This is a genomic window from Nonomuraea sp. NPDC048901 (assembly GCF_040649695.1).
In the GTDB taxonomy this organism is placed as follows: domain Bacteria; phylum Actinomycetota; class Actinomycetes; order Streptosporangiales; family Streptosporangiaceae; genus Nonomuraea.
This window is the reverse complement of the sequence record NZ_JBEZFW010000013.1, coordinates 286,626-343,358: the sequence shown is the minus strand read 5'-3', so window position 1 is coordinate 343,358 and position 56,733 is coordinate 286,626. Positions and strand designations below refer to the sequence as shown.

Below are 56,733 nucleotides of genomic sequence, written 5' to 3'. Positions count from 1 at the left end.
TCGCCGCCTACGAGCGGGCCGCCGAGCTCAGCACCGGATCCTGGCTGCGGCCGAAGGTCCTCACTAACCTGGGCAACGTACTCCTGGACAAGTCGGCCGTGCTGAACTCCGAAGACGACTACGCACGGGCGATCACCTGCCTGCGGGAGGCCGTGGAGGTGACGCCCCCGAGTTCCACCGACCTCGTCAGCTGGCTCAACAACCTCGCGACCACACTGCGCTTCGGCGCCGGTGAGTCCGCGGAAGCGGTGCGATTTCTATCGCCGCTGCTGTGAGACCGACTGGCGGACCAACGCGGAGGACATCCTGGCGGCCGCCCAGAACTGGGGCCAGTGGGCGCTGGAGCGGCGCGCCTGGAGCGAGGCGAGCCATATCGGGCAACAATCCCGGGCTGGCCGGTAGTTCGCGAAGCAGCACTGAGGACAGCTGACCCGTCCCGGCGCTGGTATTCATGGCGAGATCGCCCTCGCGGGTGGCGCAGAGCGCGAACTGGTCTCGCTGGATCAGCTCCCCGACCGGGAGCAAGCGCGCTGGCAGACCCCGACGCAGCTGACGGTTGTGGACGTATCGGCGGCAAGCATCGATGATCAGAATCTGTCGGTCGATCGGCTCGGAAGCCGATGAGCGCAGAGCGAGCATCAGGTTGTCGATGTCGATGTCGATGTTGTGCGGTACCTCGTTGCTCGCGTCACTTGTGAAAAGGCGGAGACGTCCTTCTGGATCGGTGATGCCATGGCCGCCCCAGAAGATGATTAGGGCTTTGCATCCACGTCTTCCGATGACGCGCTCGATAGGAAGCTCGGTTCCCTACGCCGGGCCTGTGCCAATGGCATGAAACGTCGCGTGGAAGTAGCGCAGAAAATACTTTGCGAGCTGCTTGTCGTCGGCCTTCGCTTTGGCGGCGGTGCTGAGGAAATCCAGAGCGCTCCGTACCTCGACCCGCGCCTCGATCTCGGCCTCGTGGCAGTCTTCGGACAGGTCGACGATGACCGCGCTGATCGCTGAGAGGTCTTCGTCTTCCCGGTAGGCGATGGTCAAGGCCGAAGCGTTCTCATGTTGTGAAACCGAGTAGCTGAAGGCCGTCGGCGGGGTGGCTGCGGTAGTGGTCGGTGGCGGCGGCGATGTTGGTCCAGCCGATCAGGCGGGCTAGGCCGATGGCCAGGTTGCGGAGACCGGCCATGATGCGGGGTGCGGTGCCGGTCCGGACGCGGGAGGCGTCCTCGCGGTAGGTGACGTCACGGATGTGGTGCAGCGCTTCGATGCTCCAGTGGCCGCGGATCAGCGCGGCGAGCTGGGCGTGAGTGATCCGGCCCGGCGGGAGGCTGGTGACGGCGTAGATGGTCACGATGGTGGTCTTGCCGGTCTTGTGGTCGGTGCGGCGGCGTTTGACCTGGATGGCCTGGGTGGCATGCGGGAAGGGCAGGCCGGGACGGACGGTGCAGATCTTCATGCGGCGGATCTCGCGGCGGCCGTGTCCGGTCTCGTCGGTGCGGTCGTTGAGGATCGCTTCGTGCCAGGGCAGGGCCTTGAGTCGGGTCAGCAGCGTGGGCTGGTTGGCTTTGACGGTGAACAAGTAGTGGCCTTGTGCCTGGACGATGTGCTGGGCGTGGGCATGCTGGGTGTGCAGGGCATCGGCGGTGATCACCAGGCCAGTCAGATCCAGCTCCGACAGCAGGGGCGCGAACGTGGGGATCTCGTTGCTCTTGGTCTCGACCTGCCGCTGGGCCACGACGATCTGAGTGTCGTGGCGGGTGGCGGCCAGCAGGTGCACCGTACCGTCTGGGGTGCGGCTGCCGCGCAGGGTCTTGCCGTCTACGGCCAGGCCGGCGAGCTCGGTCCGGTTTGAGGGCTGGCCGTCTGCGGTGGCGGGAGGGGCACAGACAGCGAGCGAGGCCAGGTAGGTGCAGGTGGCGGTGTCGAAGGCGTCGCCGTCCAGGCGGGCGAGCAGGCGTCCCAGGGTGCTGGCGGCCAGCCGTACCGTGCCGGGCAGACCGGCGCGGGCGCGCAGGTCGGGGTCGTATCCGGAGATGAACCGGGCGATCTTCGCCAGGGAGGTTGCGCCGCCGAGTACGGCGAGCAGGGATAACGCCAGCAGCGGGCCGAGTCGGTAGCGGCGTCCTCGGCGGCAGCGCGGGTCGGGCAACGTGTCCAGGACCTCGGCCAGGGTGGGCAGATCGGGCAGGTCGGTCAGTGGGTCGGCGACGGTGACGTGCTCCAGGTGGCGGGCGAGCACGTCGATCGGGGATGATGGCACGCGAACGCGGCCCCTGTTCTTGATCGACTGGCTTAGACAACCGACGATCATCGGGGGTCGCGTTTGTCATTCGTGCTCAGGGGTGCCCTTCAACCACCCAGCAACGTCATGCCCGCAGGCGCCCACCAACCGAGAACGCTTCGGCCCTGAGGCGATGGTGAGTCGGAGGAGGATCTTCGGCAGTAGCTTGATCGCTTTGTCGGTCAGCGTTCTGGCCTGTACCGGATCTGCCTTGAAGCGCTCTACCTGGCGGTAGGTGCGGACAGCACGCTTAATGGCATCGATCTGGGAGGTCGGTAAGTCGTCCAGCGTGAAACGTGGCCGCTCGCTGCCAAAGAACCTCTCGAAGAGCTCGACGAAGGAAGTCTTACCGCTGTTGTTCCTTCCGACGATGAGTGTAGTCGCATCATCGATGCGAATCTTCACCTCTTCGAGGGCGCGGAAGTTCGTTACTTTGGCACATACGAGTCGCATCTTTGTCCTGGATGTCCCTGCTTGGCCGTTTTGGCTGCCCCTGAATAGCTGGTGCTTACGAGAAGTATAGAAGCTCGCGATGAAGCAGGGACTGAGGAGGCCAGAGTGCCTCAGGTGGCAATCGAGGCTGCTGGTACACCGATGATGACGCCGCAGCCACCAAGGCCGTGGAATGAGCTGCGGTGATGCCGCCGATCACGATCAGGGCGGAATGGGCGTATGTGTATCGTGCGGCGGAGTTTTACCTTCGGGCGGTGAACGAGTTGCAGGAGGGGCCACTGTTAAGTTCTCCGAGTGACCGAACGACCAGATTCCTCTTCTGACTGCCGGGGTGTACACCGTGTGGCGAGGAGGTGTGTTCCTGTGCGTCGGGATGAGCGGGCGAGGTCGGAAGCAGGAGCACCTGGTGGCCGAACCCAGCCACATTTAGAAGCCGCTGGGGTTGTGGACACGGCAGAAGGCGCACGCGTCGGGGAGACGCTCGGGGGACCAGTTCAACATTTACGTCTGCGACCGCTTCGTCATCCCCGCTCTCACACCCGAGCAGCAGGCCGACATTGGCCTTGGCCGCCTCAGCCTGGACCAGCTGACAAAACCTACGTTCATGAGCATCTCGGCTACCGGTATCTGATCTGCCGCGACGGGAAAGAGGCCGGCCAGGTCGAGCGCGCCGTCCGCGGGGACGCATTGCAAGCCGGGCCTCCGTACCTCAATCCCCAACAAGCCCAGGCTGTCCGCAGGTGGCTGCGCTGGGCGGAGCGGTGGCAATCATGATGCTGGCGTGCTCACTGTCGGTGACCCGGAGTCCGTCTCCGAGCAGGTCGCAAGCTAGTCTTCTGCCCAAGGGGGCCACCTGACGAGCCGTTCAGGAGGTTGGAGCACGTATCGAGCACAGCGCTTATCGTCTCTATGTGTTGTCCCGTGCTCTTGTGTACGGAACTCGATCAGATGGGGCACGATGCAATGATCGAATAGGGTGACCACCGTGCTCGGTGCGTGCTCGCACGCCCCGTCACGCATCGTCAGGGCCCGGCATCGCCCGACACGCAATGTGCGCGGAGGCGGTATGAACTACCCTCAAATGACACCCCGCGACACTAAAGGATCTTGCTTCTAATCCGATGGTCGCAGTGCTCGCAACTCCGATGTCTGCGCTTTCAAGACGAGTCGAGACGAAGCTTGATCTAGTCTTTATGTTCGATCGCCTTGGCGGCCAATACTTGATTTATCGAAAGCAGTGCGTTGCCAATTTTGCTGAACATGTACCAATGCCTTGTCTCAAACTTCGGTAGGGATCGCGCACGAGTTCTGTGGACTTCGACTGCCTAATCCGACGGTTGCAGGTTCGAATCCTGCAGGGCGCGCTTTGATCATGGTCTGGCCTGCGGTTATGCGGGATCGGATGCGTTCTGGAATTTTCGTCTAGTGGTTGCGTGCCCGTGTGTGCTCGCGCGCACCAACCCCGCATACACCGAACGTCAGAAGACGTTCAAGCTGTCCGCAGCGCCGGAGTCGACGCCCGCACCGACGCCATCACCGGCGACCAGGAAACGCGACCATGTGCCGGGGCAACCCCGACAACCTTCGTGCCGCCGCCGCGGCCAAGAGCGCCGCCGCCAAGACCCGCGCCGAACACGGCCTCCGCGACATGATCCGCCGCGGTGGCCCTTCCGCGCCCTGGCCCAGACCGTGGGCGTCTCGCTCGACTTCCTCTACGGCAACGCCGAGATACGCCGCCGCGTCGAACAGCTCCGTGACCAGCAGCGAGGAACGCCACGCAACCCGATCTCAGCAAGTCGACCCTGACCAGCCCAGCAGCGTGGTCCGCACCCTCACCACCCAACTCGCCGACCTCAAGCGCTGTCACCGCGACGAAATCACCGCACTCAAACGGGCCTTGGAAGCCGCACACGGTGGGAACCTCGAACCGCGCAGACGTCTGGGGCCGAAAGGAACAGGTTCCGCCCCCGACAAATGATGACCCGAGCCGGCTGCCGCCGGGGAAGGTCGACGAGATCGATCCTCACCGAGAGGATGTCGCCCACCTCCACCTCATTGCCTGAGAGCTCTTCGTTCTGCACGAGATCCTCAAAGCCATCGTCTCTGTCCTCCACGCGAACGAAGACCCCGAACGGCACGATTTTGGTGACCGGCCCGCTGAGAAGCGAGCCGACCTTCCGCGCGAACTCAGTCAACGGATCATCCTGCAGCGCCTTCAGCGACAGCGACACCCGCCCGCGCTCGATATCCACATCAAGAATCTCGGCGGTGACCTGCTGCCCGACGGAAACGACGTCGCAGGGGTGGTTGAGGTAACGCCACGACAGCTCAGGAACGTTCCGCCTCGATGGGGGAAGCGCCGAGCATTGTGGGGCGTGGGCGGTTTATCCGGCCAGGGCGGCGAGTTTGAGGGCGGCGGCCGGTTCGATGCCCAGTTCGTGGGCTGCGGCCATGACCGCGTCGGCGGGGTTGTTGTGCTGGGCGAGGTGGGGTCCTGGCCATATCCGGCCGGACATGCCCGGCGCCCTCGGCCAGCGCCCGGTAGACGCTGGCCAACGACGGGTGACGCCCCTTGTTCTTGCCCGTGGAGATGACCAGGTTGGATGCGATCTCCGGCACCGGGACCCCGCGCTCACGCAGGCTGCGTGCATAAGCGACCATGTCGTCGTCGAACACCCTGTAGCCGTCATACTTCGGCTCATAAAAGGCATCCCCGCGCCGAGTCGACGGCTCGGGCAGGTAGTCGACGGCCAGTGCCAGCATGGGGCCAGCAGTGCGAAGCGTAGCCATGATGCTCCCCTCAGGGTTCAACCGACACGGGGGTGCGCTGAGGGAGTTTGCCCAGTTCAGGAGCGGTGCGCAGTCAAGCCCATAGCAATGCGGTCCCGCGGAACACCGCAACCCGCCGCCTCGCCGGCGCTGCGGCTCATCGGCCACGTCGGCGTGGAGTATGGGCTGGCGTTCGGCCCCGACGGCCGCACCCTTGGCCAACCCGTGCGCCGGTATCGACCTCTGCCGCCATCGCGCGATCGGCCAAAACGCCTGGCCACGCTATCGATGCAACATGCCTTCAAGATCGGTCAACGTGCCTTACGTGCCTTACGTGCCTGAAAAGCTCACCTCATCTCTGACCTGCGAGGAAAGGTCAAGGACCCCAGATAACGCGACCACGGTCAGTCCGTGGTCCCCCGGTATGCGGGGCAGGAACGTCACGCCTCACGTCCGGTACGTCTCCGACGTGGTCGCGGTCATGCACCAGGGGCGCGTCGTGGAGTCCGGGCCCACGGAGCGGGTGGTCGGCGAGCCCGCCCACGACTACGCGCGCGCCCTGCTGGAGGCGGTGCTCCGGCTCACCTGAGTGCTCACCGGAGGGCTTATCGGAGGGCTTAGGGGGCTCGGAGGGCTCAGAGAGTGATCCACTCGGTGGCGGTGGTGACCTCGTCGAGCACGGCCGGAATGGGCGCGACGCCCAGCCCCGGCCCGGTCGGCACCGCCAGGTGGCCGTCGCTCAGCTCGAACGGCTCGGTGATGTCGGTGGCGAAGTAGCGGCGCGAGGCCGAGGTGTCGCCCGGCAGCGTGAACCCGGGCAGCGCGGCCAGCGCCACGTTCGCGGCCCGGCCGAGCCCGGTCTCCAGCATGCCGCCGCACCACACCGCGATCCCGTTCGCCCGGCACAGGTCGTGGATGCGGCGGGCCTCCAGGTAGCCGCCGATCCGGCCGGGTTTGACGTTGACGATCGAGCACGAGCCCAGCGCGATGGCGGCGGCGGCGTGCTCGACCGACTCGATCGACTCGTCCAGGCAGATCGGCGTCCGCAGCTGCTTGGCCAGCTTGGCGTGCTGGACGAAGTCGTCGTTGGCCAGGGGCTGCTCGATGAGCAGCAGGCCGAAGTCGTCCAGTTTGGCCAGCTGGCGGGCGTCGACGAGGGTGTAGGCGGCGTTCGCGTCGACCTGGAGGAGAACGTCGTCGCCGAACCGCTCGCGCACCGCCCTGACCGGCTCCACGTCCCAGCCGGGCTCGATCTTCAGCTTGATCCGCACGTACCCCTCGTCGAGGTAGCCCTCGACGGCGTCGAGCAGCTGCGGGATCGAGTCCATGATGCCGACGGAGACCCCGCACGGCACCCGGTCACGGGCCGCGCCGAGGAACCGGCCGAACGACTCGCCCGCCGCCCTGAGCTGGGCGTCCAGCACGGCCGTCTCCAGGGCGGCCTTGGCCATCCGGTGCCCCTTGATCGGCTCCAGTGCCCGGCCGACGGCGTTCGCGTCGAGGGTGCGGGGCAGGGCGGGCAGCAGGAAGCGCCGGATCACCTCGGCCGCGCCGTCGACGTACTCGGGGGAGTAGAGCGGCTCCGACATGGCCACGCACTCGCCCCAGCCCTCGGCGTCGGGCGTCACGACCCGCACCAGCAGCACGTCGCGGGCCGTCTCGGTGCCGAACGAGGTGCGGAACGGCGCCACCAGCGGCATCGCGATCCGCCGCAGCTCAACTCCGGTGATCTTCACGCTTTCTCCACTACGTAAAAGGACTTCTGATGGAACCCGGTGATGACGCGGCCTTCGGCGATCAGGCCGCCCAGGACGTCCCGCATGGCATGCCGCCATGCCTTGGCCGTTCCCGGGTCGGCCCGGCGCAACCCCTCGATGTCCGGAGGCGCGGCCACCAGCACGACCGCGGCGTCCGTGCGGCCCGGCACCGGCCGGTCCCCGTCGTCGGCCAGGCCCACCACCGCGTCGCCCGGCACGTGGACCGGCCACGGCTCGCGCCTGGCCAGGGCCTCGACATGCGGCGCGGACAGCTCCCAGACGGCCAGCATCCGGTCGGACTCGTCGCCCTGGTTGATCTCGTCGTCCATGATGCCGTAGAAGCCGGGCAGGTATTCGCGCGGCCGGGCGCCCAGCTTGGCCAGGTTGAAATGGGCGTTGCGGCGTACCAGCGGATCGTAGGTCCAGGTGACCCGGCCCAGCTCGCGCTCCAGCGCCCACCGGCGCTGGTGCAGCTTGATCTCGAACCCGATGCCGCGTCCGGCGGAGGCGCCGGTGATGTGGGAGTGCAGCGCGTTGCCCGCCGCGAGGAACCCGACGGACCCGCCGGCCATCCGGTCGCCGTCGAAGGCGCCCGCGACGTACCCGCCCGCGTGCGACAGCGCCCGCATCAGCTCGACCGTGATCGGCTGCCCGCCCTGGTCGAACCGCCAGATGCCGTCGAACAGCGCGAACAGTTCCTCGAACTCCGCGATCTCGTGTAGTTCCCTGACCGCGATCAACCTGCCGGCCCTCCGAGTAGTCGATGTCACCCGCGACCGTACGCCACAGTGAGGGCGGCCGATTCGTGCCGGTTCACCAAGACGGGAGGGTTCTTCGTCGCCGCGCCCTACGGCATGGCTCGGCAGCGCGAGTGCTCCGGTGGAGTTCGCGCTGCCGACGGCTTGAGGACAGCGGGGGTCAGCCGCGCAACCGATCGGTCGCGCGGGTCAGCCGCGGAACTGACCGGTCACGCGCAGATCGCGGGACGACGCGCCCACCGCGGCGGTGAAGACGCCGTGGGATGCGACCCAGCGTTTCGCGGCCGGGCTCCAGCTGGACAGCGCGGCGCTGTCGAGCGGGAAGGTGACCACGGTGCTCTGCCCCGGCCGCAACCACACCTTCTGGAAGCCCTTGAGCTGCTGGGGAGGTTCGCCCGCCGCGCTGGGGAAGCCGAGGTAGAGCTGGGCGGTCTCGGCTCCGGCGCGGGCTCCGGTGTTGGTGACCCGGACGCGTACGGCGTGGCTGTCGGCCCGCAGATTGTCGTACGCGAAGCTGGTGTAGGACAGGCCATGGCCGAAGGGGAACAACGGGCGCCGGCGCCGGGCGTCGTACCAGCGGTAGCCGACGTTCAGGCCCTCGTCGTAGCGGACCGTGGTGCCGTCGCCGGGGAAGCCGTACGCGACGTCCGGGCCCTGCCGGTCGTCGGCGGGGAAGGTCACCGGCAGCTTCCCGGACGGGTTGACGTCGCCGAACAGCACGGCCGCGACCGCGTTGCCGTACTCCTGACCTGGGTACCACGCCTGGAGCACCCCGGCCACCCGGTTCAGCCACGGCATCAGCGACGGCGCGCCGGTGTTGAGCACGACCACGGTTCGCGGGTTGGCCGCGGCGACGGCCTCGATGAGCTGATCCTGGTCGCCGGGCAGGGCGAGGGAGTCGCGGTCGGCGCCCTCGCTGATGGCGTCGTTGACGAAGACGAGCGCGACGTCGGAGCGCCGGGCGGCGGCGACGGCCTCGGCCGGCAGCGCCGGGTCGGGCGCGGCCCAGCCGAGTTGCAGGGCGGCGCCGAAGAGGGAGCCCGCGGTGGAGTACTCGAGCTTGATCGAGACGGTCCGTCCGGCTGTCAGGTCGGCCAGCCCGTGGGCGATGCCGCCGAACTCGGTGTGGTTCGCGGCGACGAGCTTGCCATCGATGTAGAGCCGGGCCTGCCCCGAGCCGTTGAGGGAGAAGCGGTAGCCGCCGGTCTTGGGCGGAGTCAGCGTGCCGGTCCACCGAGCCGACCAGGTGCCGGTGACGCCGCTGGGCGCCGTGGAGAAGCTCACCGAGGGCTCGACCCGCGTGAGCACGGGGTCGCCGGTGAAGTCGGGAGCGGGGTAGTAGGTGGCGGTCAGTCCCGGCCCGTCGCCCGACGCGGGCCGCAGCAGGTCGCCGGAGAGCACGGGCAGGGCGCCGGTGCCGAGCGTGCCGCGGGCCTGGTTCAGGGTGACGCCGCCGCCGGCCCGCGCGGTCAGACCGGCCAGCGGGCTCACGGTGGTGGACGGCTGCAGCGCGGCCGAGCCGCCGCCGTAGAAGGTCGCGTGGTCGCCGGCCGCGTCGCCGATCACCGCCAGCGACCTCGCCTTGTTCAGCGGCAGTACGCCGCGCTCGTTCTTGAGCAGCACCATGCCCTGCTCGGCCAGGGCCCGGGCCAGCTCCCGATGCGCGGGCGTGGACACCTCGTCGCGTGGCGTGTAGTCACGGTCGAACAGGCCGGTCCGGTACATCGCGCTGAGAATGCGGCGGACCTTGTCGTCGATGGCCGCGACCGTGACCTGGCCGGCCGCCACCGCCTGCTTCAGCGCGTCGCCGAAGTACGTCGATCCCGGCATCTCCACGTCCAGCCCGGCGTCGGCCGAGGCGACCGTGCTGTGGGTGGCGCCCCAGTCCGACACCACGAACCCGGTGAACGCCATCGCGTCCTTGAGCGCGCCGCGCAGCAGGTCGCCGTTCTCGCAGGCGTAGGTGCCGTTGACCTTGGGGTACGCGCACATGACGGACCTGGCCCCGCCGTCCCGCACGGCCGCGCGGAAGCCCGGATAGTAGATCTCGTTGAGCGCCCGCTCGGAGACCCGGACGTCGACCTTGCCACGGTCGGTCTCCTGGTTGTTGGCCGCGAAGTGCTTGGGCATCGCTATGACGCCCTGGCTCTGGACCCCTTTCACCTGCTCGGTGGCCATCCGCGCGGTGAGGTAGGGGTCCTCGCTGAAGGTCTCGAAGGTACGGCCCCAGCGCGGCGAGCGCACGATGTTGATCGTCGGCGCCAGGGCGACGTTGTGCCCCTTGCCGGCCTGTTCGGCGCCGACCGCCTCGCCGTAGCGCCGCATGAGCGCGGTGTCCCAGGTGGCCGAGCCGTTGATGGCGGCGGGGAAGGCGGTGATGCCCGTGCTCCCGTTGGCGACCCCGTTGGGGCCGTCGGCCAGGTAGATCGCGGGAATGCCCAGCCGGGTGTTGCCGGGGATCCGCCCGGCGTACCCCTTACCGAACTCGAAGCCGACGCCGTGCAGCATGGCGATCTTCTCGTCGAGGGTCATGCGGGCCAGCATGCGTTCGGCACGCTGCTCGGGCCCGTACGAGGCGCTCAGGGGCGAGGGATCGCTGGCACCGGCCGCCGGTGGCGACTGGGCGACACCTGCCAGCGTGAGGAGGGCGGCGGCCGCCAGGGCGGTCGCTCTATGGAGTCGTCGGGGCATGTGCCAGGTCCTCTCTCAGGGGATGGCCAGGGTCCGCGGACCGTGACCTGAGCTGGGACGCGTCAATGAGGATCTTCGATATATGTTGCGCCCGACAACATATGGCCAAGCTGAATATGCGACAAGGACCACTTCCATCGTCCGGAAGACGTTCGCTGAGGTCGCCCGCCAAAGCGGAGACAAAGTCATTTATCTTCCGTTCAGCGGTTAGAGCGCTTCCCGGGCCGTAGATCGCCGCATATGTTTCAGCAGCTCGGCATTCATCGATGGATGTGCTCCAAGGAGCAGCCCCACCACCGGCTCCGCTCAGAGCCGCGTCCCTTCCTGCCTCGTGTCCTGTCCTCCTGTCCTGTCCTCCTGTCGTGTCCTCGTGTCGTCCTCGTGGCGGCGGGGCCATGCCCGCCGTCTTCGTTCCGGAGAGGTAAGACCATGAGATTCCCCCTCAATCCAGCCGGCGGGCGACCGCTGGGCCGCGCCCCGTGGTGGGCGGCGTGCGTCGCGGTGATCGTCGCCCTGGCGACCGCGCTCGCAGGTGGCGCGGTCGCCGCCCGGGCCGCCGCCACTGCCCAGGTCGCCGCCGCCGAGCTGCTGTCCCAGGGCAAACCGGCGACCGCGTCATCCACCGAGAACGCCACCACGCCGGCCTCGGCGGCAGTGGACGGCAATGCCGCCACCCGCTGGGCCAGCGCCTTCAGCGACCCCCAATGGCTGCGGGTCGACCTCGGCGCCACCGCCACCATCACCCAGGTCGTGCTGAACTGGGAGGCCGCCTACGGCCGGGCCTTCCAGATCCAGACCTCCGCCGACGGTTCGGCCTGGACCACCGTCTACACGACCACCAGCGGCACCGGCGGGCTGCAATCTCTCACCGTGGCCGGAAGCGGCCGGTACGTACGGCTGCTCGGGACGGCGCGGGGGACCGCCTATGGCTACTCCCTGTGGGAGTTCCAGGTCTACGGCACGTCGGGCGGCACCACGCCGCCACCGGGCGGCACCATCCCCGACCCCACGATCCAGTCGCTGGAGGCGACCAACGGACCGTTGGCCACCGCGACGTACACGGTTCCGAACCCCAGCGGCTACAAGGCCGGCACCGTCACGTACCCGACGACCAGTGGCTCGTATCCGGGCATCGTCCTGATGCCGGGCTACCAGGGCACACAGGCGAACCTGAGCTGGCTCGGCCCGCGTCTGGCGTCCTGGGGCTTCGTGGTCATCAACGTCGACACCAACACCCTGAGCGACACCCCCGACCAGCGTGGCACGGAGATCAGGGCGGCCGGCACCCAGTTGCTCAACCTCGGCAACGCCACGGGCAACCCCCTCTCGGGCAAACTGAACGGCACCCTCGGCGTGTCCGGCCACTCCATGGGCGGAGGCGGCACGATGGTGGCGCTGCGTGACGACAGCCGGTTCACGGCGGGCGTACCCCTCGCCCCCTACCACCAGAGCCCCAACTTCGCCGCCGTCAACAAGCCGACCTTCTTCCTGACCTGCGCGAGCGACGTCGCCGCACCCGGCAACACCTACGCCAAGCCCTGGTACAACAGCATGACCCGGGCCGAGAAGCTCTACATCGAGGTTCCTGGCGACCACCTCTGCCCGATGACCGGCAACGGCAACAAGGCCAAGCAGGGCAAGTGGATCGTGTCGTTCTTCAGCCGCTGGCTGCGCAGCGACGCGCGCTTCACGCCGTTCCTGTGCGGCACCCCGCGTGACGCCGACCGGACCAACACCTCACTGGTGACCCAGTGGATGGACACCTGCCCCTTCTGACCGGTTGGCTTCGAGCCGGGCGTGGATATCTGTCCGCCCGGCGCGCCTCGACAGCCGGGCATGGCGACATCGGCCGCCATGCCCGGCTGTCAGGCTCTTTGCCCAGTGGTGTGGAGGTAACCCACGGTGGCGGCGAGCAGGAACACGCCCCAGGCCAGGAAGACCGGATAGGTCCCCGCGAATCCCCAGCTCCCGTCGAGGACCATGGCACCGCCGTCGGGCGCGCACGTGCGGGTGATGCCGAACGCCAGGCATTTGGTCATCATCGCCCCGTACTGGCCGACGAGCAGACCCACCACCGCGGCCGGAACGACCGCCAGGCCACGCGGTACCCGCCGCCGCCCCGCGAACGGCACCCATCCCGGGACGACTTGGCCCCATCGGCCGATCAGCCCCAATGTGAGCAGGCCCCCGGCGGCCGGTCCGGCGACGAGCAAGCCCCAGAACACCGCCGAGCCGCCCAGCCCTGTCAGGAGGGAGCGGGAGTCCGCCGCCACGCCAAACGGTACGCCCAGCCCCCACAGCAGGTGCGGAACCGAGAAGCCCAGCACCGGCACGCCGGCCGCCACCCAGGTCACCACCTTGGCCCAGAGCGCGGGACGGATCGTCCCATCGGCCCGGCGCTCGCGTGTGCGTGGGGCGGTACGCATGCCGTAGCGGGTGGTGGTCAGCGCGAGCAGCAACCCCAGCGCGGCCAGCAGTATCTGCCAGACGAGCGCAGGATCACCGAGCTTGCCGAACGCCAGCCGCATGACCAGGTTTCCCGGCGCCACCAGCGTGAGCGCCGCCGCGCCTGCCCAGCCTGCGCCCAGTAGCGCCGGGCGCGTACGTGATCTCATGGCCGCCGACGGTAGTGCCCACCATCCGCTGGCGATCTCCCTCTCCTGGGCGAAAAACCTCCCCCGTGCGGGGGAATTCAAGCCGGGAAGCGTCAGCGGCTGGCGGGTCGTACTGACCCGCGGGCGTGACGGGCGTGTTTCTAGATTGTTATCAAAGGCAACAAATTAGCCCGGAAATAGGGCTAGACCCGTCTCGCCTCCCGGGATTACGTTGCCGCAAACAACATTCAACGAAATGGTGAGGCCGGGACCCGGCGTACTCGAAGCGCGATCGACGGTCGGAGGCGCTGCCCATGACCATGACCACAGCAACGATGGCAAGCCCGTCCAGGCAACCGGATCCCGCACGGTCGGTGGCCAGCCGGGTCCTCAGTGTTCTGGACGCGTTCTCCGGCGAACGCCGCCGGCTGACCCTGTCCGACATCAGCCGGCGGACCAGGATGCCGCTGACGACGGCGCACCGCCTGGTCGGCGAGCTGGTCACATGGGGCGCGCTCGAACGCGACCGTAACGGCCGCTACCAGATCGGCCTGCACCTGTGGGAGGTCGCGGCACTGGCACCTCGCGGCCTGGGGCTGCGCGAGGTGGCCATGCCCTACCTCGAGGACCTCTTCGTGGCGACCCGTCAGCACGTCCAGCTCGCCGTCCTCGACGGGCTGGACGTCGTGTACATCGAGCGGATCTCCAGCCACGACGCCGTCGGCGTGCACAGCCGGGTCGGCGGACGATGGCCCGCGCACGCCACCGGCGTCGGGCTGGTGCTGCTCGCGTACGCGCCCCGGGCGTTCCAGGAGCGCTACCTGGGCAGGCCGCTGGCGGCCTTCACCAGCAAGACCATCGTGGACCCGGACGCCCTGCGGCGCGTACTGGCCGAGGTGCGGCGCACCGGCTTCGCCGTCAGCGACCGGCAGGTCACCCTCGACGCGGTGTCGGTGGCCGCGCCCGTGAGCGACGCGGCCGACGAGGTGGTGGCCGCGCTCTCCGTCGTCGTACGCGCCGACGATCCACTGCCGGGCTTGCCCATGCCCGGCGTCGTACCCCCGGTCCTGGCGGCCGCGCGCGGTATCAGCCTGCAACTCCTCCGGCATCCCGGAACACCGTAGCGGCGTCGGCTGCCCGCCGGACCCGGCTCCTCTAGTGGCTCTTGGTCACGGTGCCGGTCTTGGCGTCGATCTTGAGCCCCTGCCAGGCGCCGTCCGGGCTGAGGACATCGACATCCCAGACGAGAAGGTCGTTGTTGTACTTGTCCAGACTCATGTGGGTGATCTTGCCGTGCGACACCGAGGAGGACACCTTCTCCAGCGCGTCCTTGAAGGTCACCTTGGCGTCCTTGATCAGCCCCATGACCCTGGCCTTCTCATATTTGCCGGTGTCCTTGGACCTGGCTTCCGAGACCACCTTTCCCGACGCGTCCACTTCCAGCAGTCGCTCGGTGCCGTCGGGGCCGGCCAGTTGGACCTCCCAGATCTTGCCGTCGTTCTCTGACTGGACCGAGAGGACATGGGAGCCCTCGGCGGAGTTCGTGGCCGCGGTGGCCGCCTTCTCGAGGCTCGCCATGTCTCCGGGTTCCTGCTGGGGACCGCCCGGCGTCGACATGGGCAGGGGGATGACGCCCCGCGCGGGCTCCGCCTTGATGGTGCCGGACTGGGTGAGGGCGCCTGCGCAGGCCCCGGCCGCGAGCAAGGCCGAGCCGGCGAAGATGGTGCCTATGATGGTCTTTGACCGGTTTCTCCCATTCATGCTGAAGACGCTGCCCGGAACTCCATAAAGGCACGCCCAGGCACTGGGCAACACGCTCCAGCGCTAGATCACTTCCCGGAGCACGTCGTCGACCGGGGTGGCACTCACGCCGAGGATCTTCTCGGTTTCGGAGTAGTCGATGACGAACGGGTGGCCGGGCTTGGTGAGCACTTCGTGCATTTCCCCCCAGAGCGGGTCGGTGTACGCGAGCAGGGTCCGGTCGCGTTCGGTCATCTCCTCCATCCGTGGTTCCGGCGCCCCCGCGAGTTCGGCGAGTCGCCCGGCCAGCTCTCGTACCGACAGCGTTGAGGTGGGCGCGTGCCACGCCCTGCCGTACGCCTGATCGTCGCGGCTCGCGGCGACCAGCGTGCGCGCGGCGTCGCCGATCGCCGTGTAGCTGTGCGGCACGTCGAGCTCCTGCGGCACCAGGACGAGCCTGCCCTCCAGTACGTGCCGCTGCACCATCAAACTGAACACCGAGAAGGCTCCGGCGCCGTAGAACTGGGCAGCCCGCACCTCGGTGACCTTCACCCCTGAGGAGGCGGCCTCCTCCCATACCCGCGCCCTGGCCCGCCCTTTGGGCCCGGCGGCGGCCAGCGGGAAGTCCGGGGTGATCGGCCCGTCCACCGGGCCGTAGGCGTAGAGATTGCCGAGCATGACGTAGGCGGTCCCGGTCCGCTTCACCGCGGTGAGCAGCGACGCCGACAGGATCGGGAACAGCTCGGGCCAGGTGTGGTACGGCGGCGCGGCGGTGGTGAACAGCGTGTCCGCCCCCTCGGCCAGCTCGGTGAGCCGATCGGTGTCGGTCGCGTCCGCGGCGACCTTGTCGACGAGCGGGTGCTCGGGCCCGCCGCCGGTGCGGCTGATCATCCGTACCCGCTCGCCGTCCTCGGCCAGCAGCAGAGCGGTCTTCGACGCGGTAGCCCCACGACCCACGATCACATGAAATTTCATGACCACAACGGTGCCGCCCCGCGGCCTCCTGGCATAGTGGCCGGAATGCCAACTATCCGGAGGATCTGGCCATGCACCGCGTCGCCGCAGTCGTCGTGCCCCCCGTGCTGAGCTTCGACATCTCGATCCCCTTCATGGTCTTCAACAACGTCCCGCACTATGACGTGCGCGTCTGTACGGCCCGGCCCGGCCCGCTGCCAACCGTCGGGGGTCCCGACGTCGTGGTGGCGGACGGTCTGGACGCGCTGGACGGCGCGGACACGGTACTCGCCGTCGGCAGCGGCGGCGAGCAGGCGCCCCCGGAGGTTCTCGACGCATTGAGGAGAGCCGCGGCCGGCGGCGCCCGGATCGCCTCGCTGTGTACGGGCGCGTTCGTGCTGGCCCAGGCCGGCCTGCTGGATGGGCGCCGCGCCACCACCCACTGGGGGCTGGCCGACGACCTCGCCACCCGCTTCCCGTCGATCGAGGTGCGGCCCGACGTCCTCTTCGTCGAGGACGGCGGCATCTTCACCTCGGCGGGCGCCGCGGCCGCCATCGACCTGTGCCTGCATCTGGTCAGGCTCGACTATGGCGCGGCGGTGGCCAACGCGGCCGCGCGACTCGCGGTCGTCTCTCCCGTACGGCCCGGCGGCCAGTCCCAGTTCATCGAGACACCACTGCCTCCCGAGCGCGGCACCTCACTCGCTCCCACCCGGGCCTGGGCGCTGGAGCACCTCGATCGCCCGCTCACTCTGGCCGACCTGGCCGGACACGCCAAGATCAGCGTGCGTACCCTGACCAGGCGCTTCCACGCGGAGACCGGGCTAAGCCCACTCCAGTGGCTGCTGCACCGGCGCGTCGACCGGGCCAGGGAGCTTCTGGAGACCACCGAACTGCCCATGGATCAGGTGGCCGGGAAGAGCGGTCTGGGCAGCGCGGACTCCCTCCGCAAGCACCTGTCGAACCGGGCCGGGCTCACTCCCACGGCCTATCGCGCGAGCTTCACCCGAAGAGGGTGAAACCGCACCAAACGGCCGGATGGTCGAAGCGGGGGTCGGAGCGGAGTACGGTGCGGGCCGTGGCGAAGGCGCCTCCGGGTGGGACTCCGCGGCTCAGCTCGGCGAGGTAGCGGGAGGTGAGCAGGGCACCTGCTTCCAGAGTCACCGGCCACAAGGAGGCGACGACCGCCTCGACGCCGGAGGCCAGCAGCGAGACGGCCAAGCCTTCGACCTCCATGTGGGAGAGGTCCTGGTCGATGTGGGCCGACCAGCAGCCCAGCAGGACGACCGTGCGGGGCTGCGTGGTGAAATCGTGCAGCGCGTGGGTGAGGCCGCGGCCGCGGCGGCCGTGACCCAGGAGCACGAGGGCGTCGGCCGAGCTCACCCGGTGGAGATCCGCCTGGAGGCGGACCCCGACGTCGGCTTCGTCCGATGGCTGCTCCGAGTAGATCAGCTCGGCCAGGTCGCCGCCCGCCTCCAGCAGTTGCGCGTTCGCGCGCTCCGACCGGTCGTCCTGAACGGCGACGACGATCGTCGGAGTCGGCTCGGCCGGCCGCTGAGGCCGTCCGACCAGCGCTGTGGTCGCCACGACCCGCACCACGGCCGCTTCTCCCGCCGAGACCAGGGCGGCCGCCGACCACGGCAGCTGGAGCGCGTAGCCCTCGGTGCTGAGGTGCAGCACGCCGAATCGTCCGGCACCTGCCCCCAGTGCCTGCCAGAGCGAGGCGAGGCGATCGTGGACCTCCGCGGCCGGGACGAACCGTTCGAGGATGCCTGCGTACTCCTCCATGGTGGCGATCCGAGCCTCGCGTACCGCCTGTGCCGCCTCCTGCATCCGGTCGGAGAACCAGACGTGGGCCTCGAAGAGCAGCTCGGGCGGGGTGGTCTCCTCCGCCCACCCGCCGGCTCCGCCGGCGGTCGGGCTCCCCGCCGACGAAGCCGGCGGGTCGGCGGGGAGCCCGACCGCCATCCACCGTCCCTCGACGCGAACCGTGTGGGGATGCACGCCGACGCAGATGACGGCGTGCCCGTCCGGCAGCGTGGCCGCGGCCGACATGAGCGGCGAGACCAGCCACCGGGTCGGCTCTGTCCCGGTCAGGACGATGCCCCGTTGCCGGAGCTCCCGCGCGCGATGCCGTTCGAGCGCGTCGCCCGCGAGGAGGGCGTCCTGGAAGTCTCCACCGGACAGGTAGCGGGCGAAAAGGCAGCGCGAGAGCCGGGTGTAGGGCGGGGTCATCGTGGCCTGGGCCCAGAGCGTGAGCGTCCGGTTGAGGAAGACCGAACGTCGCTTCTCGGCGCGGGGTATCAGCTCCTGGTAGAGGTCGATGGCCTGGTCGAGCTCTCCCGCGGTCTCCAGTGCCAGCGCGTAGCCGGTGAGGACCGCCTCGGTCAACCATCCGTGTGCGGTCATGGTGTTGCGGCGCCGTTCGTCCAGGATGCGGTCGAGCGCGTAGGCAACCTTGCCGGTGAGCAGCGCCGATCCCCACAACCGGACCGACAGATCGCCTGTCGCGCCGCCACGGGCGAAGATCTCGTCTGCCCGCAGCGCCTCGGTGACCGCCACCTGACAGGCCAGCGCGAAGGCGAGGGCGACGTCCGTCGCCAGGTCCTGCGAGGGATCGTCTCCGGCAGCCTGGAGCGCCAATGCCACGAGCTGGTGCACGCTCCGGATCAGGCTGCCGTTGACCGTTTCCCGTGGCGCGCGGCCGTCGGCCAGGAAGCGGGCCTCCGCCTGCAGGATCTCCAGGAGCAGCCGTAGCCGGTCAGCGGGATCCTCTGCGTCGGCCAGCGCCCGGACCAGCGCGTTCAGGCAGCGATTCCCGATGATCAGCGTGCTGGCCTCGGCGGGAGCGTCAGGGCTGCGGAACTCCACCACGGCCATCGACCTGGCCCCGCCCAGGTCGATGGCGCCGAACTCCCCGGTGCCCAGATCAAAGACGATCTCCAGTCCGGGGGCCATGGCGGAGGCCAGGGCGCCGAACATCTGCGCGAGCAGCGCACGGGGCATCCTGTGCCAGATCTCCTCTGATTCCAGCCGACCGGCGATCTCGAACGCCTCGTCTTTGCGGTCGAACGCCACTAGGGAGACAACGAGGGCGGGGCCGACTTCGGAGAGCCAGCCCCAGTCCTCGAGACTCAGATAGAGGTCGAACGCGCTGAGCTGGTGGTTGAGGGCCCACTGGAACTCCCCGATCGACCTCTCCACTTCGCCGAGCACGCGCTGGGCGTGCGCCAGCGCGGTCAGCTCGTTCAGCTCCACCCGACCGGTGCCCTGGATGTCGGTGATCGTCGCCTCGATCGCGTCCCAGGCCAGGCCGCGTCCGTAGGGCCGGCCGCACTCCAAGGTCAGCATCGCGGTGTAGAGCGCGCACAGCCGCCTCTGGTCGGGCCGGCAGGAACGCTCCACCAGCAGCGTCCGCTCCAATGCCTCCTCGTACCGTCCGGCCTCGTACGCGGCGACGGCCTCTTCAAGCCCGTCGGGCGGGTCGATGACGTCGGTGTCGGTCCAGGCGAAGGGCTGCCACTCTCCTCCGCCGAGGGTGCGCATGACCTGGCGTACCCCGCGGTTCTCAGGAGCGGCAGGAGATTCTTCGGCCGGCTCCCCGGCGAGCTGTTCGAGCAGGTACGTCAGCCCGCCGAGGGGCGCGGCCCACCCGATCGCGGCCTCGTCGAAGCGCTCGGTCTCCTCAGGGGTCAGAGACATCTCCCTGTCCAGCAGGACGCCGATGGCCCGCTCCGCCCCGATGAGTTCGCCGATCTCGTCGATCTCGACCGTGATGACCTGCCTGGCCTCGGCGAGCGCGGTGTGGAACCACTCACGCGCGGACGGCGGCAGTCTCTTCACCTTCGACCCGGGCGACAACGTCTCGTCGTCCGGGTCGAGCGCACCGTCAAGCACCTCACGGACGCTCCGCGCCTCGTCCCCGCGCCAGAGCTCGGCACGTCCGAGCAGCTCGGCGGAGCGTTCGTAGTCGCTGATGAAGAAGATCGGGGAGGTTCGGATGTCCCGGCAGATCGCCTCGACCCTGGCCTGTCCGAAGATGCCCATCCGGGCCTCGCGCAGCCGGATCCCTTCGAGCGTGAGGGCGAACCACTCGTCGTCGAGTTCACGGAAGTCGTTCAGCTCACGGAAGTTGCGTACGGACAGAGAGTTGCCGCGGAGCGCGTCCACGTCGAACCCGCCCCGCTCCTCCAGCAGCGCGAAGATCTCCGCCCGGACCGCCGACTCCTCGCGAGAGGCGGTGAAGGTGTCGTAGAGGAGAATGCTCCGGTCATCGTCGGCCCACAGCACCGGGGCGCTGAGGTCGCCGAGGTCGCCGCAGACGGCGCACTCCACCAGGTTCAGGCGGCCCTCGTCGAGCAGTTCGAGCAGTTCGGGGGCGCTGTCCGGGGTCAGCACCATCCAGTAGACGGCCTCGGGCAGGAGCTCTCCACAGCGCGGGCAGACCAGCTCCCCGAAGGCTCCCGGCGCGTAGGGGATGGCCACCGTCGTCAGACCTGGGTGCCCGAGGCGAGGTAGACGGCCAGGGTCGTCTTCTTCTGTTCCTCGTCGAAGCCGGGATCCTGGAGGACCGTGAGGAGCCACGCGAGCCGCGTCTTCCTCTCCTCCGGCGTGAGCAACGCGTCCAGATTGATGTCCAGCCGGACCTTGTTGCCCAGCGCCTTCAGGTCGTTGTCGTCGATCAGCCGCTGCGCCCGCTGCGCCCGGTTGGCCTTGATCTCCTCATTGATCCTCTTGAAGACGAACTGCCGTCCTGACTCATAGAAGGTGTCCAGCCCGATGGGGATCTCGGAGTTCTGGTAGGACACGGTGGCGAACTTCAACCGAACGAAGGCCAGGTAGGTCACACCGATGCCGGCGGCGAACAGCCAGGAGTTCCAGCCCTGGAAGGCCGTCAGCGCGCGTAACCCGAAGAAGACCGCCACGGCCGTCACACTGTTGACGACGATGAACCCCCACCACCATACGGATCGGTAGACCCGGTAGCCCGACACGTCGCCGGCGATGAACGTCTGGTCCATGTCGAAGAGCGTCACCCCGCCGGCGATGGCCGCCGACAGCACGGAGAACCACGCGGAATGCTGCATCGTCTGCCGCCCTAATGGTCGGGTACGTCGTCGCCGGCGCCCAGCGCGTCGTCCAGCGCGCTGTTGAGCTCGTCCTCCGAGGTGCCGCTCGCCGCTTCCTCAGCCTCGTCGTCAAGGAGGAAGACGCCGGTCACCCGGTCGCGGGGGCTGTCTGGGGTGGCGTTCAAGCTGGTCTTGACCCCGTAATCGGTCAGCGTGTACCGGCCCGGACCGCTCTCGACGACCAGGCCGCGGCGCTGCAACGCGGGGAGCGCGTTGCGCACGTCCTCGGGCGACAGTCCTGAGTAGGCCACCAGCGCTTCGACCGAGCTGTCGCCATGGTCCCGCAGGGCCGGCAACAGCAACGACTCCACCGGCCGGACAAAGAATGGCATGGACACCTCCTGCCGTCGATTATGGCGACGCATCTGGCGAAAATCGCTACTTCTCCAGCATGATCAGTATGTTCAGGAGTAGAGCGGCGTGCGTGGAGAGCGTCTCGCCGGCTTGGGCCGCATGGGCCTCCACCCGTGCGTGGGGACGCACCCCTGACTACGCTGTCGGCACGTGGACCCGATCTTCCAGCTTCCGTCCGATTCCCCGCTGGCCGCGGCTGTCTCCGAGGACTGGGGTCTGCTCCCGCTGCGCGTCCCAGCCGGTTGGAACGTCATCTACAACGCCCTGGAGGCCCGACGCCTGCCGGATGGAAGGGTCGAGGCCAACGACTCCGAGGACCTGTATTGGGCCCGTACCGCACCACCGCCGTGGCTGACCGCGCAGGAGGTGGCCGAGAAGGGTGGCCTGCGGGCTCGGGAGATCAACATAGACGCCGGCTGGTACGGCGGTTACGGCTTCCGCGTCGTCGTCCTCGACCCCGACTGGGACCATGAGCGGGCCTCGTACACCACTTCCGACCTCGGTGAGTTCGTCGCCACCCTGGAGGGATGGATGCGGATGATCACCCAGCGAGGGGAACTCCCCAAGCCCGGCCCTTGAAACCTCCCAGGTCGCCTAGCTGCACATGTGAACGCCTCACACCGAGCGGGGGCCAGGGGTCGCGGGCACAGAGGAGGCCGCTCATCGTCCGGGGATCTCTCTTCGCAGCTGTTGACGTGCCTGCCCTCCGTCGCGGGCTTGGCGCGGATCACGCCGTGGTTTGTGCTGTTCCTGGTCTGGCAGGCGATGTGGCAGGCCACGGGATGGCCCCCGCCCGGCTGGGGCCAACGCATCGCCTTCGTCGGCTACTTCGTCTGGATCGCACTTACCGGCGTGATGCTATGGCGCGGGTCAAGCCCGGCCAATGGCCGGCCGGTGCGCGGCGCAGGTCCTCCGTCTTCCCCTCACAACGGTGTCATCGGTCCGTGATCCACGTACGGATCAGGCCGCCTGGGGAAAGCGGCACTGATCGGCCTCGGCCTGGTCGCGGTGGTCTCCGCCATCGCCCTGCGGGTCACCGAGCACCGCCGAACGCGGCGAAAAGCGGCGAAGAGCCGTTGAACGCAGAAGCCCAACGTGGCAAGCGCTCGCCCGGCTGAGGTCTCTGATCTTAGGGTGCCGCCGAAGAACCCCTGCAGCCCCGACGCGGCGGGTCGGTGAAAGCCGGATGCGGTGCGCGAGCGGCAGGCTGGCCCAGCAACCTGCTGTGCTGCAAAAGGGGCGTACCTTCATGTCTGCTTTCGTGATCGCCGTGGTGGCGATCTTCTTCCTCGGGATGGGCGTCTACGGACTTGTCGCGCCCGCCGCGCTGATCAGGCCGTTCCGGATCGTGGCCGACTCGGCCGAGGCGCGGACCGAGATCCGCGCTGTGTACGGCGGTTTCGGCGTGGCAGTCGGGGGCCTGTTGCTGGCAGCGGCGGCCGACGCGGGCGGGATGCGGACGGGCATGGCCGTTACCGTCGCGGTGTCCCTGCTGGGCATGGCCGTCGGACGGCTGGTGGCGCGGCTGGTCGAGCGGCCGTCGGCGTTCTATCCCTCCTGGCTGTACTTCTGGGTGGAGGCCGTTGGCGGTGGCGCGCTGCTGGCCGCCGTCACCTGGTGAGCCGTCCCGTCACACGACGGGATCCAGGCACCGGATCGTGACAGGCCCGGAGAGCAGCGCGCTTGGGGGAAGGCCGAACATCGCGTGAAACGCGGTGCTGAAGTGGGACGGACTGGCGAAGTAGCCGTCGGCCGCGGCACGGGTGAGGTTCTCGCCCGCGGCCAGCGCACGGCCGGCCCGGTGCATCTGCGCCCACAGCCGGAACCTCCGGTACGAGGTGCCCGTACGTTCCCGGAACAGCCGCAGGAAGCGTGACTCCGACAGCCCGAGCTCGGCGGCCAGCAGCGCGGCGGGCAACGGCTCGTCCGCGCCGATCAGACGGCGCATGGCGGCGGCGATCCGGGGGTCGGTCAACGATGCCGCCTCATGGCCGGTGACCTCGTCCGCCCAGACGGCGATCTGCCGGTCCGGGCTGTGCGCGCGGATGGTCGCCGCCCGGACCAGAAGGCCGGCCTCGGCTTCGTGCGCGGTCATGACGCCATGCTCACCGGCGGTGAACCTGGCCCGGCATGCCCGGTCCTCGGCCGACCCGGGGTCGAGGTAGAGGAAGACCATGCGGTCGCCGCCCGCCGTGAGCTGGTGCCTGACCCGCGGCGGGATGAGAGCGGTCCGCGCCCGCAGCTCGCCGCCGGGTGCGCTCCGTACGGTGAAGGGTGCGTCCACGCCGACGGCCACGCACGCCACCGAGCCGGAGTGCGGGCCCAGCCGCAGGGACGGCCCGGCGTACAAAGCGCGGCCCGGCCACAGCCACACCGCCGCTTCCCCGCCCGTGGCTTCCCGCGCCGGGGGTGAGGCCATACCGCGACGGGCCCGTGAAAGCGCTGACATCGACGTCTCCCGCAGGCTTACCGAGTCGGAACGTTCCTTGGGACGATGAGGATACGGTGCGCTCGTTCACCCGTGGCCGCCGTCTTCATTCGCTACGCGAGGCGACCTGCGCCGAGACGATCGACGATTCCGTTTTCCGTTTTGAGACGATCGGACGCCTTGTCGAATAGGTCGGAATTCCTTAAAATGCTGGGCGGAATTGGCGCAATGGAAGCTTCTCTCGCCGGGTTTCCCAAAGTACCAAACGTGGATGCAAGGCGGGTCCCTCAACACAACAGATGCTAATATTTCGATAGCTGGACAATATTATCTCGAGGATGCCTGGGCGATCGGAGAGGCGGCTGCCAAGTACTGGACATGCGTCAGGTCGAACTGTCGGACGTGCAATTAAAAGGGGTGCTCGAAGAATAATGTCGACTCGAAACAGATGCAACGGTGAAGTGCGCAGTGTGCTGACACTCATTCTTTTGAGTTCATGCCTTCTCTTATCGGGCTGTGGGCCCACGAGATTCCAAGTCGACTCAAGGGTTCTTGATGACGTGCGCAGCATTGGAAAGGTGGTTGCTGAGGCTGTCAGTGAAGGCGACGCAGACGGAGACATCGATGTTATCAACACGGTAGTGGTCGATGTCACTACCACAAAGAAAGGGAATGCGCTTAATGAAGCTGTAACGATTCTAACGCGGCACGGATGGAATATCTCTACGGACAATCGGCCGACGCAAGTGACGCTGGATTTCGCGAATCTGCCAAATGCCCATCTGGCCATGCACCCTTTTGATGCTGCATATTTTGAAAACAACCCGCAGGTTATGGAGCGAGTAAAGAGGTCGCTGGCCAAGCCGGAAACGTTGGTGAGTGTGCAGGCGTTCGCGAGCGGATAGGGGCATCACCGAGCACTGACGTCGATGACCCAGTGGGCAGTCGTCTTCAGTGAGTCGGACCGTGAGTGGAGTTTTCGCCTGATCATCGTTTTCGTGGTCTCCTGCGGGGTGACGCGCCTTCCGAGGCGCTCGGCTGGGCGGCGGTTTCCATGGGGCCGGCAGGTGGCGGTGGTCAGGGCGGTACTGGCAGAGCGCACAGCCGCTGCCAGCAGGTGAGGGACGCGTTCTTCCATGGGGTGGCGCTGATCTTCAGGATCCGCCGACGGGGGTGGGAGACCAGGCGGGCGGGCAGATGCCAGAGGCAGTAGCGGAGGATCTGAGGTTCGGCGCGGGCCGGCTCGCTGACCGGCGTGTCCGTCCGAACCTGGCGGGAACTCGAGAAGTCGGAACTGAAAGAGGTGCGCCCGTACCCGATGTACGTGGCGCTTCTCTGCGTCCATCCCGAGCTCGACGACATCGAGCTGACGGTGACACCGGATGACCTGTACGCGGTCGCCGAAGTGCTCGGTCCCGAGGAAGCGCTGGTACGGAGGTCGATACCTGAAGTATGGTTTATTGTATGGCGACTAAGAAGGTGACGGTGACCATCCCCGAGGATCTCCTTGAAGAGGTCCGCGCGGATGCGGCTGAGCGAGGCCTGTCGGCGTACGTCGCCGAGGCGTTGCGCTTCAAGCGTGACCGGGACCGGTTGCTGGAACTGGTGAGCTGGCTGGGGGAAGAATACGGTCCGGCCACCGAGGACGAGCGCGCGGCGGCGATCGAGGAGCTTGAAGATCTCGACGCTGAGCATGAGCGCCGCCGCGTCGGCGGAAAGCGCGACGCGAACGGGGCTGCGTGAGGAAGCGAAGCGGTGAGCACGGGGAGCGGCCGCTGCGGGTCTTCGTATTCGACTGTCAAGCCTTGTCCCTGGCGGTGCGTGGCGACCGGAAGATGATCGCTTGGCTCGACATCGCGGCCCGAGGGGAGGCGGAGTTGGTGACGTCTCCGATGACGGTGGTCGAGGCGCACGACGGCAGGATCACCGAGCAGCGCTGGGACTGGGTGCTCTCCCGGCTCAACGTTGCCGACATCGGGAAGGACGAGTCCCGCCAGGCCCGCCGGCTTCTGGCCGATGCCAAGCTGCATGGGCACAAGCACGCGATTGACGCGGTGCTCGCCGTCATCGCGCGACGGCAGAGGGGGCATGTCACCGTCTTCACCTCGGACGTGGACGACCTGGAGAAGCTGCTCCCGGACTCGATCGTCGTCAAGAAAGTATGAAGGCTCGGTACGCCGGTACTTGATCAACTCATTCGTCACGGTCCGATGGCAGCAAGTGCCACATGCTCGGGGTAAGCGGGTTGGGGTGTTCGCCGGCAGGTCAGTGCATGCTCCGGGCGTCGAGTTGGCGTAGTACCCGGGTGACCACCTCGGGGTCGGCGGTTGAGTCGCGGCGTGCGTCGAGTACCGCCTGGCGGGCGGCGGACATCATTTCCGATTCGACGCGTCGGACCGTCCGTACCCGCTCGGCGCGTTTCTCGTAGGCCGCGCGCCGTTCCTCGTCGGCGGCCTCGGCGCTGATGCGCATGCCGATGTCCGTCATCCGTTTGGCGAGCAGTTCCACCACCTCTTCGGGCAGGTCCTCGGCCTCGTCGATTTCCTTGAGCCGTTTTCTGGCGGCCTTGGCGGCGCTGATGGCCAGGCGGCGTTCCAGGTCTCGTTCGGCTGCGGTGTCGGTTTTGACGCCCAGCTTGGTCACCAGCCAGGGCAGGGTCAGGCCTTGGAGGACCAGTGTGACCAGGATGACGGCGAACGCGATGAACACCAGCACAGCCCGCTCGGGGAACGGCGACCCGTCCTCCGTCTTCAGGGGGAGGGCCAGGGCGAGTGCCACCGAGGCGACGCCGCGCATGCCCGCCCACCACATGACGACCGTCTCGCGCCAGCTCAGCGGCACCTCGGAGTCGTCGTCCCCGGCTCGGCGGGTCTTCCTGGCCAGCCAGGCGGCGGGCAGCAGCCAGACCAGACGTACCACCACCACGACGCCCACCACGGCGGCGCTCCAGCCGAGCACCTCGGTCAGCCGGCCGCCGACCGTACCGAACAGGCTGTGCAGCTCCAGCCCGATCAGCCCGAACGCCACGCCCGTCACGAGCGTGTCGACGATCTGCCAGAACGTCGCGGACGCGAACCTGCCGTGCACGTCGTCGGCGTCCGACATGCGGTCGCTGAGGTAGAACGCGCTGGTCAGTACGGCCAGCACCCCCGAGCCGTGCCACTTGTCGGCCACCGCGTAGCTGACGAACGGCACCAGCAGCGACAGCCCCACCTGCAGCGTGGCATCGCCCAGCAGGGCCATCAGTCGGCCGGCGAGCCAGCCGAGCCCCAGCCCCACCGCGACCGCCACCACCGCCGAGAGCACGAACTCGCCCAGCGCGCCCGGCCACCAGAAGACGCCGGTGACCGCCGCCGTGATCGCCACCTTGTACAGCACGATCGCGGTCACGTCGTTGAACAGGCCCTCGCCCTCCAGGAGCGACACCAGTCGCCTGGGCAGCCCCAGGCGGCCCGCCACCGCGGTGGCGGCCACCGGGTCGGGCGGCGCCACCAGCGCGCCGAGCGCCGCCGCGGCCGCGATCGGCAGGCCGGGGATGAGCGCGTGCGCCGTCACCGCGACGGCCGCCGTGGTCACGAACACCAGCGCCACGGCGAGCAGGAAGATCGGCCGCCAGTTCGCCGCGAACTGGCGCCATGACGTACGCCGTACCGCCGCGTACAGCAGGGGAGGGAGGAGGAGCGGCAGCACGATGTCGGGGGGTACGTCTACATTCGGTACGAATGGCAGCAGGGCCAGGACGATGCCGAGCAGGGTCATCAGGACGGGCGGCGGCAGCCCGAGCCGGTTGCCGAGCGGCACCGTGATCAGGGCGCCCAGCAGGATGAGCATGAGCAGCACGAACTGGTCCACGACGCCCTCCGATGATCGTCTCCATCAGCCTAGACGGGTCGTTTGCCGAGGCCACGGAGGGGCGGCCCCCGGAGAGGCATCGTGCAGCGTCAGCGGTCTAGAACATGCAGGGTGTGGTGGGCGGAGCCGAGGGGGGTCGGGCCCGACGCCGTGATGGCGACCACGTCGGCCACCCGGGCGCCGAACAGGTCAGGCACGTAGATCGCGGGCTCCAGGCACAGGGTCATCCCCGGTTCCAGCGGCGTGTCGTCGCCGGGTTGGACGCGCGGGCCCTCGTCGTGGCCCAGTCCCACGCCCCGGCCGAAGTGGGCGGCGGCGTAACGGCCGTACCCGCTGCCGTCGATCACGTCCCCGACCGCCTTGGCCACGCTCTCGGCGACAGCCGACGGCTGGGCCGCCGAGCGTAGAGCGGCGGCCCGTGCGGCGAGTACCACCGAGTACATGGCCTCGTAGTCCTCCGGCGGCTCGGCGACGGCGAATACCCGCGCCACCTCCGCGCAGTAGCCGTCCCACCGGCCGCAGAGCGACACCAGCAGTGCGTCGCCAGGGTTGATCACCCGGTCGCCGGGGAGGTGCGCGGGCCGCGCGGTGTGCTCGCCCGCGGCGACCCGCAGCGACAGGACCTCCTCGCAGCCGGTCTCCATCAGCAGTAACCGCAGCCGGGCCGCCATCGCGCGCTCGGTGGCGCCGAACCAGGACAGCTCGCGGGCCTGGCCGAGCACCGATTCCGCGGCCACGACGGCGCGCTGGACCGCCTCGATCTCGTGCGGCCGCTTGCGCAGCCGCAGCGGCGCCAGCACGGCCGTGGCGGGCACCAGCTCGGCCTCGATCGCGAGGCCGAACAGCTCGCGGACCCGCATCTCGGGATCCACGCCGACGCGTCGCGCGGTCCGGGGTACGAGCGGGACCGGGTCGGCGGTCTCGGCGGCCATGTCCAGGGTGACGACGAGAAACCCGTCGGCCCGCCCGCCCAGGAACCTGAAGTCGGGCGAGGGCCGCAACACCAGGGCGTCGACCTCGGCCTCGGCCATGGCCGCCCGCACGGCCTCCAGGGTCGGGTCCGTCACGTCAGGGTCCGTCACTTGGGCTCGTGCAGCCAGCAGGCGACCGGTCCGAAGTCGGGCTCCTTGTCCCGGCACACGTCCATGACCTGCGGGCAGCGCGGATTGAACCGGCACCCCGCCGGCGGATCGGCCGGGTCAGGCACGTCGCCGGGCAGTTCGGCGGGCAGCACGCCCATCCCGTCGGGCTTGGGGATGGCGCGCAGGAGCGCCTGCGTGTACGGGTGCCGGGGGTTGGCCCATACCTCGGCCGTGTTCCCGACCTCGACGATCCGGCCGAGGTACATGACCGCGATCCGGTCGGCGATCAGCCGCACCACCGACAGGTCGTGGCTGATGAACAGCAGCCCCGCCCCCGAGTCCACGGCCAGGTCGCGCATCAGGGTGGCGACCTGCGACTGGGCCGAGGCGTCCAGCGCCGAGATGGGCTCGTCGCCGATCAGCAGCCGGGGCCGGGCCGCCAGCGCCCTGGCGATCGCGATGCGCTGCCGCTGGCCGCCCGAGAACTCGTGCGGGTGCCGGCTCGCGAAGTCGCGCGGCAGTCCGACGCGTTCCAGCAGGTCGGCGGGGGCGGTGGCGGTGTCGCCTGAGGTACGGAGGCCGTCGGCGATCTGGTCGCCCACGCGGCGGCGCGGGTTCAGTGACGCGTACGGGTCCTGGAACACCATCTGAATGCCCGTCAGCTTGCGCCGCCGCAGCCCGAGCGGTGTGACCGGCTGCCCGTCGAACGTGATCGAGCCCTCGGTGACGGGGTTCAGCCCGCAGACGGCGCGGGCCAGCGTCGACTTGCCGCAGCCGGACTCGCCGACCAGGCCGACGACCTCGCCGGGCCCGACGGACAGGCTCGCCCCGGCGACCGCCCTGACGATCGGGCGCCCGGGCGAGCGGTGCTCGACGACCAGGTCGTCGATCGCCAGCAGGGTCATGAGTCCTCCGAATGGGGAGCCGCCTCGGTGTCGGGCAGTGAGTCGAGCAGGGAGCGGGTGTACGGGTGGGCGGGTTCGCGCAGCACCTGGCCGCGCGCCCCCGTCTCCACCACCAGGCCGTCCTTCATCACGCTCACCTCGTCCGCCACCGCCGACATGACGCCCAGGTCGTGGGTGACGAGCAGCACGGCCAGCCCCAGCTCGTCGCAGAGCCCGCGCAGCAGCCGCAGCACGCCCGCCTGCACGGTCACGTCCAGCGCGGTCGTCGGCTCGTCCGCGATCAGCACCTTGGGGGAGCAGGCCAGCGCGATGGCGATCGCGACGCGCTGCCGCATGCCGCCCGAGAACTGGTGCGGGAAGCGCCCGTACGCCTCCTCGGCGCCGGGGATGCGTACCTTGCCGAGCAGTTCGACGGCCCGCCGCCGGGCCTCCCGCTTGTCGACGCCGAGGTGGTGGCGCATGTGCTCGGTGAGCTGCTTGCCGATCGTGAGCATCGGGTGCAGGCTCGTGGCCGGGTCCTGGAAGACCATGGCCACCTCGCCGCCGCGTACCCGGTTCAGCTCCTTCGGCGGCAGCGTGAGCAGTTCGCGGTCGCCGAACGCGATGCTGCCGGTGGTCCGCGAGCCGTGCGGCAGCAGCCCGAGTACGGCCAGGCCGGTCATCGTCTTGCCGGACCCGCTCTCGCCCGCCAGCCCGTGCACCCTGCCCTCCTGGAGCGACAGGTCCACGCCGCGCAGGATCTCCTTGCCGCCGATGGTCACCTTCAGGTCGGTGATGTCCAGGGTCACAGCGCACGCTCCTTGATGGCGCGGGCCGTACGGGGGTCGAGGGCGTCCCGCAGCGTGTCGCCGAGGAAGTTGAAGGCCAGCACCACGGTCAGGATCGCCAGGCCGGGGAAGGTGGCCACCCACCAGCTGTCGAAGACCTCCACGCCGGAGGCCACCATCGCGCCCCACTCCGGAGACGGCGGCTTGGCCCCGAGGCCGAGGAACGACAATCCGGACAGCAGCAGCAGCGCGGTGCCGATGTCGAGCGTGGCCAGGACGAGCACCGGGCCCGTCACGTTCGGCAGCACGTCCACGCGCAGTGAGCGCCAGGCCGAGAAGCCCAGCAGCCGCCCGCTCAGCACGAACTCCCGCTCCCGCACGCCCAGCACCAGCCCGCGCGTCACGCGGGCGTAGGCGGGCCATGCCACGACGAGTACGGCCAGCACCGCGTTGGTCAGGCTGGCCCCGAGCGCCGCGGCCACCACCATGGCCAGAATGACCGTCGGGAACGCGAACACCAGGTCCGCCACCCGCATGATCGTCTCATCCACCCATCGGCCGAAATATCCGGCGCAGGCGCCGAGCAGGCCGCCGATCAGCACCGACAGCGCCACCAGCATCAGCGTCAGCGGGATCGACACCCGCGCGCCGTGCATGACCCGGCTGAGGATGTCCCGGCCGAGCTGGTCCGTACCGAACCAATGGCCTGGCCCCGGGGCGGCCAGGCGCGGCAGGTCCTGGGCCAGCGGGTCGTGCGGCGCGAGCACCGGCGCGGCCAGCGCGATCACCAGCCAGGCGATCGCGATCACGCCGCCCACGATGGCCAGCGGTTGCCGCCAGGCATGGGGGAGCCGCCCGGTCAGGCCCTTGCGGGCCAGGGGATCCCGTTTCACTGCAACCTCACTCGGGGATCGATGACGCCGTACAGCACGTCCACGATCAGGTTGATGACGAGGTAGACGACGCCGACCACCAGCCCGACGCCCATGACGGCGGGCAGGTCGAGGGTGGTGGCGCTCTTGTAGGCGTACTGGCCGACGCCCGGCCAGGCGAAGATCGCCTCGACCAGTACCGTGCCGGACAGCAGGCTGCCGAACGCCAGGCCCGCGACGGTGATGATCGGCACCAGCGCCGAGCGCAGCACGTACCGGAACAGGATCGTCCGGCCCGGCAGGCCCTTGGCGCGGGCGGCCCGCACATAGTCCTGGCCGAGCACCTCCAGCACGGCCGAGCGGGTGAAGCGGGTCAGCAGCCCGATCGTGTACAGGGCCAGCACGAGGGCGGGCGTGATCAGGTGGCCGACGGCCGAGCCGAAGATGTCCCACCGGCCGGCGAGCAGCGCGTCCACCGTCTGCAGGCCGGTCACGGCCGGGGCGTTGCCCAGCGCCGCGTCGACCCTGCCGCTGCCCGGGGTGATCTGCAGCCGGTAGAAGAACACGTAGAAGGCCACCAGCGCCAGCCAGAACGTCGGCACCGAGATGCCGATCAGGCTCAGCACCCGCAGCGCGTGGTCCGACAGCCGGTCCCTGCGCAGCGCGGCGATCACGCCGAACGCCACGCCGAGCACGAGCGAGACCAGGATCGCCGCCCCGGCCAGCTCCAGCGTCGCCGGGACGAACTCGGCCAGGTCCTGGCTCACCGGCCGGTGACTCTGCTGGCTGGTGCCGAGGTCGCCATGGACGACGCCCTGGAGATGCAGCAGGTACTGCTCCCACAGTGGCTTGTCCAGGCCGTGCTCGCTGCGCCACTGCGCCACGATGGCCGGGTCGCCCAGGGCCCGCTGGCCCAGGTTCGCGGCCACGGGGTCGCCGGGCACCAGGTTCGTCAGCACGAACGTCACCAGCGTGATGCCCCAGGCGAGCAGGAGCGCCATGAGGATCCGCCGGATCAGGAACCGGGCGAGGGGATGCGCCCCGCGCTGCCTGGACGGGCGGGGCGGGGCGGACGTGGCGGGCATGCCTACTTCGCGCCGAGGTCGGCGACGTCGACGGTCCAGACCGGGTGATACTCGAGGCCGGTCACCGAGGCGGCCGTCACGATGTTCTGGCTCGGCTGGATCAGCGGGATGAACGGGCCCGAGGCGTTCAGCTTCGTCTGCACGTCGGCGTACGCCTGCTTGCGCGCGTCGTCGCCGATCGCGACCGCGGCCTTCTCACCGGCGGCCTCGATCTCCTTGGCCGCGCCGGCCTTCCAGCCCGCCCGCAGGCCCACCGTCTTGCCCGGCAGGAAGGCCAGGTAGTCGCTGGGGTCCGGGTAGTCAGGGCCCCAGTACCACAGGCCCATCTCCTCCTTGCCGTTGCGGTAGTTGTCCAGCGCGGTGGTGACCGGCGCGGGCTGCAGGTCCACCGTGATGCCGACCTCTTTGAGGTTGGCCTGGATCCGCTCGGCCAGCGGCTGGAACGACAGGCCGTTCACGGTCAGCTCGCTCGGGTACTCCAGCTTCACCGTGGGGTTGGCCACGCCGCTCGCGGCCAGGGCCGCCTTGGCGCCCTCGACGTCGCGCTTGGCCGCCTGGTCGGCGGGCAGCGCGCCCAGCAGCTGCGACGGGATGACGCCGGGCGCCTGCGTGGAGCCCTCACCGGCCAGTTCGAGCAGGCCCGCGTAGTCGACGCCCTTGCGCACGGCCTCGACGAACTTGGCGTTCGGCGTCGTCTTGCTGACCTTGTCGTCCTGGTTGGCCAGCAAGAAGATCACGTTGGCCGAGGCGGTCTTCTTGACCTGCAGGGTTGCCGGCATGCCGGTCACCTGGTCGCCCGACAGGTTGAGCGCCACCTGGCTGTCGCCGCGCTGGACGTTCAGCTTCTGCGTGGCGGACTCGACGTTGCGGATGACGACCTTGTCGTAGGCGGGCTTGGTGCCGTAGTACTTCGGGTTCGCCTTCAGTACGACCTGGCTGCTCACGTTGAACGACTCGATCGTGTACGGGCCCGAGCCGGCGGAGGAGGCGTTCAGGTACTGCTCGGCCTTGTCCTGCGCGTCCGCGGTCGCGCCGTGCTGCTTGGCGAGCTTGCTGTTGATGATGCCGAGCGCCGGGTTCGGCAGGATGAACGGCAGCGCCGGGTTGGCCGCCTTGGAGGTCAGCGTGATCGTCGAGTCGCCCTCCTTGGCCACCTCGACGCCGTCGAGCAGGAACGACGGGGTCCCCTTCATGTCCCGCACCCGGTTCAGGGAGAACACCACGTCGTCCGCGGTGACGGGGGAGCCGTCGGCGAACGTCGCGCCCTGCTTGAGCTTGAGCGTGAGCACCTTGCCGTCCTTGGACAGCTCGTACGACTCGGCCAGCGCCGGCACCGGCTTGGTCACGTCGGCGCCGTCGAAGGTGAGGAGCGTCTCGTAGATCGCCTTCTCGACGGTCAGGCCGGTCGGCTCGTACGTACGCCCGGGGTCGGCCGTCTTGAGGTCGAAGGACGTGTCGATAACCAGGGTCTTGCCGCCGCCGCTCTGGGCGGCGGGCGTCTGGGAACCGCCGCTTCCGCAGGCGGCGAGGGCGAGTGCACCGGCGAGCAGCACAGCCGCCGTCTGCGAGCGGGTCGCCATTGAGTCCTCCAGTTGGACGGTTGGCCGAAAGATGTCGAGGATTGTCGGGCAGAACGTCCAGGCACTGTGCGGTCGCTGAGACGTATATAAATGGGCTGGGGGTAACTATGAGTGAAATTTCCAGGAATGGTGCCAGCGGTAGCGGTCAGCCTGGACGGATCGGCATCGGCCTGGAGCTCGACGCGGTCCACCTGAAGATCCTCGAGGTCCTGCGGGAGAACGGCAGGATCTCGGTCTCGTCGCTGGCCGAGCGGGTGGGCATCTCCCGGGCCAACGCCTACACCCGCTTCGAGGCGCTGCGCGCCGACGGCGCGATCAAGCGGTTCACCGCCGAGATCGACCACGTCAGGACGGGGCTCGGCATCACCGCGCTGATCTTCGTGACCGTGCGGCAGCAGATGTGGAAGCAGTTCAGGGCCGAGCTGGCCAGGATGCCCGAGGTCGAGTACTGCGCGATCACCACCGGCCAGCACGACGCGATGATCCAGGTACGGATGTCGGACGTGGCCGAGGTCCACGCCATGGTGACCGACCGGCTGGCCAACATCCCGGCCGTGAAGGCGACCGAGACGGTCTTCATCCTGGATGAGGTGCTCAGGCGGCCGTACGTGCTGCCCAGCGACCGTGACAAGGCCCGTCCGGCACGGCGGGCGGCCCAGGAGGCCCCCGGCGACGTGCCGCTCGGCAAGATGCGCTTCGTCGGCGCCGCGGAGGGAAGGGCCGCCCTGCGCAAGGACGGGTAGGTCAGGCGGAAGGACGGTCAGGTCAGCCGGTCACGACCCCCGGTGCACACGCTGATGTGCCGGGATCAGTCGGTGACGACCTCGGTGCACACGCTGACGTGCCGGGTGTCGTCGCCCTCGAACTGGAACTCCTCCACCAGGCGCAGCCGTCCGTCGGCCTCGGTCTCGATGCGGCTGTTGCTCTGGCCGCCCGCCTTGCCCCCGGCCTTGAGCGCGTGCGCGTAGGCGATGGAGACCAGGTCGCCGTCCCTGGTGCCGACGAAACGGCCGTGGGTGACGGTGTCGCCCGTGTAGCTGCCCCACACCACCCCGTCGGCCTCCCAGTAGTCGAACGCGGTGGGCCGTTCCTGGTCCACCACGCTCGCCGTCGAACTCACCATCACGAATCTGCGGCCGTTGAGAAGGTTCACGCCGCCCATGCTCCCGATATTTCCTGACACGGAGCGTCAGGCTGGACGTTTCTCGCCGAACGCCGAGATCTCCTCGGCGATCTGTCCAGCCGCCGTGGCCGCGAAACGGGACTTGTCAGGAATCCGGCTCTGGTAGTCGAGGTTTACCGGGGGTCAGACAGGCGGTCAAAGAGCTGAGTGGAACGATGGACTTGTGACGGCCGCTTCGCAGGCCGCCGTCTCCCATGAGACGAACTTGTGACGGCCGCTCCAGCGGGTCGCCGGTTCCCATGAGACGAAAGGAGACGCCATGTCTTCTCCGGCCATGTCTTCTTCGGCCACGCACCGTTCCATGCAGGTCGGCGAGCCTGGCGGGGACCTGTCTCTCGTCCGGGCGGACACCCGGGAGCCGGGCCCGGGCCAGGTGCGGATCACCGTCGAGGCGTGCGGGGTGTGTCACTCCGACGCGTTGATCACCTCCGGTCACATCCCGGGCACCACCTTCCCCGTCACGGCCGGGCACGAGATCGCGGGACGTGTCGACGCGGTGGGCGACCACGTCGCCGGCTGGTCCGTCGGTGATCGGGTGGCGGTCGGCTGGTACGGAGGCAGCTGCGGTCACTGCGACGCCTGCAGGCAGGGAGACGGCATCCTGTGCCCCGAGCTCCAGGTGCCGGGTGCCGCGTACGCGGGCGGGTTCGCCGACTCCGTCGTCGTGCCGGCCGTCGCCCTGGCCGCGATCCCGGACGAGCTCACGGCGGTGGAGGCCGGGCCCCTGGCCTGCGCCGGCGTCACCGTGTACAACGCGCTGCGCCACAGCTCCGCGCGTCCGGGCGACACCGTCGCGATCCTCGGTGTGGGCGGCCTGGGGCACCTGGGCGTCCAGTTCGCCGCGAAGATGGGCTTCAACACCATCGCGCTGGCCCGCGGTCCCGACAAGGCGCCGCTGGCGCACAAGCTCGGTGCCGCCCACTACGTCGACAGCGCCGCCGCGCCCGTGGCCGACGCGCTGCGGGCGTGCGGGGGAGCCAAGGTGGTGCTGGCGACGGTGACCAACGCCGAGGCGATGTCCGCGACGATCGACGGCCTGGGGCCCCGCGGTGAGCTCATCGTCGTGGGCGTCGACATGGAACCGCTGCGGGTCACGCCCCTGCAGCTGGTGGGGGCGGCCAGGCGGGTGTACGGGCACGCTTCCGGCAACGCGGTCGACATCCAGGACACCATGAGGTTCGCCGCCCAGAGCGGTGTCCGGGCGTGGACCGAGGAGGTCCCCCTGGAGGAGGCTCAGGCGGCGTTCCAGAAGATGCTCTCCGGCCAGGCCCGCTTCCGCATGGTTTTGACCACCGCCAACTGATCGACCATCGCAGCGGAAACTCCGCCCGACCGTTACCGATTGGTTACACACCGTACCGCAATCTATCCCCTGAGTAGTCATGCGGTCTGTGATAGTAATGTCACGCTCGGTGTTCGGTGGGGATTGGGGAGATCCTTATGCTGCAATACGTAATCGCGGCCGTGGCCGCGGTGGGTGTGGTGGCGCTCGCGGCCACCCTGTTCAGGCTCACGAAGAAGGGCAGCGACGACAACGACGCCGGCGGGCCGTCGGCCGGCCACGCGGGCGCGATGCTGTCCGCCCTGTTCCTCCTGGTCTTCGCCATCGCGATCATCGTGCCGTGGACCACCGCCGACTCCGCCGGCCAGAACACGCACACCGAGAGCCAGGCCGCCGTCGAGGCCTACTGGTCGGCGTCCGGCCTGCCCGGCACCGCCCCCGACGTCGTACGCGCCGGGCTGCGCGACTACATCACGTTCGTCGTCCGCGACGAGTGGCCCGTCATGCAGCGCGGCTCGATGGATCCCGTCGGCACGGAGCGGCTCGACGCGCTCAGGGCCCGCGTCGCCGCGCTGCAGGTGACCACCGACCAGAAGGAGGCCAAGACCGCGGTGCTCGACCACCTCGCGGCGATCGCCTCCGCCCGTTCCCAGCGCACCGCCGACGCCGCCGCGACGCCGCCCGACGGCTTGCTGGCCCTGACGATCCTCACCGGCCTGCTGGTGGTCCTGTTCCCGTTCCTGGCCGGAGCGCGGCCGACCGGGCTGGCGGTCCTGCCGCTGCTGGCGATGGCCGCGATGCTCGGCTTCGGCGTCTACCTCACCTGGGACATCTCCCACGCCTTCGACGGACCGCTGGCCGTGGGGCCTGAGGCGTACAAGGGCGCGCTGCAGGAGTTCGCCCGGATAGCCGGAGGCGTGTGACCGTGAGGGCCTGGCGCATGCCGCTGCTCCTGGCGGGCACGCTGTTGGCGCTGTCCGCGAGCGCTCCCGCCGCGGCCGATCCGGATCCGGGCGACGTGACGGTGAAGGTCGGCGTCGAGGCGACCGTCTGTGTGGACGTGCCGCTGGTGAGCGTACACATCGGGAAATGCGCGGCGCCGGCGGTGCAGCCGCCGACCGTGGTGAAGCCGCCGAGCGTGGTGATCGTGAAGCCGCGCCCCGTCGTCACCCCGAAGCCGCGGCCCGTGGCCACCCCGAAGGTGACGCCCACGGTGCGGGTCGTGATCACCCCACGCCCCGCGAAACCCAAGCCGACTCAGCGGCCGACACCCAACCGGGTGCGGGCGCCCCACATCGCACCCCAGCCCGTCCGCGTCAAGCCGGCCAAGCCGACGCCGAAACCCACACCGACCCTCAAGCCGACGCCCAAGCCCCCGGTCGCCTACGTTCGCGCCCATCGCGCCCCGCCACCGCGCCCGCGGAAGAACCCGCTGGGCACCGTGCTCCTGATGGTGGTCCTCACGACGGCCATCGCGTCCACCACGGCTGTGGCGTTCGCGTCCGTGAGATAAAACCGGTACCCGGGTCTCACCATCGGCAAGCTGGTCTGATAACCGTCTGGCGACGCTGAAGGCGGGAACCGAAACCGGTTCCCGCCTTCTTGGCTTTCAGCGTGCGGTGGTGAACAGGAACGCGCAATCCTGTACGGCCTCCACGCGGTGGCGGCGTTCGGGCATGACCAGCAGATCGCCGGGCATCCCGTCCCAAGAGTCGGGCCCGGCGACAAGCCGCATCCGCCCGTGCAGTACGTGCACCGTGACCTCGCCAGGATGCTCGTGCTCGTGTAGGTGTTCGCCCTGCCGCAACGCCATGACGGTCTGCCGCAGCGAACGATCGTGTCCCCCGTGGACAGTGGTGGCGCTGCGGCCGCTGTCCGCCTCGCGGGCAAGCGTGAGCTGATCGCGAACGAGGGCAGTCAACGAGACCTTGGTCATGACTGTGGGGCGCGACGGTCTCGCCGAGCTTCCAACTCTTCCGGGCTGACCGGGATCAACATCGGCTGTCCAGGCGCGCAGAACATCGTCACCACGAACTGCGACTCCTCGTCGGTGAGGTGGTTGCCGTCCTGGTAGTGGATCACGTCTCCACCGGGCTCCCAGAACGCGTCACCAGGCCGGAGAACCCGCACGGGATCGCCTTCGAGCTCGAAGTTGACGGCGCCCTTGATCACGTAGCCGTACGCGGGCCCGGAGTGCCGGTGAGGCGGCGCACCAGGGCTGTTCGGCGGCAGCGTGACCCGGAGCGTCATCGCTTCGGCCCCCTCCGGCGCGGCCGGCGCCCCCGGCACGGTGCCGACCACGTCAATCTGCGGCGGTGGCCCGCTCTTGTCGGGGTTGTCGAGGTGGTGGGCTTGAGCGTGATCGGTGCTCATCACGATTCCTTCCTGGAAGTGGCCGGCTCGATTCGGCCGTGCACCAGCTCAGACAAGACAGCGCCCCGATTTGTGACAACGCTCCGAACAGTGCGCCTGTCTCATCTGCGCAGTTCAAGCGTCATGTTGGTATTAGTAGGGGTCCGCCGCGCTCGCTCAGATCGACCTGGAACTGGCGATGGGCACCGGCACCGACGCTGCCATCGAACGCGCCTGCCAAGACCTGCTCGCCGCACCGCGCCGAACCTGGTCCTCACCACCGCCATCGCGTCCACCACGGCTGTGGCGTTCGCGTCCGTGCGATAAAACGGGGACGCGCCGGGTCCTAATGCTGTTCCTGTCCCGTCTCGACGGTGTCGGCCGCGTTGTCGAGCTTGTGCGGCTGAACGGCTTGTGCTGTGAGGGCCATGGCTTCTGTGGTCTGTTCGAAGGTGCGCTGGGTGACGGCGATGTAGAGCACGTCCAGGACGGCCAGCTGGGCGTGTCGGCCGAGGATGGTTTGGGTGCTGAAGCCGACCGGGTGCACCTTGGTGGCCAGGACGAGTTCGGCCTGGCGGGCGACAGGGGAGGTCAGGTCGCTGGTAAGGGCAACGGTCCGGACGCCGTGCGAGCGCGCTTCGGCGATCAGATCGACGACCTCTCGAGTGCGCCCGCTCTGGGAGAAGACCACAAGTACGTCGCCACGGGACATGAGGGCGGCACCGGTCAGGGCCATGTGTATGTCGGTGGAGGCCCAGACGGGCAGACCGATGCGGTACAGCCGTTGCTGCAATTCCGAGGCCGTGGTCGCGCTGCCGCTGACCCCGTAGACCATCACCCGGCGGGCCGCGGCCAGCAGGCCGGCCGCACGCTCCACGGCGGCCAGGTCGAGGTTGGCGATCGCCTCGGTGACGACATGTCCGATGTTGTCGGCAATGACACGGGCGACCTGCTGAATGTCGTCCGCCTCGGTCAAGCTCGTGCCGATGTGCTCGACCCAGGCGTCGGGGCCGGTGCGGCCGCTGTCGGAGGCGAGGGCGATACGCAGGGCGGCGTAGCCGTTCAGGTTCAGCGACCGGCAGAACCTGGTGATGGTGCCGGTGGAGACCCCACACCGCTCCGCCAGCTCGACGATGGTCAGCCGGGCCACCGCTGCCGGATCGCCGAGCGCGAGCTCGGCGATCGTACGCTGAGCGCCAGGCATGGTGGGCAGCAGCGCGCGGATGCGCTCGATGACGCCGCTCTGTGACATGCGATCTCTATTCGTCAAAAATTTTTCTTCGCTATGTTGGCTATCAACGTATCACGAGGCATGATTCGGGCGAATGTCCGGTAAACGTCCTTGACATGGCCGGTTACTCGCTTCCACAGTGAGCCGGAGTGGGAAATATTTCTCCATGTTGGGAGTCGTGGTGTCCGATCAGCATCGCCCCAGTGCTGCCGCGTATCTCGTGGCGGCCAGGACCATCCTGGAGCAAGTCGTCTCCGAGCAGGTGCCCGCGGTCCAGGCCGCGGCCGACCTCATCACGAAATCGATCCGTGCGGGCGGTGTCGTCCAGGCCTTCGGTACTGGGCATTCCGAGGGGCTGGCGATGGAGATCGCTGGTAGGGCCGGTGGGCTGGTGCCGACCAACAAGATCGCCTTGCGCGACGTGGTCACTCTCGGAGACTCCCCGCGCGAGGTGCTGTTCGATCCGTTCCTGGAACGGGACCCGGCCATCGCCTACCAGCTCTACGAGCTGGCCGCCCCTCGCCCGGAGGATGCTTTCGTCATCGCGTCCAACTCCGGGGTGAACGGGTGCGTCGTGGAGATGGCCCAGCTGGTGAAGCGGCGGGGGCACGCGCTGATCGCGTTCACCTCGACCCGGCACACCGCGCGGGCCACCTCCCGCCACCCATCCCAACTCCGGCTGATCGACTTCGCCGACGTTGTGCTGGACAACGGGGCCCCGCACGGTGACGCGCTGCTGCCGATGGCCTCGGGCGCCAAGGTCTGCGGGATCTCCTCCATCAGCGCCGGTCTGCTGGCGCAGATGGTCGTGGCGGAGGTCGTGCGTCGCCTTGACGAGGCGGGTGAGCAGGCCCCTGTCTACCTGTCCGCCAACATCACCGGCGGCGACGATCACAACCGGATCCTGGAAGAGCGCTACGCCGGACGGATCCGGAGGCTCTTATGACAGGACTCTTCTTCACCGCGGGAGCCGTCGGATGAGCGTCGCGCTCGTCCTTGGCATGGACATCGGCGGCACCTCCAGCCGCGTCATCGTGGCCGACCTGTTCGGGCGCCTGCGCGGTGTCGGCCGGGCAGGCGGCGGCAACCCGGTCTCGCGCGGCCCGGCCGGAATCACCGCCATCCGTGACGCCTTGTGCGCCGCACTCGGCGCCGTCGATCCGGCCGACGTCAAGGCGGCCGTCTTCGGCCTGGCGGGCGGCGATGTCGCCGTTCACGATCCCGAGATCGCCCAGGCGCTTCGAGCGGGTTGGCGGCAGGCTGGACTGCGGTGCACGCCGACCATGGTCAGCGACGTCACTCTCGCGTACGTGGCAGGTACCGACTCCGCTGAGGGCAGCGTCCTGGTCTCCGGTACGGGGGCGGTCGCCGCGGCCATCCGCGAACGCACCATCGTGCGATGCGCCGACGGGCACGGCTGGCTGCTCGGCGATCTCGGCTCCGGCTTCTGGATCGGGCGCGAGGGCATACGAGCCGCGCTCGCCGCGATGGACCGCTGCCACCCGCCATCCGACCTCCACCGCGAGATCCTGCACGCACTGGGGGTGGCGCACGCTGACCGGCGGACCTTGGCTTTGACCAGCGCCACCATCGACGCGGCTCATCGCATGCCACCTGCTGAGCTGGCCAAGCTCGCGCCCCTCATCCTGACAGCCGCAGAAGGCGGAAACGTCGAAGCGAGGCTGATCGCCAGGCGGGCCGCCGATCACCTCACCGCATCGCTCAACACCATCCGGATCCTTGGCGCCACCAGCCCCATTGTGCTCGGGGGCAGTTTGCTGACCACGCCCAATCCGCTCTCGCAAGCCGTCCGGGCGTCGGTCCGGAAGGTATGGCCGGATGCGGAGATTCACCGCGCCGGCGGGGGAGCCGCAGCCGCGGCATGGCTGGCCGGCCGGCAGCTTTCCGGCGTACCCGCGCTCGAATCCCACGCGCTTTATACGCGGCTCCTGGGCGCCGAGCCGATCCCCCGCGCCGCCCGCAGAAGATCCGATGACTGATCTGAGCCGTTCCCGATGTGCCTTCTTGGAGCAGGTCGAGTCGATTTCGAAGACGTCATCGTCCGTCGCACCTCACACCACGTTTACGAAGGGACACCGCTCACATGGAGCCCACACAAGCCGGCCGGTGCCGCTTGCCGGGAGGAGGGCGGCTGATGTACGAAGAGCCGCGAAACGGAGCCAGCGTCAGCCCGGCCGGCGAAGAACCATCTCTGGGCGTGCTGATACGAACCTGGCGCGAGCAGGCACTGCTGACACAGGAGGAGCTGGCCAAACGGTCGGGGCTGAACCCCCGGACCCTTCGTCGGCTGGAGCACGGCGAACCCCACCGCCCACGCGGCTCGTCGCTCTTGGCCTTGGCCGAAGCACTGGGGCTGGACCCCAGAAAGCACAAGCAATTAGTCGCCGCATCGCTCAGGAGCCACACCCATCCAAGGGCGCGCGGGTTCAAAGATGACACGGACGCGCCGGCTCCTGCGATGACCATGCCGCGCCAGCTCCCGCCCGGCCCCGCGCACTTCGTCGGCCGATCCAAGGAACTGCGCACACTCGACGGCATGCTCACAACGGATGAACAGATCATGCGGACGGGTCCTAAGGTGGTGGTCATCGCCGGATGCGCCGGGATCGGCAAGACCGCGTTGGCGGTGCACTGGGCGCACCTGGTCGCCGACCGTTTCCACGATGGCCAGTTGTATGTGAACCTGCGGGGATTCGCGCCAAGCGCGGAGCCGGCTGATCCGGCTGAGGCGATCCGCAGCTTCCTTGGCGCATTGGGTGTTGTCCCGCAGCAGATCCCCGCCGGCGCGGACGCTCAAGCGGCGCTGTGGCGCAGTGTGGTGAACGGAATGCGACTGCTGATCGTCGTTGACAACGCGCTCGATGCCGGTCAGGTTCGTCCGCTGCTTCCTGGCGGCAGTGGGTGCCTGGTCATCGTGACCAGCCGCAATCAGCTGCCCGGCCTGGTGGCCGCGGGCGCCAGCCCGCTGGTGCTCGAGCCGCTGTCCAACGGTGACTCCTTGCGGCTGCTGGCCGAACGGCTCGGCGCCGCGCGCGTGGTCGCCGCACAAAAGGCCGCGAAGGAGATTGCCGCAGGGTGTGCTGGATTACCGCTGGCGTTGTCCGTTGTGGCAGCACGCGCGTCCATCCATCCCGACTTCAGCCTCGACGATTTCGCCGTCGAAGCGGACGCCGCCAGTAGTTGGCTGGACGTGCTGTCTTGCGAAGACCCGTTTGCCGATGTCCGGTCCGCGTTCTCCTGGTCCTATCGCACTCTCGGAGCGGCGGCCGCCCGGATGTTCCGGCTGCTTGGCATGCACCCGGCACCCGACATCGGCGTTCCGGCGGCTGCCAGCATGTGCGGCCTGCCGGTACGCCAGGCGCGCGCCTTGCTGGCAGAGCTGCACCGCGCACACTTGATCGCGGAATCCGTTCCCGGCCGATATCAGCTACATGACCTCATGCGCGCCTACGCCGTTGAACTGGCCGCGGCTCAAGAGTCGCGCACGGAACGTCACCAGGCCGAGCGCCGCATCTTCGACCACTATCTCCTTACCAGTTTGGCAGCCTCACACCAGTTGACCGGGCTGCCGCACGACAGCATCCCTGTCGATCCTTTGGCGCTCAATGTCAGGCCGGAGTCCATCGCCACTTACCAGCAGGCTATGGAGTGGTACCAGCGTGAACATCGGACGCTGCTGGCTCTCGTCGACCATGCCCGCGACAACGGGGACGACTGCCGCCTCGACCGGCTCGCTCGAGGGCTGGCCGATTATCTCGATCGCGGTCGACATTGGCAGGAGTGGAGACTTGTCGAGCATGGCCATCGAGCGACGTCGACGTAGTGCTCATCCAGCCTGGTGAGAGGGGCGAGCTCGGTGGAGCTCGCCCCTCTCACAGCCAGGTGGCCGCGACTACAGGTCGGCGACCACAATGTCGTCCAGGTGAAGGGAGCAGCCGACGCTACCGCTCATGCGTCATTCTTGTCCGGCGGGAAGCTGATCAGCTGCTCGCCTCGATCTCCGCGAACTGCATCACCTTGCCCGTCCCGGTGACGCGCACATATCTGGTGGTGACTGGATCGAAGGTGAAGGTCTGGCCATCGGCGCCGGGCCGTGGGTAGCCGTTCTGAGTCGTGACGGTGGTCCAGGCCGAGCCGTCGGGGGAGGTCTCGATGGTGAAGCGGGAGGGGAAGCCGTCGCCCGTGTTCGCGCCGTCGTTCCTGGCGTAGAGGGTCACCTTGCCCACCCGGGTAGGGCCGCCGAGGTCGACCTGCAGCCATTCGGGGTGGTCGGTCGTTCCGATGAGGCTGCTCCAGCCCATGGAGTACCAGAGGTTGGAGTGGCGCACCCCGTCGGTGGCGTTGACGCGCAGCCAGCTCTCGGCCGGATACTCCACCGAGCTGGAGGAGGTGACCGTACGGCCGGCGGCCAGGTTGCCTCCGGCGGCCTCGATCTCGGCGAACTGCATGTGGTATTCGCCGAACTGGTCGGTGCTCAATTTGGTGCCGGTGACCTTGATGTAGCGGGCGCTGACCGGGGTGAACGGGAAGGTCCGCGCTCCGGCGCCCGGCTTGGCGGAGCCGGTCACGGTGGCGACGTTGGTCCAGGTCGAGCCGTCCGCTGAGACATCGATGGTGAAGTCCGTGGGGAAGCCCGAGCCGGTGTTGGCGCCGTCATCGCGCGGGTACAGGTCCACCCGGCTCACCGGGCGCGCCGAGCCGAGATCGGCCTGGACCCACTCGGTGTGGTCGACGTTCTTGCTGTCGGAGCTGCTCCAGCCGAGGGCTCCGGTGGCCGAGGAGCGGCGGCCGTCCACGGCGGAGCCCGTCCCCCAGCCGTCGGCCTCGTACGAACTGGAGGCGGTGATGGTGGCGCCCTCGGCGGCGTTGGTCATGGGATTGATGTGCACGTTGTCGAAGCGGGCGGCGGCGCCGCCGGTGACGAGGGCGATGTTGCCGACGGGGAAGGCCGCGTCGTTCACCGTCAGCGCGGGGAGCTGGCGGGTGCCGCTGTAGACCTTCAGCGTGTTGCCCTTGGCCACGGCCCGGAGGCGGTTCCACTGGCCCGCCGTGTAGCCGGGGGCGTCGGCCTCGGCCAGGGGGATTCCGTTGCGGTAGACGAACACCTTGCCGTTGTTGCGCTGGGCGATGAGGTAGCCGGTGTCCATGTCTGAGCCGTTGAGGCTGCGGACCATGAGTCCGGCCCAGTTGGCGCTGCCGCCGTCGGGTGACACACCCGTGATCTTGAGGTCGACGCCGGCGGCCACGTCACGATAGGCCCGGCCCTCCAGGACGGAGGTCACTCCCCAGTCGGCGGCGGTGCTGGCCTGGACGTACTCCTGCCCGCTGACCGACCATGAGCCCCTGGAGGTGCGCCAGTGCTGGCCGGCGGTGCCGAAGTCGTCGTTGTAGGGGAAGGCGAGGTCCGGGGAGTTGGCGGAGAGCTCGTCCAGGATCTGCTTGTGCCGCTGCTCCACCTCGGTGCCCGAGCGCTCGTAGTGCGTGGCGTCCAGGATCAGGCTGTTGGCGATGGCCTGGGCGGTCACGGGCTTGGTCTTGGCGAGCTGGTTGAGCAGCTCGAAGTCCTCCAGGCCGTCCGTCTGGGCCTCGCTGCGCAGGCTGTCGTAGACGTTGAGGGCGTTATCTTTAGTGTTGGGCCGTACCAGCCATCCGTCGCCGCTCTGGGAGTCTTTGAAGGTGTCGATGTGCTGACCCGGCCTGTTGAGATCCCACCAGTAGTTCCAGCCCCAGTGCAGATATCCGGTGCCGCCGATCTTCCACACCAGCCAGGGCAGGAGCCTGGTCTCGGCCAGGTAGTGGCTGATGAAGCGGTTCATGTAGTCGCTCTCCGGGATGTTGGCGGTGTAGAGCCACAAGTCCTTCCCGGCCAGCCGCTGGGACTGGTAGTGCGCGATGTTGGGTTGGTAGAGGAACGTGGCCGGCGTCAGCGTGGTCAGCGACGGTTCGGTGCCGGGGTAGAGCTGGTTGTGCGCCTCGTTGGTGCGGGGGGTGGGGAAGTACTGGCGGTACTTGCCGTACAGCCAGTTGGCGGCGTTGGCCCAGGTGGGGTCTTGGGGCTCGTCCACCGCGCTCATGTAGAACTTGTCGGTCCACTTCTTGACGTCCAGGTGTGCTTTGAGTGCCGGTAGCACCTTGTCCAGGTAGGCGCCGGCCTTCGGGTCGCCGTAGGGCACCAGGACCCGCTTGAGCCTGCCGCTCACGCCGTTGGCGGGGACCAGCATCTCCAGCTGGTTTCCTCCCTCTATCAGGGTCGGGGTGTAGATGTACTGCAGCGCGCCCGCGGTCTCGAACAGCTTCACGAACCAGTCGAAGTCATCCCAGTCGAAGGTGAAGTTCCCGGCCGCGTCCACGGTCGAGTGGGGAATGAGCAGCGCCTGGAAGTCGGCGTAGATCACGTTGTTGCGGTGCTTGGCGTGGTTGGCCGCGAAGTTCTTGATGACCGTCCACCAGCCCTCGTCGAACATCTTGACGTCGTACTGGTCCGGAATCGCGTCGATCGTGCCCGCGTAGTCCCAGCCGGCGGAGGTGAACCAGTTGTTCATCTTGAAGGTCGACTGGTCGGCCGGCGGGACGGTGACGTCGTAGACGCGCAGGCTCACGGGCACGGTGACATTGCCGGACGCGCTCTGGACCACGGCGTTGCCGGTGTAGACGCCGGGCGCCTGACCCGCTGGCACGAACACCTGGTAGAACCAGGCCAGCGTCGTGTTCGCCGCCGGGCTTTGCGCGGTGTTCTCCACCAGGGCGTCGTAGTAGTCGTCGCCGCCGCCCGGCGGATCTTGGCGCGTGGTGCCGATCTGCTGGATCGTCGGATGGTTGTATTCCAGCCGAACCGTCGGCACCAGCCGGTCTCCCGGGCCGGTCAACGGGCTCACGCTGACCGACACGCCGCTCTGCGCGGAGGTGGACCGGGCCAGGATCTGGGCGGCCTCGAACTCCCCGCGGGCCGCGTACAGCGCGATGGACTGGGTGGATCCCACCGGGGACGAGGTGAAGGGCCGGTCGGCCGCGTCCATCGTCCACACCGACAGCCCTGCCGCCGCGTGCGCGGGCACCACCAAGAAGGTCAGGCATAAGAGGCTGAGGACCGCGGTGAGCATCGTTCCGCTTGGCTTCATTCTACCTCCATTGAGAAAAATTTCTCTGTACTCCTTGAATAGATTGAGAGCGCATGGCTTCAGCGTCAACAGATTTCGCGAGAATTCGGTCAAACGCGACTGAAATCCTGGAGTTGCTGGGCGGTAGATCACTGGGTGGTGAACAGTTTTTCGCTATATGTCTGCAAAATGCCCGCCGTATGCCCTGGTTTATCGGTCATCTCGCGCTGAGACTGGCACGGAGCCCGGCCGCCGCCCCTCGATCGGATCGCAGTCGTTCAAAAGGAGGATCCATGCTCGAAAACCGCACGTTAGTCCGCACCGTCCTGGTCTCCACGCTGGCGCTGCTCCTGTCCTTAGGGACGGCCGGGGTGTCCAACGCCGCGTCGGCCGGGAAGTCCGGGGTATTCGCCTGCCCGCAGTCGGGACAGCGATTCCAGCTGAGCGGCGATACGACCAAGAGGGTGTACGTCGTGGGCCCGGGCCCTGCCGCGTACGCCGTGCCGGACGAAACCGTCTACTTCCACCTCTGGAACACTTGGGACGGCATCAGCTCGTGGCCCCGCGACACTGTGTCGAGTTGCTTCGGGGGAGCCCGCATGTGGAGCAACGCTTACCTGGTCAGGAAAGACGGGACGAACGCCGTCTACATCTATGACTCCTGGGCGGGTGCGTTCCGCTGGATCCCGGACGAGGCCACCTTCAACAAATACGCCTTCGCGTGGAACAAAGTCGTGGTGGTGACGTACAGTCTGTCGCCGGTCGGCGGGTTCTGGAGCTGACGAACAGCTCGCCGGCGGCCGACAGCGCCTTGGGTCAAGCGCCGGCTCCGCGGGCTGGATCGCAGACACAGCAGTGGGCGAAGCTGAAGGGCCGTTCGCACGCCTCCTGCCAGATGCCGGCGCTGTGCGGACTTCTCGACGCCGGGTTGATCAACCGTGCGATCACGAGCGCCACCACCGCCGCCGCCCCGGACTCGATCAGCGCGGACGCCGCGCTCTGCACATGCGCGCCAGACACGAACAAGTCGTCCACCAGCAAGACGCGCGCCCCGCTCACCCAGTCCGGCCAGAGGATCCGGAAGGCGTCCCGGTGGGAGCGACGGTCGGCCAGCACCGGTGCGAACCTGGTGTCGGCCTCCAGCAGGAGTGGAGGTCGCCACAAGGGAGCCAGCGCGCCCACCTTCTCCACGACCTCCCACATGATGTGGAGGGGCCGGGCAGGTAACTCGGGGTTGTTGCTCGGGATCGTGGCCACCAGTGTGAACGGCCCGCCCGCCAGCCCTTCCAGGCATCGGACATGCCGGTGGTAGAAGTGGGCCACTGTCGCGGCCAGGAAGTCGCCCCGCTTGCGCCGCCCGCCGGCACCGTTGAGGTCTCTCTCCCGGACAAGAACGTCATACAGCTGCGTGTTCCTGGTCGTCAGCGAGATCGGCACCACGTGCTGGGTGTGGCCGTACAGGTTCTCCGTGGTGCGCTTGCAGCTCGCGCAGGTGGCCCAGGGTCCGCCGGTGTGGCCGGCGTTGTTCGGGCCGGAGTGGCAGATCCGGCACACGCCTGGCCGCGTCGGTGGAACGGGGCGAAACAGCGGCAGGAATTCGCGGGTGAACGCCTCGGCGTCACCCATGATCAACAGGTGTTCGTTCGAGGGGTCATATCTACGAGATTGACTGCCTGCTTGGTCAGCTCGTCAATGTCCTGGACGGCAGTCATGCCTCCCCGGATGCCCGCCCGCGCGGCCCACAGTTGTTCCTGGTGAAGCCGCTGGGACAGGAAGACGTACTTGCCGGTGTGCAGCGCCTGCTCGACGTGCCCGGCGGACGCTCCGCCGTCGGCTCCGTCAATGACGTACAGGCTGTCTGCCAATCCGCAGGTCACGACACGTGAAAGCGCGGCGGTCCGGTCGCTTGGGGCGGCGTCGGGCCAGAACGCGGAGATGAGCGCGCCGCAGCCGGCTATCCTCTCGGCCACACTGGCGTACTCGCCTACGGTCGATGGCTCGGTGATGCCGCCTGCCAGGACGGCGAGGGTGCGGCCGCCGGCGTCGAGTGCGGCCTGGTGGACGGCCGCGTCCAGGGCTGAGTGCAGGGGCGCGACGACGGTGATGCCGGCCTGGGCCAGGGCGCGGGCCGCGGCCGTCGCGTGGATGGTGTCGACCTCGCCGACCACGGCAACGGCTCGGTGATCGGTGGGGAGGATGCCGCCGCGGATCCACAGGAACGGCTGCCGGTCGTAGGCCCACATCAGATTGCCGGGGTAGGCGTCGTCAAGCACGGTGACGAGGCGGACGCCGTGACCGCGCATGGTCGTGACGAGGTCGCGCGCCCAGGTCAGGTCGCCGGGCTGGACCCGTGCCGCGACGGAGGCGGCGTGCGCCCGGTCGTCTGTGTCCCGGCTCGCGCAGCCGCCGTCGAGCACTTCCAGGGCGCTACCGGTGTCGAGGATGACCCGGGCGGTGAAGAACCAGGGCCGGTCATGGGTGGCTTTGGTGAGGGCGAGAACGGCGGCCTGCTCGTCGATCGTGGTCATGGTCATCACCATCTCGAACGTGGTTTCGGGGTGAACGTACGCGCCGACACCGACAAACGCGGCAACGGGCTGCGCGGTTCCAGTGGCCCATGGTGCCGGGCTCGGAGTGCCCAAGAAGCGCAAACAACTGTTCCGTTGTCCTTCAACTTCGCGTACGACCGTCCTTGCCGGGTACCGGGGCGCCAGAGAGGGGGAGCCATGACATTGGACGCCATCAGCATGATCAAGTCAGACCATCGCGACGTGGAGCGGCTTTTCGGCCGGCTCAAGAAGGACACCGAGGATCGTCCGGCCCTCCTGGCCGAACTGGCCGCCAAATTCGTCGCTCACTCCAGAGGAGAGGAGGAACTGGTCTACCCGGAGATCGCCAAGACCGTACCCAGTGAGAAGGACCAGGTCCGAGAGGGAGCGGAGGAACACCACCAGGCCGAGCGGATGCTGCTCAACCTCCTGGACGTCGACACCGACACGGCGCAGTTCGACACGCTGCTGAACGAGCTCGTTCTGGCAGTCGCGCACCACGTTCAGGAGGAGGAGAGCGAGATCCTCCCAGCGCTCAAGAAGGCGGTTTCCCGCGAGCGCCTGGAGGAGCTCGGCCGAGCCTTCAGCGAACGCAAGGCACAGGAGATCCAGCACGGTCTTCCGGTGGGGAGCGGTAACAAATCGAGGAAGCAGAGCCGAGGATCCAAGGAACCGAGCAAGGAGGATCTGTACCACCGAGCCCAGGAGGCCAAGGTCCCCGGCCGCTCGTCCATGACCAAGGAAGAGCTCACCCAGGCGCTGCAGAAGAGCGGCAAGGCCTGATCGGCGCGTGGGCCGCCTCGCGATATTGGGACCTTTGACCCTGCCAGGCGCAGCGAGGGCGCCGAATAATGGCAGGTGGGAGGTGACTTCCATGAAAGAAAGTCATGAGCTCCGCTGGGGTGGAGTGGCAGGCGTCGTGGCCATAGTGGTCGCGATCATCGGGCGCCTGGTGATGGGGAACGCGCCGCAGATCACGGAGTCCGCGATGACGATCTCGGGGTATCTGGTCGAGCGCCGGGCCCAGGTGCTGGCGGCGGCACTGCTGTACGCCATCGCGACCGCGCTGTTCCTGTGGTTCGGCGTGGCGCTGGCCACTGCCTTCCGCCGTTCGGACGAGACCAGTGACGCGCCCGCGATGGTGCTCGCGGGGTACATAGTCCTCGCCGCCACCGGATTCATCGGCATATCCGTGTTCGCTGGGATGACCTACGCGGTCACCACGCATCGGCCGCTGCTGGCCATCGCCGCGGGGCCGTATATCTCGCTGACCGTGATGGACGCCATCATGGGAATCGCGCTGGCCGTGCCGTTCGCGGCCTCGGCCGCCGCCATCATGCGCACGCACGTATTTCCGCAGTGGATGGCCTGGTGCGCCATCGTCGTCGCCGTGGTCAGTGTCCTGGGCGCGTTCACGGTCGCGATCACCGGCGGTCCGCTGGCGCCCGGCGGCGCGTTGGTGGCGTTCGTGCCCGGGGTGCTCACCGCGCTGTGGGTGCTGGCCGCGAGCTGGCTGCTCATCCGCGAGCATCTGCCGATCCCGAGCGCCGGAGTAAGGCCGGTGATGGGCCACTAGCCACACGCCACTGGCCACCGCCACCAGCCACCACGCCGGGTGCCTGACCATGCTGGATCCGATCATCGGCATGTTCGGCGCCCGGCGCCCGGCGCCCGGCGAGCGGCGATGGGGCTTTGGGCGAGCCCGCTCAGTCTCCGTGCAGGCCGTCGGGGTCGCAGTAGTCGACCTCGTCCGTGGGCCTGAAGTTGGACACGATGATCTCGCGTTTGAACCGGCCGCCCTTTGGTACGTCCTCGGCCGACACCTCGTACGTGAACTGCTGCATCGTACGAAGCCGGGTACCACCGATGATGATCGGGCGCCGGACCAGGTAGATGGCGGCCCACGGACAGCAGTAGTAGCTGCCGTACGGCTTGCCCCCGGCGTCGGTGGCGTAGGTGATGGCCCCACTGGCGAAGGCGGCGTCGATCTCGGCCTGGATGCGCAGGGTGTGGGCCGCGTCGGGGTCGTACTCCCACATCTCCTTGATCGCTTGCCGGGCGCGGGGATCCGCCTGCCACACGCCGCGCTTCTGCGGGTCGGTCAGGCACCAGGGATCGAAACTGCGGGGGTTCACCGGCGGCGTCGCGACGGGAGGCACGGCCCGTCTCGCGTCCACCCCTTTGTAGCCGGCGATGAGCTGCGGCATCGCGGTCAGCTGGCCGAGGTGGTAGTAGATCTTCAGCGCCCGCTGCAGCCGCTGCTCGATCGCCTCGTGCATCCGCGGGTTCGGGTCGGTGTCCAGCAGCCCTTCGGCGTAGTCGGCGGCGGTCGCGGCCTCGGCGACGAGCTGCCTGAGCCGCCGCAAGGCGTCCATGTGCCGGTCGGCGTCGGCGACCGTCTTCTCGAAGACGCCGAGCGCGACCTCGGCGTGCTGGCGGATCGCGCGCGAGGCGGCCAGCATGCCGTGCAGGTGCGGCAGCGGACACGGGTCGGCCTCGGCCCACTCGGGCAGGTCGGCCGGGAGGAGTAATTCCTGCTCCACCAGGTAGCCGGGATTGCCCGCCGCCTGCCGCGCCCGCGATACCCACCCTTCGACCTGCGCGAAGCACGCGCCCACCTGCTGGGCGGTCACCGGCGGCACGAATCCGGAGGTGCGGGGGTCGGCGGCGTAGTCGGCGTCCAGCAGATGCTCGCCGATGGCCTGGAGGACGAACGCGTTCCACACGCACAGCAACTGCCCGGCGGCCCCCTGCGGGCCGTGCCACAGATTCACCCCCTCCAGGGCCAACCGACCCCGGAGGCTTTCGGCCTGCTCCAGCTCGGTGTACACGATCCCGCCTGCCCGCCGGTACGCCTCGAGCTCGTCGGCCCGGACCTCTCCCTTCAAGGCAGCGGCCATCCGCGTCATCAATGTCGCCATGCGATCCCCCATCCCCATCCCCGTGCGCCGTCCGTCGTAGCGTAAGTCGGATATGGGGGATGATCCCCGGGTAGCAGGAACATTTTGATCACGACTCGGCTCCTGGGACCGACGCGTGCGCGCCGGTCCCAGGAGAGCCGTGCGGGTCAGCTGCCGGGGCCGACGCGCATCATCTGCTCGTTCATGATCAAGAAGGCGCCCAGGCCGTGGAAGTCGTTCACCGGCCGCCCCCGGTTGAAGTAGTAGCTGAGCGAGTCGCTGGCGTTGGTGCCCTCGCTGACGTCCACGAGGTTCGTCCGCCCGTCCTGGCCGAGTGAGATCTTGTTCAGCACCCCCTGGTAGCCCCGGTCGGCGTTGGCGCGGTAGGAGGCGTCCACATAGCCGCGCTCGACCGCCTTCGAGATCGTGTACGTGTACATCGCCGAGCAGGACGTCTCGGTCCAGTTGGCGGAGTTCGTCGTCTCGGTGACCACCTGGAACCACCGTCCGGTCGCCGGGTCCTGCCAGCGGGCGTAGGCGGGCACCAGGTCGCGGATGATGTTGATCAACGCGGTCCGGCGCGGGTGGTCGGCCGGGATGAGGTCGAGGATGTCGATCGTGGCCATGCCGAACCAGCCCATGGCCCGGCACCACGAGATCCCGTTCGTGTTGCCCAGGGACGGCTTCACCCAGGAGGCGGTCAGGCCGCCGGGCTCGTCATAGGCGTGATACAGCAGCCCGGCCGCCGTGCCCGAGGTGCGTCGCAGATGGCTGTGATAGACCTCGATCTGCTTGGCCGGCTCGGTGCTGGTGAAGGTGTCGCCCGCGACCCAGGCGCCGTAGCGGGCCAGGAACGGATCGGCCATGTAGACGCCGTCGCCCCAGAGCTGGCCCTGCCGCGAGTCGGAGGTGGAGTGCCACCAGCCGCCGTCGGAGGTGCGCGGGTAGGTGTTCAGCCGGGTCCGGATCTTGGCGGCGGCGGTGCGGTAGCGGGCCTGGCCCGTCTCCTTGAACAGGGCCAGCAGTACGTTGCCCGCCTGCATGCTGTCCAGGTTGCTGAAACTGTTGGAGATGTTGCCCGAGCTGTCGACGAAGCGGTCGGCCCAGTCCTTGATGTACTGCAGGTAGCGGGCGTCGCCGGTGCGCTGCCAGACGAGATACTGCCCCCACAGGTATAAGCCCTGCGGGTAGCTCCAGCCCCCCAGCGAGCTGGGGGTGAAGCGGGCCATCGTGGAGTCGATGACGGCCTTGGACCAGTCCGTCCCGCCGCCCGTGGTGCCGTCGTCGACGGTGAGCGAGTCGACGTTCGGGCCGCCGTTCGCGGTCGTCGCGGTGGCCCGTACGGTGTTCGTTCCGGCGACCAGCGAGGCCTGTACGGTCACCGTCCGCCAGGTGGTCCACGCTCCGGTGCCCGGGAAGGACAGGCCGGTCGCGATGGTCGTGCCGTTGAGGGAGATGCTCATCGGCCGGTCCACCGTGGTGCCGTTGGCGTACCGCAGGATCAGCTGCACCTGGCGCGCCTGCGGTGAGTCGGTCGCCCATTCGACCGACGAGCCGGCCACGTTGTCGTAGTTGACGAAACCGGTGCCGGTGAACCCGGCGTGGTTGGATTCCACGACGCCTTGCGAGATGGTGGCGTTCTCGGCTTCGTGGAGCGTGGCCGCGGCGACGGCCGCGGGCACGGGCTGGATCAGCAGGGCACCGAGGGCCACCACGGCCACCACTCGATGTCGGATTCTGAGGGGCAAGGGACTCTCCTCACGCTGGTGAGCGCCACAGGTAAGACATCCTATGTCTCACCTGTGAGCTTCTGACCTGTGATGTCTCTCGGCTGCGCTGAGTGCGGTGAAATGCCTGGCGCGCCTTCGCGTGCGTCGAGAGACAGATCCAACCTTTCGCCTGGCGCATAGCCAAACATCCCGACTCTCTCTGTGTCCAGGCGTCAGGACATCCGATCTCTGCTCCGGATGACCATAAGTAGGGTTAGGAAAGTTTCCTAAAGATTGGATCGTTCCAAGATCTAGAATCTGTTGACGGTTGTGACTATTTGTGGGAACACGATGAAAAGCTCCAATCTCTCGCCGAGATACCACCCCCCGCAGGAGTGATCGAATGAACTTACGCAGGTACCGCGTTCTCGCCGGTGTCCTCGCGCTCTTCGCCGGGGCGCTGACGGTCGTGGCCCCTCCGGCCGCCGCGGCGCCCACCCGATACGAGGCGGAGAGCGCCACGATCTCGCAAGGTGTGGTGGAGTCGAACCACACCGGATACTCCGGCACCGGATTCGTCAACGGTGACAACGTCGCCGGATCCTCGGTCGAATGGACCATCAACGCGCCCAGCGCGGGCACCGCCACGCTGGCCTTCCGCTATGCCAACGGCACCAGCGCCAACCGGCCGAGCGACATCGCGGTCAACGGCACCGTCGTCGCCGCGGCGCGGGCGTTCAACGCCACCGCCAACTGGGACACCTGGGCGACGGTCACGCTGACCGCGCCGGTCGTCGCCGGCACCAACACGATCAAGGCCACCGCCAGCGGCGCCGGCGGCAACCCGAACTGGGACTACCTGGAGGCCGAGGTCGCCTCGTCCTCGAACTTCACCGACTACCAGGCCGAGAGCGGCACGATCTCGCAGGGCGTCGTTGAGGCGAACCACGAGGGCTACACCGGCTCCGGTTTCGTGAACTACGACAACGTGGCCGGCTCCTACGTCGAGTTCGCGGTGAGCGCCGCGACCACCGGGCCGCAGACCCTGACGTTCCGCTTCGCCAACGGCACCACCGTGGACCGGCCGATGAGCGTCACGGTCAACGGTACGTCCATCGCGGCCAGCCAGTCCTTCCCCGGCACCGGCGCGTGGACCACGTGGCAGGAGATCAGCCTCAACGCCACGCTGAACGCCGGCGGCAACACGATCAGAGCCACCGGCACCACCGCCAACGGCGGCCCGAACCTCGACCGGCTGCGCGTCAGCGGCCCCGGTGACACCGAGAAGCCGACCGCCCCTGGTCAGCCGGTGTGCAGTGACATCACCTCCAACAGCATCCGGCTGGACTGGCCGACGTCGACCGACAACGTCGGCGTCGTGGCCTACGACATCTTCCACCAGGGCACCCAGATCGCCACCGCGCCCGCGCCGCCGTACACGGTGACGGGGCTGAACGCGGACTTCGCGTACCAGATCTCGGTGTTCGCCCGCGACGCGTCCGGGAATGTGTCGCTGAGCAGCCCGGAGGCGAACTGCCGCACGCTGCCCGCGCCCGCGGACAACCCGCCGTCGCAGCCCGGCCAGCCCACCGTGACCGGCGTGCAGCCCACCTCGGCCACCGTGACCTGGGCCGCCTCGACCGATGACAACGGCGTGCGCGCCTACCTGATCCGGGACCACGCCACCGGCACCGTGCTGCAGACGGTCACCGGCACGCCGCCCGCGACCAGCGCCAGCGTGCCGCTGGAGTGCGCGCACACCTACACGCTCGACGTCGTCGCTCGTGACAGTGCCAACCAGCTGTCCACGCCGAGCGCGGCCTCCGCGTCGTTCACGACCGGCGGCTGCGGCACCGTGCCGCAGACGCCGACCACGATTGCCGGCGGCTGGGACATCCCCTGGGACATCTCCTGGGCGCCCGACGGCTCGTACGCGCTGGTCACCGAGCGGGACTCGTTCAAGGTATTCAAGATCACCCCGTCGGGAACCAAGACGCAGGTCGGCACCGTGCCCAACGTGGTGACCACCGACGGCGAGGGCGGCCTGTTGGGCCTCGACTTCTCGCCCACCTGGAACGGCACGACCGACCAGGAGGTGTTCTTCATGCACACCGCCTCCGAGGGCAACCGGGTCGCGAAGATGAACTTCAACGGCACCACGCTCAGCGGCTACAGCGCGATCCTGCAAGGCATTGACAAGAACCGCTACCACAACGGCGGCCGCATCAGGTTCGGCCCCGACGGCTACCTGTACGTCACCGCGGGCGACGCCCAGCAGAGCAGCAACGCGCAGAACCTCAGCTCGCTCAACGGCAAGATCCTGCGCATCACCAAGACGGGCGCGGCCGCTCCGGGCAACCCGTT

53 protein-coding genes (2 of these 53 running past the window's edge) are annotated in these 56,733 nt (G+C 68.6%); 22 read left to right on the top strand and 31 right to left on the bottom strand.

All coding sequences use genetic code 11. The annotated features are described in order from the left end of the window. Positions 1–275, top strand: partial view of a hypothetical protein gene (locus AB0C30_RS38755; RefSeq protein ID WP_357953407.1) — the 3' portion only. Its footprint begins 673 nt before the window's first position; 275 of the gene's 948 nt are visible here — the last part of the coding sequence; its start codon lies beyond the left edge, outside the window; the stop codon is at positions 273–275. Positions 276–807: 532 nt separating this feature from the next. Here the strand turns inward: AB0C30_RS38755 and AB0C30_RS38750 are convergent. The 5 genes from AB0C30_RS38750 to AB0C30_RS38730 form a co-directional block, all read right to left on the bottom strand. Then, the gene (locus AB0C30_RS38750; protein WP_357953406.1) at positions 808–1,038 is read right to left on the bottom strand and encodes a hypothetical protein; all 231 of its coding nucleotides are present in this window, start codon (positions 1,036–1,038) and stop codon (positions 808–810) included. 13 nt (positions 1,039–1,051) lie between these two features. Further along, a complete protein-coding gene (locus tag AB0C30_RS38745; protein WP_357953404.1) occupies positions 1,052–2,254 on the bottom strand; it encodes an ISAs1 family transposase in 1,203 nt (400 codons plus the stop codon). A 66-nt stretch (positions 2,255–2,320) separates the two neighbouring features. Next, on the bottom strand, positions 2,321–2,728 hold the full coding sequence (locus tag AB0C30_RS38740) for an AAA family ATPase (protein WP_357953402.1): 408 nt from the start codon (positions 2,726–2,728) through the stop codon (positions 2,321–2,323). A gap of 1,886 nt (positions 2,729–4,614) precedes the next feature. Continuing rightward, the gene (locus AB0C30_RS38735) at positions 4,615–5,055 is read right to left on the bottom strand and encodes a hypothetical protein (protein WP_357953426.1); all 441 of its coding nucleotides are present in this window, start codon (positions 5,053–5,055) and stop codon (positions 4,615–4,617) included. A 57-nt stretch (positions 5,056–5,112) separates the two neighbouring features. Then, positions 5,113–5,244 (bottom strand): hypothetical protein, encoded by a 132-nt coding sequence (locus AB0C30_RS38730; protein WP_357953399.1) that lies wholly within the window; start codon positions 5,242–5,244, stop codon positions 5,113–5,115. A 677-nt stretch (positions 5,245–5,921) separates the two neighbouring features. On the opposite strand from AB0C30_RS38730, the gene AB0C30_RS38725 reads away from it, so the two are divergent. After that, on the top strand, positions 5,922–6,086 hold the full coding sequence (locus AB0C30_RS38725; RefSeq protein ID WP_357953397.1) for a hypothetical protein: 165 nt from the start codon (positions 5,922–5,924) through the stop codon (positions 6,084–6,086). Between the two features lie 46 nt (positions 6,087–6,132). Here the strand turns inward: AB0C30_RS38725 and menC are convergent, their stop codons facing one another. The 3 genes from menC to AB0C30_RS38710 all read right to left on the bottom strand — a co-directional run bounded on the left by menC (position 6,133) and on the right by AB0C30_RS38710 (position 10,703). Then, positions 6,133–7,233: an o-succinylbenzoate synthase gene (gene menC / locus AB0C30_RS38720; RefSeq protein WP_357953395.1), complete on the bottom strand. Its 1,101-nt coding sequence runs from the start codon at positions 7,231–7,233 to the stop codon at positions 6,133–6,135. Next, entirely contained in the window at positions 7,230–7,994 is a 765-nt protein-coding gene (locus tag AB0C30_RS38715) for a GNAT family N-acetyltransferase (protein WP_357953394.1), read from the bottom strand. Before AB0C30_RS38715 ends, menC begins: the two co-directional genes overlap by 4 nt. A gap of 207 nt (positions 7,995–8,201) precedes the next feature. Then, positions 8,202–10,703: a glycoside hydrolase family 3 C-terminal domain-containing protein gene (locus tag AB0C30_RS38710; protein ID WP_357953392.1), complete on the bottom strand. Its 2,502-nt coding sequence runs from the start codon at positions 10,701–10,703 to the stop codon at positions 8,202–8,204. Between the two features lie 429 nt (positions 10,704–11,132). On the opposite strand from AB0C30_RS38710, the gene AB0C30_RS38705 reads away from it, so the two are divergent. Next, on the top strand, positions 11,133–12,479 hold the full coding sequence (locus AB0C30_RS38705) for a discoidin domain-containing protein (RefSeq protein ID WP_357953390.1): 1,347 nt from the start codon (positions 11,133–11,135) through the stop codon (positions 12,477–12,479). A gap of 89 nt (positions 12,480–12,568) precedes the next feature. Here AB0C30_RS38705 and AB0C30_RS38700 read toward each other — a convergent pair whose 3' ends face one another. Next, a complete protein-coding gene (locus AB0C30_RS38700; RefSeq protein WP_357953388.1) occupies positions 12,569–13,318 on the bottom strand; it encodes a hypothetical protein in 750 nt (249 codons plus the stop codon). Between the two features lie 293 nt (positions 13,319–13,611). On the opposite strand from AB0C30_RS38700, the gene AB0C30_RS38695 reads away from it, so the two are divergent. Next, the gene (locus AB0C30_RS38695) at positions 13,612–14,421 is read left to right on the top strand and encodes an IclR family transcriptional regulator (protein WP_357953386.1); all 810 of its coding nucleotides are present in this window, start codon (positions 13,612–13,614) and stop codon (positions 14,419–14,421) included. Positions 14,422–14,452: 31 nt separating this feature from the next. Here the strand turns inward: AB0C30_RS38695 and AB0C30_RS38690 are convergent, their stop codons facing one another. Then, entirely contained in the window at positions 14,453–15,058 is a 606-nt protein-coding gene (locus AB0C30_RS38690; RefSeq protein WP_357953384.1) for a PepSY domain-containing protein, read from the bottom strand. A gap of 63 nt (positions 15,059–15,121) precedes the next feature. Beyond that, on the bottom strand, positions 15,122–16,012 hold the full coding sequence (locus AB0C30_RS38685) for an NAD-dependent epimerase (protein ID WP_357953383.1): 891 nt from the start codon (positions 16,010–16,012) through the stop codon (positions 15,122–15,124). Between the two features lie 71 nt (positions 16,013–16,083). Between AB0C30_RS38685 and AB0C30_RS38680 the strand changes: the two genes are divergently transcribed. Continuing rightward, positions 16,084–17,010, top strand: a complete 927-nt coding sequence (locus tag AB0C30_RS38680) for a helix-turn-helix domain-containing protein (protein ID WP_357953381.1) — start codon at positions 16,084–16,086, stop codon at positions 17,008–17,010. Here the strand turns inward: AB0C30_RS38680 and AB0C30_RS38675 are convergent. The 3 genes from AB0C30_RS38675 to AB0C30_RS38665 are packed head-to-tail and all read right to left on the bottom strand — an operon-like array spanning position 16,994 to position 21,452. Further along, entirely contained in the window at positions 16,994–20,476 is a 3,483-nt protein-coding gene (locus AB0C30_RS38675) for a CHAT domain-containing protein (protein ID WP_357953379.1), read from the bottom strand. The genes AB0C30_RS38680 and AB0C30_RS38675 overlap by 17 nt on opposite strands. A gap of 5 nt (positions 20,477–20,481) precedes the next feature. Continuing rightward, positions 20,482–21,078 carry a hypothetical protein gene (locus tag AB0C30_RS38670; protein WP_357953377.1) on the bottom strand — a complete coding sequence of 199 codons (597 nt, stop codon included), beginning with the start codon at positions 21,076–21,078 and terminating at the stop codon, positions 20,482–20,484. Positions 21,079–21,089: 11 nt separating this feature from the next. Next, positions 21,090–21,452 carry a hypothetical protein gene (locus AB0C30_RS38665; RefSeq protein ID WP_357953375.1) on the bottom strand — a complete coding sequence of 121 codons (363 nt, stop codon included), beginning with the start codon at positions 21,450–21,452 and terminating at the stop codon, positions 21,090–21,092. A gap of 172 nt (positions 21,453–21,624) precedes the next feature. Between AB0C30_RS38665 and AB0C30_RS38660 the strand changes: the two genes are divergently transcribed. Further along, the gene (locus tag AB0C30_RS38660) at positions 21,625–22,053 is read left to right on the top strand and encodes a hypothetical protein (protein ID WP_357953373.1); all 429 of its coding nucleotides are present in this window, start codon (positions 21,625–21,627) and stop codon (positions 22,051–22,053) included. A gap of 670 nt (positions 22,054–22,723) precedes the next feature. Then, a complete protein-coding gene (locus AB0C30_RS38655) occupies positions 22,724–23,095 on the top strand; it encodes a DUF4345 family protein (RefSeq protein ID WP_357953371.1) in 372 nt (123 codons plus the stop codon). Positions 23,096–23,104: 9 nt separating this feature from the next. On the opposite strand, the gene AB0C30_RS38650 is transcribed toward AB0C30_RS38655, so the two are convergent. Then, the gene (locus AB0C30_RS38650; protein WP_357953369.1) at positions 23,105–23,923 is read right to left on the bottom strand and encodes a helix-turn-helix domain-containing protein; all 819 of its coding nucleotides are present in this window, start codon (positions 23,921–23,923) and stop codon (positions 23,105–23,107) included. A 539-nt stretch (positions 23,924–24,462) separates the two neighbouring features. Between AB0C30_RS38650 and AB0C30_RS38645 the strand changes: the two genes are divergently transcribed. The 4 genes from AB0C30_RS38645 to AB0C30_RS38630 all read left to right on the top strand — a co-directional run bounded on the left by AB0C30_RS38645 (position 24,463) and on the right by AB0C30_RS38630 (position 26,067). After that, a complete protein-coding gene (locus tag AB0C30_RS38645; RefSeq protein ID WP_357953367.1) occupies positions 24,463–24,807 on the top strand; it encodes a hypothetical protein in 345 nt (114 codons plus the stop codon). Positions 24,808–25,157: 350 nt separating this feature from the next. Then, positions 25,158–25,385 (top strand): hypothetical protein, encoded by a 228-nt coding sequence (locus AB0C30_RS38640; protein ID WP_357953365.1) that lies wholly within the window; start codon positions 25,158–25,160, stop codon positions 25,383–25,385. Then, complete coding sequence (locus tag AB0C30_RS38635; RefSeq protein WP_357953363.1) at positions 25,367–25,645, top strand: CopG family transcriptional regulator; 279 nt, start codon at positions 25,367–25,369, stop codon at positions 25,643–25,645. The genes AB0C30_RS38640 and AB0C30_RS38635 overlap by 19 nt, the downstream gene beginning before the upstream one ends. Continuing rightward, the gene (locus tag AB0C30_RS38630; RefSeq protein WP_357953361.1) at positions 25,642–26,067 is read left to right on the top strand and encodes a hypothetical protein; all 426 of its coding nucleotides are present in this window, start codon (positions 25,642–25,644) and stop codon (positions 26,065–26,067) included. Before AB0C30_RS38635 ends, AB0C30_RS38630 begins: the two co-directional genes overlap by 4 nt. 100 nt (positions 26,068–26,167) lie before the next feature. Here AB0C30_RS38630 and AB0C30_RS38625 read toward each other — a convergent pair whose 3' ends face one another. The 7 genes from AB0C30_RS38625 to AB0C30_RS38595 form a co-directional block, all read right to left on the bottom strand. Next, a complete protein-coding gene (locus tag AB0C30_RS38625) occupies positions 26,168–27,754 on the bottom strand; it encodes a Na+/H+ antiporter (protein WP_357953359.1) in 1,587 nt (528 codons plus the stop codon). An 89-nt stretch (positions 27,755–27,843) separates the two neighbouring features. After that, positions 27,844–28,821 (bottom strand): M24 family metallopeptidase, encoded by a 978-nt coding sequence (locus AB0C30_RS38620; protein ID WP_357953357.1) that lies wholly within the window; start codon positions 28,819–28,821, stop codon positions 27,844–27,846. A gap of 11 nt (positions 28,822–28,832) precedes the next feature. Beyond that, positions 28,833–29,741, bottom strand: a complete 909-nt coding sequence (locus tag AB0C30_RS38615; RefSeq protein WP_357953355.1) for an ABC transporter ATP-binding protein — start codon at positions 29,739–29,741, stop codon at positions 28,833–28,835. Next, positions 29,738–30,529, bottom strand: coding sequence for an ABC transporter ATP-binding protein (locus AB0C30_RS38610; RefSeq protein ID WP_357953353.1), 792 nt, complete (start codon positions 30,527–30,529; stop codon positions 29,738–29,740). The genes AB0C30_RS38615 and AB0C30_RS38610 overlap by 4 nt, the downstream gene beginning before the upstream one ends. After that, complete coding sequence (locus AB0C30_RS38605) at positions 30,526–31,401, bottom strand: ABC transporter permease (RefSeq protein ID WP_357953351.1); 876 nt, start codon at positions 31,399–31,401, stop codon at positions 30,526–30,528. The genes AB0C30_RS38610 and AB0C30_RS38605 overlap by 4 nt, the downstream gene beginning before the upstream one ends. Next, complete coding sequence (locus AB0C30_RS38600) at positions 31,398–32,465, bottom strand: ABC transporter permease (protein ID WP_357953348.1); 1,068 nt, start codon at positions 32,463–32,465, stop codon at positions 31,398–31,400. The genes AB0C30_RS38605 and AB0C30_RS38600 overlap by 4 nt, the downstream gene beginning before the upstream one ends. A gap of 2 nt (positions 32,466–32,467) precedes the next feature. Further along, positions 32,468–34,045: an ABC transporter substrate-binding protein gene (locus AB0C30_RS38595; RefSeq protein WP_357953346.1), complete on the bottom strand. Its 1,578-nt coding sequence runs from the start codon at positions 34,043–34,045 to the stop codon at positions 32,468–32,470. Positions 34,046–34,152: 107 nt separating this feature from the next. Between AB0C30_RS38595 and AB0C30_RS38590 the strand changes: the two genes are divergently transcribed. Beyond that, entirely contained in the window at positions 34,153–34,788 is a 636-nt protein-coding gene (locus tag AB0C30_RS38590) for an Lrp/AsnC family transcriptional regulator (RefSeq protein ID WP_357953344.1), read from the top strand. Positions 34,789–34,853: 65 nt separating this feature from the next. On the opposite strand, the gene AB0C30_RS38585 is transcribed toward AB0C30_RS38590, so the two are convergent. Further along, positions 34,854–35,198, bottom strand: coding sequence for a hypothetical protein (locus AB0C30_RS38585; RefSeq protein WP_357953342.1), 345 nt, complete (start codon positions 35,196–35,198; stop codon positions 34,854–34,856). Positions 35,199–35,487: 289 nt separating this feature from the next. Between AB0C30_RS38585 and AB0C30_RS38580 the strand changes: the two genes are divergently transcribed. The 3 genes from AB0C30_RS38580 (at position 35,488) to AB0C30_RS38570 (ending at position 38,023) form a co-directional block, all read left to right on the top strand. Then, positions 35,488–36,531, top strand: coding sequence for an alcohol dehydrogenase catalytic domain-containing protein (locus AB0C30_RS38580; protein WP_357953340.1), 1,044 nt, complete (start codon positions 35,488–35,490; stop codon positions 36,529–36,531). A 137-nt stretch (positions 36,532–36,668) separates the two neighbouring features. Continuing rightward, complete coding sequence (locus tag AB0C30_RS38575) at positions 36,669–37,433, top strand: hypothetical protein (RefSeq protein WP_357953338.1); 765 nt, start codon at positions 36,669–36,671, stop codon at positions 37,431–37,433. Next, a complete protein-coding gene (locus AB0C30_RS38570) occupies positions 37,430–38,023 on the top strand; it encodes a hypothetical protein (protein ID WP_357953337.1) in 594 nt (197 codons plus the stop codon). Before AB0C30_RS38575 ends, AB0C30_RS38570 begins: the two co-directional genes overlap by 4 nt. A gap of 96 nt (positions 38,024–38,119) precedes the next feature. Here AB0C30_RS38570 and AB0C30_RS38565 read toward each other — a convergent pair whose 3' ends face one another. The 3 genes from AB0C30_RS38565 to AB0C30_RS38555 all read right to left on the bottom strand — a co-directional run bounded on the left by AB0C30_RS38565 (position 38,120) and on the right by AB0C30_RS38555 (position 40,114). Then, positions 38,120–38,431, bottom strand: coding sequence for a LuxR family transcriptional regulator (locus AB0C30_RS38565; RefSeq protein ID WP_357953335.1), 312 nt, complete (start codon positions 38,429–38,431; stop codon positions 38,120–38,122). 11 nt (positions 38,432–38,442) lie between these two features. After that, a complete protein-coding gene (locus AB0C30_RS38560; RefSeq protein WP_357953334.1) occupies positions 38,443–38,883 on the bottom strand; it encodes a cupin domain-containing protein in 441 nt (146 codons plus the stop codon). 325 nt (positions 38,884–39,208) lie between these two features. Further along, positions 39,209–40,114 carry a MurR/RpiR family transcriptional regulator gene (locus tag AB0C30_RS38555; protein ID WP_357953332.1) on the bottom strand — a complete coding sequence of 302 codons (906 nt, stop codon included), beginning with the start codon at positions 40,112–40,114 and terminating at the stop codon, positions 39,209–39,211. 160 nt (positions 40,115–40,274) lie between these two features. Between AB0C30_RS38555 and AB0C30_RS38550 the strand changes: the two genes are divergently transcribed. The 3 genes from AB0C30_RS38550 to AB0C30_RS38540 all read left to right on the top strand — a co-directional run bounded on the left by AB0C30_RS38550 (position 40,275) and on the right by AB0C30_RS38540 (position 43,937). Beyond that, entirely contained in the window at positions 40,275–41,039 is a 765-nt protein-coding gene (locus AB0C30_RS38550) for an SIS domain-containing protein (RefSeq protein WP_357953330.1), read from the top strand. Between the two features lie 31 nt (positions 41,040–41,070). Next, positions 41,071–42,093 (top strand): BadF/BadG/BcrA/BcrD ATPase family protein, encoded by a 1,023-nt coding sequence (locus tag AB0C30_RS38545; RefSeq protein ID WP_357953328.1) that lies wholly within the window; start codon positions 41,071–41,073, stop codon positions 42,091–42,093. A 155-nt stretch (positions 42,094–42,248) separates the two neighbouring features. Further along, positions 42,249–43,937 (top strand): helix-turn-helix domain-containing protein, encoded by a 1,689-nt coding sequence (locus tag AB0C30_RS38540; protein ID WP_357953326.1) that lies wholly within the window; start codon positions 42,249–42,251, stop codon positions 43,935–43,937. A 157-nt stretch (positions 43,938–44,094) separates the two neighbouring features. Here the strand turns inward: AB0C30_RS38540 and AB0C30_RS38535 are convergent, their stop codons facing one another. Further along, positions 44,095–47,232, bottom strand: a complete 3,138-nt coding sequence (locus AB0C30_RS38535; protein ID WP_357953324.1) for a discoidin domain-containing protein — start codon at positions 47,230–47,232, stop codon at positions 44,095–44,097. A 272-nt stretch (positions 47,233–47,504) separates the two neighbouring features. Between AB0C30_RS38535 and AB0C30_RS38530 the strand changes: the two genes are divergently transcribed. Continuing rightward, positions 47,505–47,993 (top strand): hypothetical protein, encoded by a 489-nt coding sequence (locus tag AB0C30_RS38530; protein WP_357953322.1) that lies wholly within the window; start codon positions 47,505–47,507, stop codon positions 47,991–47,993. 34 nt (positions 47,994–48,027) lie between these two features. Here the strand turns inward: AB0C30_RS38530 and AB0C30_RS38525 are convergent, their stop codons facing one another. Both AB0C30_RS38525 and AB0C30_RS38520 read right to left on the bottom strand, forming a co-directional pair. Continuing rightward, positions 48,028–48,843 (bottom strand): hypothetical protein, encoded by an 816-nt coding sequence (locus AB0C30_RS38525; protein ID WP_357953321.1) that lies wholly within the window; start codon positions 48,841–48,843, stop codon positions 48,028–48,030. Beyond that, positions 48,840–49,739, bottom strand: coding sequence for a DNA-processing protein DprA (locus tag AB0C30_RS38520; protein WP_357953319.1), 900 nt, complete (start codon positions 49,737–49,739; stop codon positions 48,840–48,842). The genes AB0C30_RS38525 and AB0C30_RS38520 overlap by 4 nt, the downstream gene beginning before the upstream one ends. A gap of 198 nt (positions 49,740–49,937) precedes the next feature. Here AB0C30_RS38520 and AB0C30_RS38515 point away from each other — a divergent pair, with 198 nt between their 5' ends. Next, complete coding sequence (locus AB0C30_RS38515; protein ID WP_357953317.1) at positions 49,938–50,543, top strand: hemerythrin domain-containing protein; 606 nt, start codon at positions 49,938–49,940, stop codon at positions 50,541–50,543. A gap of 91 nt (positions 50,544–50,634) precedes the next feature. Next, entirely contained in the window at positions 50,635–51,336 is a 702-nt protein-coding gene (locus AB0C30_RS38510; RefSeq protein ID WP_357953315.1) for a hypothetical protein, read from the top strand. Between the two features lie 130 nt (positions 51,337–51,466). On the opposite strand, the gene AB0C30_RS38505 is transcribed toward AB0C30_RS38510, so the two are convergent. Both AB0C30_RS38505 and AB0C30_RS38500 read right to left on the bottom strand, forming a co-directional pair. Further along, a complete protein-coding gene (locus tag AB0C30_RS38505; RefSeq protein ID WP_357953313.1) occupies positions 51,467–52,681 on the bottom strand; it encodes a hypothetical protein in 1,215 nt (404 codons plus the stop codon). A 146-nt stretch (positions 52,682–52,827) separates the two neighbouring features. Continuing rightward, complete coding sequence (locus AB0C30_RS38500; RefSeq protein ID WP_357953311.1) at positions 52,828–54,408, bottom strand: glycoside hydrolase family 88 protein; 1,581 nt, start codon at positions 54,406–54,408, stop codon at positions 52,828–52,830. Between the two features lie 364 nt (positions 54,409–54,772). On the opposite strand from AB0C30_RS38500, the gene AB0C30_RS38495 reads away from it, so the two are divergent. Further along, on the top strand, positions 54,773–56,733 hold the 5' portion of the coding sequence (locus tag AB0C30_RS38495) for a PQQ-dependent sugar dehydrogenase (RefSeq protein ID WP_357953309.1). 463 nt of this gene lie beyond the right edge of the window; the window shows 1,961 of its 2,424 coding nt (coding positions 1–1,961); it begins with the start codon at positions 54,773–54,775; its stop codon lies off the right edge, out of view.

Bases quoted from the DNA above. Each gene is read 5' to 3' on its own strand.
- AB0C30_RS38740 (WP_357953402.1), bottom strand. From the start codon at position 2,728: ATGCGACTCGTATGTGCCAAAGTAACGAACTTCCGCGCCCTCGAAGAG.
- AB0C30_RS38730 (WP_357953399.1), bottom strand. From the start codon at position 5,244: ATGTCCGGCCGGATATGGCCAGGACCCCACCTCGCCCAGCACAACAAC.
- AB0C30_RS38725 (WP_357953397.1), top strand. From the start codon at position 5,922: ATGCGGGGCAGGAACGTCACGCCTCACGTCCGGTACGTCTCCGACGTG.
- AB0C30_RS38710 (WP_357953392.1), bottom strand. From the start codon at position 10,703: ATGCCCCGACGACTCCATAGAGCGACCGCCCTGGCGGCCGCCGCCCTC.
- AB0C30_RS38705 (WP_357953390.1), top strand. From the start codon at position 11,133: ATGAGATTCCCCCTCAATCCAGCCGGCGGGCGACCGCTGGGCCGCGCC.
- AB0C30_RS38700 (WP_357953388.1), bottom strand. From the start codon at position 13,318: ATGAGATCACGTACGCGCCCGGCGCTACTGGGCGCAGGCTGGGCAGGC.
- AB0C30_RS38695 (WP_357953386.1), top strand. From the start codon at position 13,612: ATGACCATGACCACAGCAACGATGGCAAGCCCGTCCAGGCAACCGGAT.
- AB0C30_RS38690 (WP_357953384.1), bottom strand. From the start codon at position 15,058: ATGAATGGGAGAAACCGGTCAAAGACCATCATAGGCACCATCTTCGCC.
- AB0C30_RS38685 (WP_357953383.1), bottom strand. From the start codon at position 16,012: ATGAAATTTCATGTGATCGTGGGTCGTGGGGCTACCGCGTCGAAGACC.
- AB0C30_RS38680 (WP_357953381.1), top strand. From the start codon at position 16,084: ATGCACCGCGTCGCCGCAGTCGTCGTGCCCCCCGTGCTGAGCTTCGAC.
- AB0C30_RS38670 (WP_357953377.1), bottom strand. From the start codon at position 21,078: ATGCAGCATTCCGCGTGGTTCTCCGTGCTGTCGGCGGCCATCGCCGGC.
- AB0C30_RS38665 (WP_357953375.1), bottom strand. From the start codon at position 21,452: ATGCCATTCTTTGTCCGGCCGGTGGAGTCGTTGCTGTTGCCGGCCCTG.
- AB0C30_RS38655 (WP_357953371.1), top strand. From the start codon at position 22,724: ATGTCTGCTTTCGTGATCGCCGTGGTGGCGATCTTCTTCCTCGGGATG.
- AB0C30_RS38650 (WP_357953369.1), bottom strand. From the start codon at position 23,923: ATGTCAGCGCTTTCACGGGCCCGTCGCGGTATGGCCTCACCCCCGGCG.
- AB0C30_RS38635 (WP_357953363.1), top strand. From the start codon at position 25,367: ATGGCGACTAAGAAGGTGACGGTGACCATCCCCGAGGATCTCCTTGAA.
- AB0C30_RS38615 (WP_357953355.1), bottom strand. From the start codon at position 29,741: ATGACCCTGCTGGCGATCGACGACCTGGTCGTCGAGCACCGCTCGCCC.
- AB0C30_RS38600 (WP_357953348.1), bottom strand. From the start codon at position 32,465: ATGCCCGCCACGTCCGCCCCGCCCCGCCCGTCCAGGCAGCGCGGGGCG.
- AB0C30_RS38595 (WP_357953346.1), bottom strand. From the start codon at position 34,045: ATGGCGACCCGCTCGCAGACGGCGGCTGTGCTGCTCGCCGGTGCACTC.
- AB0C30_RS38590 (WP_357953344.1), top strand. From the start codon at position 34,153: ATGAGTGAAATTTCCAGGAATGGTGCCAGCGGTAGCGGTCAGCCTGGA.
- AB0C30_RS38580 (WP_357953340.1), top strand. From the start codon at position 35,488: ATGTCTTCTCCGGCCATGTCTTCTTCGGCCACGCACCGTTCCATGCAG.
- AB0C30_RS38575 (WP_357953338.1), top strand. From the start codon at position 36,669: ATGCTGCAATACGTAATCGCGGCCGTGGCCGCGGTGGGTGTGGTGGCG.
- AB0C30_RS38560 (WP_357953334.1), bottom strand. From the start codon at position 38,883: ATGAGCACCGATCACGCTCAAGCCCACCACCTCGACAACCCCGACAAG.
- AB0C30_RS38555 (WP_357953332.1), bottom strand. From the start codon at position 40,114: ATGTCACAGAGCGGCGTCATCGAGCGCATCCGCGCGCTGCTGCCCACC.
- AB0C30_RS38545 (WP_357953328.1), top strand. From the start codon at position 41,071: ATGAGCGTCGCGCTCGTCCTTGGCATGGACATCGGCGGCACCTCCAGC.
- AB0C30_RS38540 (WP_357953326.1), top strand. From the start codon at position 42,249: ATGTACGAAGAGCCGCGAAACGGAGCCAGCGTCAGCCCGGCCGGCGAA.
- AB0C30_RS38535 (WP_357953324.1), bottom strand. From the start codon at position 47,232: ATGAAGCCAAGCGGAACGATGCTCACCGCGGTCCTCAGCCTCTTATGC.
- AB0C30_RS38530 (WP_357953322.1), top strand. From the start codon at position 47,505: ATGCTCGAAAACCGCACGTTAGTCCGCACCGTCCTGGTCTCCACGCTG.
- AB0C30_RS38520 (WP_357953319.1), bottom strand. From the start codon at position 49,739: ATGACCACGATCGACGAGCAGGCCGCCGTTCTCGCCCTCACCAAAGCC.
- AB0C30_RS38515 (WP_357953317.1), top strand. From the start codon at position 49,938: ATGACATTGGACGCCATCAGCATGATCAAGTCAGACCATCGCGACGTG.
- AB0C30_RS38510 (WP_357953315.1), top strand. From the start codon at position 50,635: ATGAAAGAAAGTCATGAGCTCCGCTGGGGTGGAGTGGCAGGCGTCGTG.
- AB0C30_RS38505 (WP_357953313.1), bottom strand. From the start codon at position 52,681: ATGGCGACATTGATGACGCGGATGGCCGCTGCCTTGAAGGGAGAGGTC.